At 57.4% G+C, this 57,495-nt stretch carries 49 protein-coding genes and 8 pseudogenes (1 of these 57 only partly in view); 16 read left to right on the top strand and 41 right to left on the bottom strand.

The annotated features are described in order from the left end of the window. The 6 genes from M0D69_RS14485 to M0D69_RS14460 all read right to left on the bottom strand — a co-directional run. Positions 1-602, bottom strand: the 5' portion of a protein-coding gene (locus tag M0D69_RS14485) for a lytic transglycosylase domain-containing protein (RefSeq protein WP_301782666.1). Its footprint begins 40 nt before the window's first position; 602 of the gene's 642 nt are visible here — the first part of the coding sequence; the start codon lies at positions 600-602; its stop codon lies off the left edge, out of view. Further along, on the bottom strand, positions 602-1,174 hold the full coding sequence (locus M0D69_RS14480) for a hypothetical protein (RefSeq protein WP_301782665.1): 573 nt from the start codon (positions 1,172-1,174) through the stop codon (positions 602-604). The genes M0D69_RS14485 and M0D69_RS14480 overlap by 1 nt, the downstream gene beginning before the upstream one ends. Beyond that, positions 1,167-2,021 carry a ParA family protein gene (locus tag M0D69_RS14475; protein WP_301782664.1) on the bottom strand — a complete coding sequence of 285 codons (855 nt, stop codon included), beginning with the start codon at positions 2,019-2,021 and terminating at the stop codon, positions 1,167-1,169. Before M0D69_RS14475 ends, M0D69_RS14480 begins: the two co-directional genes overlap by 8 nt. Before the next feature lie 361 nt (positions 2,022-2,382). Then, a complete protein-coding gene (locus M0D69_RS14470; protein WP_301782663.1) occupies positions 2,383-2,670 on the bottom strand; it encodes a hypothetical protein in 288 nt (95 codons plus the stop codon). Further along, positions 2,657-2,908 carry an AlpA family transcriptional regulator gene (locus M0D69_RS14465; RefSeq protein ID WP_301782662.1) on the bottom strand — a complete coding sequence of 84 codons (252 nt, stop codon included), beginning with the start codon at positions 2,906-2,908 and terminating at the stop codon, positions 2,657-2,659. The genes M0D69_RS14470 and M0D69_RS14465 overlap by 14 nt, the downstream gene beginning before the upstream one ends. 103 nt (positions 2,909-3,011) lie before the next feature. Next, the gene (locus M0D69_RS14460; RefSeq protein WP_301782661.1) at positions 3,012-3,572 is read right to left on the bottom strand and encodes a hypothetical protein; all 561 of its coding nucleotides are present in this window, start codon (positions 3,570-3,572) and stop codon (positions 3,012-3,014) included. A gap of 432 nt (positions 3,573-4,004) precedes the next feature. Between M0D69_RS14460 and mnmH the strand changes: the two genes are divergently transcribed. Beyond that, a complete protein-coding gene (mnmH, locus tag M0D69_RS14455; RefSeq protein WP_301782660.1) occupies positions 4,005-5,063 on the top strand; it encodes a tRNA 2-selenouridine(34) synthase MnmH in 1,059 nt (352 codons plus the stop codon). On the opposite strand, the gene M0D69_RS14450 is transcribed toward mnmH, so the two are convergent. After that, entirely contained in the window at positions 4,989-6,020 is a 1,032-nt protein-coding gene (locus M0D69_RS14450) for a fatty acid desaturase (protein ID WP_301782659.1), read from the bottom strand. The genes mnmH and M0D69_RS14450 overlap by 75 nt on opposite strands. After that, positions 6,004-6,744 carry an autoinducer binding domain-containing protein gene (locus tag M0D69_RS14445; protein ID WP_301782658.1) on the bottom strand — a complete coding sequence of 247 codons (741 nt, stop codon included), beginning with the start codon at positions 6,742-6,744 and terminating at the stop codon, positions 6,004-6,006. Before M0D69_RS14445 ends, M0D69_RS14450 begins: the two co-directional genes overlap by 17 nt. Before the next feature lie 1,639 nt (positions 6,745-8,383). On the opposite strand from M0D69_RS14445, the gene M0D69_RS14440 reads away from it, so the two are divergent. From M0D69_RS14440 to M0D69_RS14430, 3 genes are all read left to right on the top strand, one after another. After that, the gene (locus M0D69_RS14440) at positions 8,384-8,617 is read left to right on the top strand and encodes a hypothetical protein (RefSeq protein ID WP_301782657.1); all 234 of its coding nucleotides are present in this window, start codon (positions 8,384-8,386) and stop codon (positions 8,615-8,617) included. Positions 8,618-8,926: 309 nt separating this feature from the next. Continuing rightward, complete coding sequence (locus M0D69_RS14435) at positions 8,927-9,601, top strand: integrase arm-type DNA-binding domain-containing protein (protein ID WP_301782656.1); 675 nt, start codon at positions 8,927-8,929, stop codon at positions 9,599-9,601. A 65-nt stretch (positions 9,602-9,666) separates the two neighbouring features. Next, entirely contained in the window at positions 9,667-10,326 is a 660-nt protein-coding gene (locus M0D69_RS14430) for a DUF3363 domain-containing protein (RefSeq protein WP_301782655.1), read from the top strand. 126 nt (positions 10,327-10,452) lie between these two features. Here M0D69_RS14430 and M0D69_RS14425 read toward each other — a convergent pair whose 3' ends face one another. Continuing rightward, positions 10,453-11,358 carry a LysR substrate-binding domain-containing protein gene (locus tag M0D69_RS14425; RefSeq protein ID WP_301782654.1) on the bottom strand — a complete coding sequence of 302 codons (906 nt, stop codon included), beginning with the start codon at positions 11,356-11,358 and terminating at the stop codon, positions 10,453-10,455. Positions 11,359-11,513: 155 nt separating this feature from the next. Here M0D69_RS14425 and M0D69_RS14420 point away from each other — a divergent pair, with 155 nt between their 5' ends. The 6 genes from M0D69_RS14420 to M0D69_RS14395 all read left to right on the top strand — a co-directional run bounded on the left by M0D69_RS14420 (position 11,514) and on the right by M0D69_RS14395 (position 17,650). Further along, positions 11,514-12,278, top strand: a complete 765-nt coding sequence (locus M0D69_RS14420; protein WP_301782653.1) for an ABC transporter permease — start codon at positions 11,514-11,516, stop codon at positions 12,276-12,278. Continuing rightward, on the top strand, positions 12,275-13,303 hold the full coding sequence (locus M0D69_RS14415) for an ABC transporter ATP-binding protein (RefSeq protein ID WP_301782652.1): 1,029 nt from the start codon (positions 12,275-12,277) through the stop codon (positions 13,301-13,303). The genes M0D69_RS14420 and M0D69_RS14415 overlap by 4 nt, the downstream gene beginning before the upstream one ends. Positions 13,304-13,333: 30 nt before the next feature. Continuing rightward, on the top strand, positions 13,334-14,407 hold the full coding sequence (locus M0D69_RS14410) for an extracellular solute-binding protein (RefSeq protein WP_301782651.1): 1,074 nt from the start codon (positions 13,334-13,336) through the stop codon (positions 14,405-14,407). 2 nt (positions 14,408-14,409) lie between these two features. Beyond that, positions 14,410-15,231, top strand: a complete 822-nt coding sequence (locus tag M0D69_RS14405; RefSeq protein ID WP_301782650.1) for an ABC transporter permease — start codon at positions 14,410-14,412, stop codon at positions 15,229-15,231. Further along, the gene (locus tag M0D69_RS14400; protein WP_301782649.1) at positions 15,182-15,748 is read left to right on the top strand and encodes a TIGR00725 family protein; all 567 of its coding nucleotides are present in this window, start codon (positions 15,182-15,184) and stop codon (positions 15,746-15,748) included. The genes M0D69_RS14405 and M0D69_RS14400 overlap by 50 nt, the downstream gene beginning before the upstream one ends. A gap of 699 nt (positions 15,749-16,447) precedes the next feature. Then, on the top strand, positions 16,448-17,650 hold the full coding sequence (locus M0D69_RS14395) for a porin (RefSeq protein WP_301782725.1): 1,203 nt from the start codon (positions 16,448-16,450) through the stop codon (positions 17,648-17,650). A gap of 196 nt (positions 17,651-17,846) precedes the next feature. Here M0D69_RS14395 and M0D69_RS14390 read toward each other — a convergent pair whose 3' ends face one another. The 10 genes and pseudogenes from M0D69_RS14390 to M0D69_RS14345 all read right to left on the bottom strand — a co-directional run bounded on the left by M0D69_RS14390 (position 17,847) and on the right by M0D69_RS14345 (position 27,923). After that, positions 17,847-18,209 carry an aminotransferase class I/II-fold pyridoxal phosphate-dependent enzyme gene (locus tag M0D69_RS14390; protein WP_367619712.1) on the bottom strand — a complete coding sequence of 121 codons (363 nt, stop codon included), beginning with the start codon at positions 18,207-18,209 and terminating at the stop codon, positions 17,847-17,849. A 499-nt stretch (positions 18,210-18,708) separates the two neighbouring features. Further along, positions 18,709-18,861 (bottom strand): annotated as a pseudogene (locus M0D69_RS14385) (IS6 family transposase); the annotation flags it as partial. A gap of 152 nt (positions 18,862-19,013) precedes the next feature. Next, the gene (locus tag M0D69_RS14380; RefSeq protein ID WP_301782648.1) at positions 19,014-19,166 is read right to left on the bottom strand and encodes a hypothetical protein; all 153 of its coding nucleotides are present in this window, start codon (positions 19,164-19,166) and stop codon (positions 19,014-19,016) included. A gap of 278 nt (positions 19,167-19,444) precedes the next feature. After that, a protein-coding gene (locus M0D69_RS14375) for an IS5 family transposase (RefSeq protein ID WP_301782647.1) occupies positions 19,445-20,357 on the bottom strand; the annotation gives its coding sequence in 2 pieces (ribosomal slippage) (positions 19,445-19,744 and positions 19,746-20,357; 912 coding nt in all). 223 nt (positions 20,358-20,580) lie between these two features. Further along, positions 20,581-21,738 (bottom strand): porin, encoded by a 1,158-nt coding sequence (locus M0D69_RS14370; RefSeq protein WP_301782646.1) that lies wholly within the window; start codon positions 21,736-21,738, stop codon positions 20,581-20,583. Between the two features lie 249 nt (positions 21,739-21,987). After that, a complete protein-coding gene (gene lpxD, locus M0D69_RS14365) occupies positions 21,988-23,013 on the bottom strand; it encodes a UDP-3-O-(3-hydroxymyristoyl)glucosamine N-acyltransferase (RefSeq protein WP_301782645.1) in 1,026 nt (341 codons plus the stop codon). Positions 23,014-23,673: 660 nt separating this feature from the next. Continuing rightward, positions 23,674-24,177: a hypothetical protein gene (locus M0D69_RS14360; RefSeq protein ID WP_301782644.1), complete on the bottom strand. Its 504-nt coding sequence runs from the start codon at positions 24,175-24,177 to the stop codon at positions 23,674-23,676. 318 nt (positions 24,178-24,495) lie between these two features. Further along, on the bottom strand, positions 24,496-25,521 hold the full coding sequence (locus tag M0D69_RS14355) for a nitronate monooxygenase family protein (protein ID WP_301782643.1): 1,026 nt from the start codon (positions 25,519-25,521) through the stop codon (positions 24,496-24,498). After that, complete coding sequence (locus M0D69_RS14350; protein WP_301782642.1) at positions 25,518-26,186, bottom strand: 2-hydroxychromene-2-carboxylate isomerase; 669 nt, start codon at positions 26,184-26,186, stop codon at positions 25,518-25,520. Before M0D69_RS14350 ends, M0D69_RS14355 begins: the two co-directional genes overlap by 4 nt. Before the next feature lie 105 nt (positions 26,187-26,291). After that, complete coding sequence (locus M0D69_RS14345; protein WP_301782641.1) at positions 26,292-27,923, bottom strand: AMP-binding protein; 1,632 nt, start codon at positions 27,921-27,923, stop codon at positions 26,292-26,294. 281 nt (positions 27,924-28,204) lie between these two features. Between M0D69_RS14345 and M0D69_RS14340 the strand changes: the two genes are divergently transcribed. Further along, on the top strand, positions 28,205-28,903 hold the full coding sequence (locus M0D69_RS14340) for a TetR/AcrR family transcriptional regulator (protein WP_301782640.1): 699 nt from the start codon (positions 28,205-28,207) through the stop codon (positions 28,901-28,903). 198 nt (positions 28,904-29,101) lie between these two features. Here the strand turns inward: M0D69_RS14340 and M0D69_RS14335 are convergent. From M0D69_RS14335 to M0D69_RS14305, 7 genes and pseudogenes are all read right to left on the bottom strand, one after another. Then, positions 29,102-29,398: pseudogene (locus tag M0D69_RS14335) on the bottom strand (integrase); the annotation flags it as partial. A gap of 62 nt (positions 29,399-29,460) precedes the next feature. Next, entirely contained in the window at positions 29,461-31,101 is a 1,641-nt protein-coding gene (locus tag M0D69_RS14330) for a methyl-accepting chemotaxis protein (protein WP_301782639.1), read from the bottom strand. Positions 31,102-31,498: 397 nt separating this feature from the next. After that, positions 31,499-32,521: a porin gene (locus M0D69_RS14325; RefSeq protein WP_301782638.1), complete on the bottom strand. Its 1,023-nt coding sequence runs from the start codon at positions 32,519-32,521 to the stop codon at positions 31,499-31,501. A gap of 79 nt (positions 32,522-32,600) precedes the next feature. Continuing rightward, the gene (locus tag M0D69_RS14320; protein WP_301782637.1) at positions 32,601-34,052 is read right to left on the bottom strand and encodes an MFS transporter; all 1,452 of its coding nucleotides are present in this window, start codon (positions 34,050-34,052) and stop codon (positions 32,601-32,603) included. Between the two features lie 157 nt (positions 34,053-34,209). Next, complete coding sequence (locus M0D69_RS14315) at positions 34,210-35,052, bottom strand: sugar phosphate isomerase/epimerase (RefSeq protein ID WP_301782636.1); 843 nt, start codon at positions 35,050-35,052, stop codon at positions 34,210-34,212. Continuing rightward, on the bottom strand, positions 35,052-36,215 hold the full coding sequence (locus tag M0D69_RS14310; protein ID WP_301782635.1) for a dihydrodipicolinate synthase family protein: 1,164 nt from the start codon (positions 36,213-36,215) through the stop codon (positions 35,052-35,054). The genes M0D69_RS14315 and M0D69_RS14310 overlap by 1 nt, the downstream gene beginning before the upstream one ends. Before the next feature lies 1 nt (position 36,216). Further along, on the bottom strand, positions 36,217-37,368 hold the full coding sequence (locus M0D69_RS14305) for a Gfo/Idh/MocA family protein (RefSeq protein ID WP_301782634.1): 1,152 nt from the start codon (positions 37,366-37,368) through the stop codon (positions 36,217-36,219). A 487-nt stretch (positions 37,369-37,855) separates the two neighbouring features. On the opposite strand from M0D69_RS14305, the gene M0D69_RS14300 reads away from it, so the two are divergent. The 4 genes and pseudogenes from M0D69_RS14300 to M0D69_RS14285 all read left to right on the top strand — a co-directional run bounded on the left by M0D69_RS14300 (position 37,856) and on the right by M0D69_RS14285 (position 41,523). Then, a complete protein-coding gene (locus M0D69_RS14300) occupies positions 37,856-38,881 on the top strand; it encodes an amidohydrolase family protein (protein WP_301782633.1) in 1,026 nt (341 codons plus the stop codon). A gap of 216 nt (positions 38,882-39,097) precedes the next feature. Further along, complete coding sequence (locus tag M0D69_RS14295; protein ID WP_301782632.1) at positions 39,098-39,757, top strand: TetR/AcrR family transcriptional regulator; 660 nt, start codon at positions 39,098-39,100, stop codon at positions 39,755-39,757. Positions 39,758-39,853: 96 nt separating this feature from the next. Beyond that, a pseudogene (locus M0D69_RS14290) lies at positions 39,854-40,255 on the top strand (DDE-type integrase/transposase/recombinase); the annotation flags it as partial. Between the two features lie 254 nt (positions 40,256-40,509). Continuing rightward, positions 40,510-41,523 carry a porin gene (locus M0D69_RS14285; protein WP_301782631.1) on the top strand — a complete coding sequence of 338 codons (1,014 nt, stop codon included), beginning with the start codon at positions 40,510-40,512 and terminating at the stop codon, positions 41,521-41,523. 132 nt (positions 41,524-41,655) lie between these two features. Here M0D69_RS14285 and M0D69_RS14280 read toward each other — a convergent pair. From M0D69_RS14280 to M0D69_RS14240, 9 genes and pseudogenes are all read right to left on the bottom strand, one after another. Next, positions 41,656-42,102 (bottom strand): annotated as a pseudogene (locus M0D69_RS14280) (DDE-type integrase/transposase/recombinase); the annotation flags it as partial. A 1,439-nt stretch (positions 42,103-43,541) separates the two neighbouring features. Continuing rightward, complete coding sequence (locus M0D69_RS14275; RefSeq protein ID WP_301782630.1) at positions 43,542-44,171, bottom strand: IS5 family transposase; 630 nt, start codon at positions 44,169-44,171, stop codon at positions 43,542-43,544. Positions 44,172-44,349: 178 nt separating this feature from the next. Next, entirely contained in the window at positions 44,350-44,538 is a 189-nt protein-coding gene (locus M0D69_RS14270; RefSeq protein WP_301782629.1) for a hypothetical protein, read from the bottom strand. An 86-nt stretch (positions 44,539-44,624) separates the two neighbouring features. After that, positions 44,625-45,035, bottom strand: a pseudogene (locus M0D69_RS14265) (transposase); the annotation flags it as partial. A 1,014-nt stretch (positions 45,036-46,049) separates the two neighbouring features. Then, a complete protein-coding gene (locus M0D69_RS14260) occupies positions 46,050-46,259 on the bottom strand; it encodes a hypothetical protein (protein WP_301782628.1) in 210 nt (69 codons plus the stop codon). 736 nt (positions 46,260-46,995) lie between these two features. Beyond that, the gene (locus M0D69_RS14255; protein ID WP_301782627.1) at positions 46,996-48,039 is read right to left on the bottom strand and encodes a patatin-like phospholipase family protein; all 1,044 of its coding nucleotides are present in this window, start codon (positions 48,037-48,039) and stop codon (positions 46,996-46,998) included. Positions 48,040-48,186: 147 nt separating this feature from the next. After that, on the bottom strand, positions 48,187-48,903 hold the full coding sequence (locus M0D69_RS14250; RefSeq protein WP_301782626.1) for a YceI family protein: 717 nt from the start codon (positions 48,901-48,903) through the stop codon (positions 48,187-48,189). A gap of 235 nt (positions 48,904-49,138) precedes the next feature. Next, a complete protein-coding gene (locus M0D69_RS14245; RefSeq protein WP_301782724.1) occupies positions 49,139-49,441 on the bottom strand; it encodes a hypothetical protein in 303 nt (100 codons plus the stop codon). A 167-nt stretch (positions 49,442-49,608) separates the two neighbouring features. Further along, complete coding sequence (locus tag M0D69_RS14240) at positions 49,609-49,908, bottom strand: hypothetical protein (protein ID WP_367619711.1); 300 nt, start codon at positions 49,906-49,908, stop codon at positions 49,609-49,611. 650 nt (positions 49,909-50,558) lie between these two features. Here M0D69_RS14240 and M0D69_RS14235 point away from each other — a divergent pair. Continuing rightward, positions 50,559-51,938: an IS4 family transposase gene (locus M0D69_RS14235; protein WP_301782625.1), complete on the top strand. Its 1,380-nt coding sequence runs from the start codon at positions 50,559-50,561 to the stop codon at positions 51,936-51,938. Between the two features lie 149 nt (positions 51,939-52,087). Here the strand turns inward: M0D69_RS14235 and M0D69_RS14230 are convergent, their stop codons facing one another. The 6 genes and pseudogenes from M0D69_RS14230 to M0D69_RS14205 form a co-directional block, all read right to left on the bottom strand. Continuing rightward, positions 52,088-53,785, bottom strand: a complete 1,698-nt coding sequence (locus M0D69_RS14230) for an adenylate/guanylate cyclase domain-containing protein (RefSeq protein ID WP_301782624.1) — start codon at positions 53,783-53,785, stop codon at positions 52,088-52,090. 868 nt (positions 53,786-54,653) lie between these two features. Further along, a pseudogene (locus M0D69_RS14225) lies at positions 54,654-55,099 on the bottom strand (hypothetical protein). Positions 55,100-55,127: 28 nt separating this feature from the next. Beyond that, positions 55,128-55,375 (bottom strand): annotated as a pseudogene (locus M0D69_RS14220) (hypothetical protein). Positions 55,376-55,572: 197 nt separating this feature from the next. After that, a pseudogene (locus M0D69_RS14215) lies at positions 55,573-55,715 on the bottom strand (IS6 family transposase); the annotation flags it as partial. A 200-nt stretch (positions 55,716-55,915) separates the two neighbouring features. Further along, complete coding sequence (locus M0D69_RS14210) at positions 55,916-56,701, bottom strand: anti-sigma factor (RefSeq protein WP_301782623.1); 786 nt, start codon at positions 56,699-56,701, stop codon at positions 55,916-55,918. Beyond that, complete coding sequence (locus M0D69_RS14205) at positions 56,701-57,240, bottom strand: sigma-70 family RNA polymerase sigma factor (protein ID WP_062091395.1); 540 nt, start codon at positions 57,238-57,240, stop codon at positions 56,701-56,703. Before M0D69_RS14205 ends, M0D69_RS14210 begins: the two co-directional genes overlap by 1 nt. Between the last annotated feature and the right edge of the window lie 255 nt (positions 57,241-57,495).

Raw genomic sequence — 57,495 nt, 5'->3', positions numbered from 1 at the left:
CTGCCCTGCTGCGGATCGATCCGGTTTGTCCCGGATTGCTCGACTGTCCGCCGTCGCTGCTGGCTCTGAATGCCATTCGAGTCTCGCGGTACGACTGGGACGGGCGAGACGGTCGGTACGATCGCCGGGACCGTAGGAAGAAGACGTGCAGCGGCGTTGTCAACGACCCGCTGCACATACCCTGTGCGGTAGCCCGTCGAGAAATCTCCACTCGCGTAGCAAGACAGGCTTTTTCTCAACGCCTGCTGGACGTCGGCGTGCGAAGCACGTGCCAGCCGGAAGCATTCCTGCAGGATCGCGGCTCCGGCCGCCAGATTGCGGCAGGGGTCGAATGCGTTCTGCCGGTTCAGTCCGAGTTGCGGCCAGTTCGACCGGTTCACCTGCGCAAGTCCCACGCTGTAGTTCCAGCCGTTGACGTCCAGCGCACGAACCGTAGCGATCGCCTCGTCGAGACTGGTTGGCTGGCGTAACAGTCGGCCTCCCACCACGCCAATCGCATACGGGTTGAATTCGGACTCGGTACGTACGATCGCAGCAAATGTTGAGGATGCGACCTGCGGGGCACACTGCTGCGCGAGCGTTATGAAGTCGATCGCTATCATCAGCCGCCTCCCCCGCCATCGCCACTCTCTTCTCGATCCACGCGTTCGATAAACTCACGCCCGGCCTGCGTCGGGTCATACGGCGCCTGGGTGCTGCCTTGGGTACTGCCCGCGCCAAAGAACTCGGTGATCGTGCGGTCCTTCGCGTTGGCGTCCCACCACACCCGGGTATAGAGTTGGCCGTTGATGTCGACGTTGATGGCACCTCTGGCACTGCAGAGCAACTCGCTCTGCTCGGGACCACCCCAGTAGATCAGGTCCTCGCGGCAATACGCAGCGCTCGCGTAGATGTTCGACGCCGACGTGCCTTGCGAGCTGCCCCCACCGAAATCACAGGTCGGAAACGGATCACCGTGGCGCAGTGCATTCCAAAGCTTTTCGATCGGCGGCACGCATTCGCCGTACTGCTCGGGTCCACTCGGGTTGGACAGGCACAAGATCACTTGGCAGCCCCAGTCGTCGGCATGCGCAAGTCCCGACGCAAACACCGAAGCCGCGAGGTTGATGACAAGAGCGACGGGCCACCTGCCCAGCGAGCACCATGCCTTCGAACGAATGAGTCGATCACGCATGGAACGCCTCCCCGTTGAAGGCTTGCCCATCTGCAAGGCGCGGCTCAACCGAGTCGAGTTGACGCGCGATGACGTCGAAGCAGGCGCGCATTGCGAGCCAGGCCATGCGCGCCGCGTGATCGGTACGCGTAAGGTCCAATACCGATACGCCAACGGCCTGCGCCTTTGCGATCTCCTCCAGGCGCGGCATGTGGAGATATCCATTCGGATTCTTCGGGTCCGGAATCAACCAGACGCTCAGTCGCGCCTGGAGCACACGGGCCTGTATCTGCTGCAACAGTGTCCGTTCCACCATATTCGGCAACAGGCCGATAAAGCGCAGCGACGGGTTCAGTTTGGCGCGTACGTTGCGTACACCGTGGGCCCCGTTAATAAGGTCAGCCGCGCTATCGAATGCCTCCTGTGACAGCAGGATCGGACTAAGCATTGCATCCACTGTCGCTTCAATGCAGACGGTGCGTATATCCGGAAGTGGCGGACAGTCGATCAGGCAGACGTCGGCGAACGGCTCCACGACTCGCAACAGATGCCGCATGTTTGCGTGATAGCGCGCACCGGCGTCAGCTCCCTCTAACGTCAATCCATGGATGGCGCGCGCCGGCAGCACCTGGATGCGTCCTTTCGGAGTATTGGCATGTGACTCCCCTGCGAGCACGACTGCCCGCTCGCCGTCCAGCACGACCGCCTTAGATGCACGCGCGAGTGACACTGTGCTGCACGCGGGATCCGCGAGATCAATCACCAACACTCTCAGTCTTCGCACCAGACAAAAGTAATGGGCGAGCTGACACAACAATGCAGTCCTGCCGGTGCCCCCTTTTTCGGCGGCGATCAGAAGCGTCTTCATAGTCGATTGCTCCATCTTGGTTTGCGCACCGAGGTACCGACACGAAAACTGAGACGTGAAAAAAGAACCTGCGGCGCCGAGGAGGCTGACCGCAGGTTCAATGGGGGATCATTCCAGCGCCAGAAAATGCAAAAGCCTGCGGATGCAGGCTTTTTATTGCGTTCCGGCACACCACGTCGCAGTAACTTCGGTACTTCGGGGCCGCTAACGCGTACTCGGTCGTGCTTCGCACGTTGACCGGAACAGATTGTTGAACTCACTGTAGGACGAATTTTTCTGCTCAGCAAGACCGTATGATCTGAAAAAATGCAACCCGATGTCCAGGTTGTTCCAGCCCGATCCAACGTAGTCCGAAAAAAATTTACGTGGACCTCTCCAGCAACAATCGGGCAAGTGCAGACTTCGCGGCAGCGACCTCCAACTCATATTTTTGCCGCGGCCACCCGGGGATCTTCATACGTCGACAAATGACGCCACGATTGGAGCGCCACACGTACACCATGCGCAGCAGTTCCCGGTGATGTGGCTCAAGGCTTCCCCAGGCTTTCTCGATACGAGCAGCGTCGGCTGCATCACTCCACGCCCGATCCGCACTGGCCCAGTTGCGTAGCCGTTCGTCGAGCCTTAGCATGCCATCAGCCTCGATCATGACCCGGCTCCGGTTCGTCGCTTTTAGTCTGGACAGACGCGCGGTAGCTCCTAGGATCGAGCAGAAAGCGATCGATGTCCCCCGTGCGCCATCCAACCGCCCGCTCGCCCAGCCGGATAGGTGCGGGAAACGTTCCGTCCTTGATGCGCTGATAAATCGTCGAACGGGATAGCCCCACTTCGCGTGCGACTTGTTTGCACCGCAGGATCGCGAGCGCGTGACGTGATATCTCGGCCATGACACACCCTGTCGTCGTTGCCGGCGGACTGCCGGCCTACAGGGGTCATTGAAGCAGTCGGATCAACGGGCGGGCAAACCCGTCTTACCGTCAGGATGTCCCGTCAGGGCCGAGGACGCGCATGATGCCGGTTGTCGGTTTCCTTGATCCAGTCTGGCCGGATTGCTGAGGCGTATGTTTGCCCGCTGCGGGACGCTTCGCCATTGGGTTGAGCTTTGAGGTTCAGCCGCTCATCGATCGCATGTGCGACCGCCGACGATTTGGGCGGGTTGTTCTCGTCATATCCGGACCAGAAAGTATCCATGGCGTCGAACATCACAGAAAGAATCTCAGTGACGTAAGGCAGGTGAACCGTCACCCTGTCGGGACCTTCCGACTGCCCGTCGCTCGCACACCGGCAGGACTTCCAAGTTGGAGCCGTCGCGCGCAAGGACTCAAGCTCTTGCTCCTGCCGCTCTTCGATCGCGTGATGCAGAGCAGCCGTGCGGATGAGTACTTTTCCCATATCGGCCACCTGTCGCTCCTTCTCTCTTAGCCGCTCCGTCAACCGGCGGACATCGTCTTCCGCCTGTTGCGCGCGACGCTGCCACGCGTATAGTGCGCCGGGCGGCGTGACGCCCTCACCAGCGCCCGGCAATTGCCGTTCATTGCTTGAGTGATCCACGATACTTCTCTCATTACGTGCAGCGTTACCCCCTGTCCCGGCTGCCCTCCGCAATATCGCAGATATGATTCCATCGGCCGCCGCCCTAACTGACGGGTTCCCCGGCCCATCTCATCGTGTAATAACGCGCCCAGCGTTTAAACTTCGTCTTGTAGCTTCAAGATCCTGGCCCAGGCTAAGGTCGCGGCCGCGTCGAATACTATTATTGAAAATCTCCATCGCTCGCATTCGCAATTGCCACAAAACCTTTACCTGAAGCCAATCGAGCGCCGATCGTGATGTTCGCTCCGTTTGCACAAAACTTGTGCTCACCTCGAGCCGACAGTTACGGACCATAGTCGATCGACGAAGTTTAGTCCCATGCCCCTTAGTAACGGGATGACTCCATTTGATATGGACTTTGTAGGTAAGTTATGGTACGAGGAATAGCTCATGTACGATTTGGATACCCTAAACAAATTTGACCTGATCATTGACGCGCGAAGCCCGCGTGAATTCGCTGACGATCATTTGCCGGGGGCCATTAACCTTCCGGTCGTCTTTGACGACGAGTATGCGGAGGTCGGGACTACGCACCGCACCGATCCCATGCGGGCGTATCAGATCGGGGTTGCTTACTCGCTGAGGAATATCGCACGGCACCTTGAGCTTCCGTTTTTCCGGACGAGCCGGCGAGCCTCGATTCTGGTTTATTGCGCCCGTGGCGGAAAGCGAAGCAAGCTTTGGACGGACGCCCTGGAAACAATCGGCTACAAGGTCCAGAGACTACCGACTGGCTGGAAGGGCTATCGCACCTGGGTGCGCCAAACCCTTGATGAAATCCCCACGCAATTGCAGCTCAATGTGCTGTCAGGTCCAACCGGTTGCGGAAAAACTCGACTGCTGCTCGCGTTGCGTGAGGCAGGGGCGCAGGTGCTTGACCTGGAGGCGCTTGCGTCACACCGCGGCTCAATCATTGGAGCGATCCCGGGACGGGCACAACCTAGTCAAAAATTATTCGACAGCCTGCTGCTTGCTGAGATAAGTCTTCTCGATCTGTCAAAGCAGGTGTGGATTGAAAGTGAGAGTAAGCGAATCGGTCGCGTCCAGTTGCCGACCGCGCTGTTCGGCAGAATGCATGGCGGACGCCTCTACGCCGTCGATACCCCGATGCCCGAAAGAGTTGCGATGTGGCACCGCGAGTATCCTCACTTCGAGAGAGACCCTGCAGGTCTGGTCGCGCAGCTCGGCTATCTAAGAGCACTCGTAGGCGGAGTGACGCTGCAAAAGTGGGCGTCGCTGGCCGAGCGCCGCGAGATTGACGCGCTCTTCGAGAGCATCATGGTTGACTACTACGACCCAGCGTACGTTCGCTCGACGAAGAAAAATTATTCGCATACCGGGCATGCCATCCCGATCGAGCTGAAAACGCTTGACTCAGCCTATCTCGCCAACATCGCTGGATGCCTGATTTCTGACAGCGGAGCAGTGCCGCCGCTGTCGCTTGAGTAAGACGTTTGCCCTCCGGTCCATCGTTGAAAACCAAAGGGGTGGCAAAAGCGTCAACCATAGCATTTGAAAATAGCCTCCGGGCAAGATGGCTCGCTTCGCGGCAAGACCCTGATATGGCATCAGCCCGTCTTGATGATGAGCGCTGTGGAATCCGTTGTTCACCAGAAGGCAGTTCGACAACCAGAAGTCGACGTCCCAGGATGTAATGGCGGTACGAGAAACGTCTGAGACGAACCCGTAGTGCTGCATATAGCCAACGGCTTCGACAATAGACACGCTGACAACAGCGTACCCGACGTAGAAAAGTGCAACCCTCCATCGGAGCGACGCGGCGAGACCCAATAGCAATATCCCGACAAGCGTGTTCAGAAAAAGACTAAACGGAACCCTGTCATCAGGGTGACAGCGCCGCGTAAACGACGATTTAATCGCCACTGCATACGAGTGCCCGATATGGCGCCAAACCGACGTTCCCAATGATGCTGTGGAGCCGAACTGCGGATTCCCGAGGTTTTGATGGTGCAATCGGTGCGCGATCCGATAATGTGGATAGCCGGCAACGACGAATGCAAGGTCACTGAACAACTGCCATTTTCTGCCCGGTCGGTGCGTTAATTCATGCAGGTGCGCCATCGCGGTAGCGCTCAACACGCCGCACCCGACAGCAAGTCCAATCAACAACGACCACGACGCGTTTGCGGCGCGGCAGACACCGATTGCGACTGCACAGGCCCACGCAAGAGCAAACCAGCAGGGAACCTGATCTTCAGCCGTTTTCTCGATGGCTTGCCCCGACACCGGAGCGCCCCGCCCTATCGCCGCATCGAACACCGGGACAACAAACAGGACTACGGCCACGAATACCCAAGGGTGTCCAACAAAGAACGAGACGCATGCGCCCGTCGGCAAAGCAAGCGACAGCCAGAACGCTCTGCCCGAGTTACGCCAGAAGGTCATTCACTTCCGCGAACTTAACCGCTTCCGAAATGTGCGAAACGCCGAGCTTATCCTTGATTCTCTTGTAATTCCCATAGACCGTCTGGACCGAGACGTCCATCTCACGAGCAATGTCTTCCGCAGTAAATCCATCTTTAACGTAGCCCACCACGCGAAGATCCTTTTCGGTAATGGCGTGCGCCGCAAGCACTTCGCGCTTGGTCATTCTGGTAGACCAATCCAGCAATTCCTGCGCAAGCGCCCTGAAATATAATCGCTGCGCCGTGAGCCTTTTTTCCCCCACCGCTTCGCTATCGTCGGATCCGATGTATAGAACTCCCATGCGTTCTGTATCGCTGGTATGGACCGGCACGACGATCCCGCTTCTGAAGCCATTATTACAGGCCGCCGTGAGCATATCGCGCTGGCCTTGCGTTTTGGTGACGATCCCCGATCCTGTGATCGGTTCAGTGTTACTTCGCGCATATTCCAAGAATGGATCAGTCATGTACCACTTATTCGCGTTATACATCTGGCACCATTCAGGGCGGCACCCGATAAGAAAACGATGGGTGGCACGGTTGGCGGTCGTATCGCCGGGATGGAGCGAAACAAACACATACGACTCTCCACCGAGTGCGATAACAAGTGACCTAACGCATTCTGCCAATTCAGAGTCGTCCTCGGCGGCCATCAGCTTTTCGAAAAGGCCGCTTACTTCCGGATACGTTTGTTGAGTAGTCATTTGTCCACCCTCCAATGCGCTCGCCCAGCTATTCCCCCACGTGATTTTCCAAAAGGTGACGCCGTACTTCGTAATACAGTGCCGCGAGCTCTTTCGAATAGGGGTCAGCAATCGCGAATCGATGCAAGTCGCCCAAAGCAGTTATCGGAAGGACCTGAACAAATGCCGCTTGATCCCTTTCAATAACCCGTCGTTCAAGAGAGAAGCCATGCGTCGTTCGGAAAAGTCTTAACACAACATGCTCTCTGCCAACATTAAGGCCGCGCTCAAAAATAAGACTCTTCGTCATCGCCGACTCCCCTTCGATAGTTGCGATGACCACATGAGGAGCAGGCGACCGTCTCCGGATCGATTTGCGAGACACTAGTGATGAAGTCTTCGGATCCGCAAGCGTCACATTCGACAATCAAACCATTAAACTGTGTGTGGCAGTACTGACAAGTGAGCCGGTGAGTTTCTCCCGCACCAAGCACTTCCCAACCATCGTCCAAGGGGACGCTGCATTTGGGGCAAACAAGCCCCAGTTCGGAAATTACGTTTGTCATGATTCGATAGCCTCCTGAAAGACAATCGCTTTACGACGATAAACGTTAGATGATTAGATTAGCATCGTACTCGTCGGTCTGCTCGAAGGTGATCGGCAGGTTAACCAATCCATGTCGATTCATGAGTCGCTCCCCAAATTCGTCGGTCGGGCATGCTGTAATTTACGCATGCCCGACTAAACCTTTTTGGTGCAAGCCATACATCGGCTCGCGACGCATGGGTTAAACGGCAACTCCTCGATACGCAACAAATTAATTTGGGGCACCTTCACCGGCGTAGAAAATCTGTTGAGCAAAAAAATAATTACTTTGCGATAACCGATAGGAAATCCGCAAAACACAGTGTCACGATGGGCGTGTCAGTAAGCGAGATAGATGCAGTCTTGAGTTCGAATGTCAGCCGCTCGCGTTCGCACTTCGTGCAACGAAGTCTTCACGGAGCGATGAATGCGCGGATTCTCCCGGTCGCGATATCCGACACGGCGCGTGCGATTTATTCAAAGTGCATCCTCGATCACCGAACAATGGTCGCCAACCCACATGGGCGAGGCGAAATTATCCTTGACGGGCCCAAACCGTCCAACTAACCTTTATCTGTCGCTGAAACAACAGCGACCCGGGTTTGACAGCCTGGAAACGTGGGCGGACAGCCGCCATCGAGCGGTTTTTTTACGTCCGTAGCCTTCGCACGCCCATCTTCAATGGGCGGGCCTTGGCAGGGAGACCTTCGGGTCTGCCGGTGCCTACGTTCCGGTCTGTCAACCCTGTCTCGTGCTCGCCCACCCCGTTTGACAGCGGCCGGCGAGCTCCTAACCTAACGTAGGAGTCGCATCATGAGCCACCCGTCTCTTGCCAGTCATGAGCAACATCTATCCCCAAAGCAACGATTGCCTCTGTGTGCGCAGACTAACTCCATCGCGGCATTCCCGTGGCCAGGACATACGCCACTAAGCGTTATTGGTTCTCCCGGTCTCCGCAGGAATCCGATCGCCGGTCTCGGGAATCCTGATGACACCAATTCCCGCAGCGAACTGTTCGTCACATCTTCGCCGTCCACATCGCCCACACACTGTAACCCCGCGCGGAGATGAGTCATGGCTGAGTCCACGAATCTTGCTGCTCGCGCGGCTAGCGATCTGACATCCGCGCATCAAGGTCTGCTTCGAGCAAATTTGCTCTTCGGATTAATTCAGTACGCGATCACGTCAGGGAACGTTAATGAGTTCCGAGCCCACTCATTGGCCGAGATCGGAACCGAACTCACTCGCACCTACGGCGAGCGCGCCCAAGCCGAAGCAAAGTACTTCACGGAAGTGAACCATGGCTAGATCGGCCTAGTTCGAACAGCTTCCTCGCCGTCCGACAACGTCCTCCGCCGTCCGCTCATCTTGCGTATACCATTACGTATACTAAAAGTTCGTCATATCATTTTTTATTTTATATTCAACGCGTTAATAAAGTATTTCGGGTCTTCTCTTGGCACCAAACAGTAGTCTCAGTAGATCCAAAGAAGTCCGGAAAACCCAGCAAAGCTTTTAGCCTGCTGGGTTTTTTGTCTTTTAGCGTCCGATACGTTCCCTGTTGATCCGATTACAAATGAGTACATTGAAAGTTCGAGTTAGGAAAATGTACTCATCATGTTCCTCACTGCGCGCCAAGCCCAAGCAGCCAAACCTCGCCCGAAGGCCTACGGGATTCCCGACGGCGGTGGCCTGACCCTGTGGATCGCTCCAGACGATCATAGGTATTGGCACTTCCGTTACAGAATGGGCGGGAAACAACCGCGCATCTCGCTCGGCACTTATCCCGCCGTTTCGCTACAGCAAGCTCGGGAGCGAGCGGCAGAATGCCGAGCCTTGGTCGCAAATGGCATCGATCCCCGCAAAAAGCGGCGAGACGAGAAACATCGCGACGCACTGGTCCAAATCAACACGTTCAAGGCCGCCGCCGAATACTGGTACAAGCATAAGGCTGAGGCGGGGCGCGCTGCCGCAACGCTCGCCAAGATTCGCACCTATCTGGACAAGGACATTCTTCCTGAGCTGGGTGACAAGCCGTTACAGCACATCACGCATGCGGACTGCGCCAGGCTGCAGGAACGCATCGAAAAACGCGATGCGCACAACGTCGCGAAAAAGACCCGGGGCTGGCTGAAACAAATCTTCAGCCAGGCCATCGCGCGGGGATTATGCGAAAACAATCCTGCGTCGGAGCTGCGCGCCATTGCAGCAGCGGGGCCGGCGGTCAAGCACCACCCTCACCTGTGGAGATCGTCTCGTCGTGCCGGTAGCGGTCGCCGTAGTTCGGAATGAACGCTTGGTTGGCCCCGGTATAGGTGCGGAATTCCCGTGCTGCCTTCTCCAACTGAAGCTGGCCAATGCCCGCGACCCGCAGTCCACCGTCGCTGTCCACGTGCGCCGACTCGAAGCGCTGCGCCGGTATCGAAGAATGCATCGCTGATGGCGTCTGGAAGGTGCCGCCTGACCTGCTGCAGAAGGTACAAAACCACGATGCGCTGAAGGCTACCAGCTTGGTGATTGAGCTGCGCTCGCAGTTGCCCATCGAGCAGCAGGTGCGCGCCATCGGCGTCACCTGGCTGGACCAACAGCTGGTGGGCGATGGCGGCGGCTTGGCAGCCCAAGGCTTCGGCGCCAAGGTGAGTGACGACATGCCCAGCCGCGTGGACTCCCTCGCCGAGCGGCGCGGCCAGCGCATGGTCCTTGCCCGCAACCTGCTGGCCACCCTGCGCGATAAAGATCTGGCGGCGGCCGGCAAAGCCCTTCAGAACCAGACCGGGCAAACCTACCGCCCCGCGCAGGACGGGTACGAGGCCAGCGGCGTTTACGGCCGCAGCATCCAGCTCACCAGCGGCCCCTTCGCCATGCTCGATGACGGCATGGGCTTTTCAGCCTCGTGCCTCGGCGCCGGTGGTCGAGCACAGTCTGGGGCAGCACGTGTCGGCCGTCATGCACGGCCAGTCGGTGACATGGCACTTGTGCCAGCATCGCAGGATTCGCAATTGACTGCGGCTACCTAGACGAGGATTGGCGCGGCAATCTGCCCCGTGGCCGCCCGTGCCAGCACAGAATTTGAAACGGGGACTCATGAAACTATCCTGTAGCCTAGCTCCCGTGAGTCCTCTGAACTGCTGACCGGCAATAGCTCACAGAGGACCTCTGCTCTGCATCTGCCCCTGAGCAAGAATCCAGGACCGGAACGCTGCGAAAGCTGGACGATCCAAACGTGCGTTGTCGAAGCACAGGTAGTGCCCGTGTTCAAGTTCTAACGGTTGTCCCAGCGTCAAGAGAACGCGCTGGGTCAGCTCTTCCTCAACAAGAATTTTCGGGACTAACGCCAAGCCCAGACCGCTGATCGCCGCTTGGATGATGGCTGAGTACTGGACGAATCGAGGTCCGGCTAGGGTCAGTGCTTCGTCGATCGAATGATCCTGCGCCCAATGGCGCCATGCAAGAGGTGCTTGGTCGTGGTGCAGCAATGTTTCTCCGGCTACATCGGCAGCGCTTCGCAACAATCGTCCTTTGGGGGCGATCAAGGGCGAGTACACGCAGACAAATTCTTTTCCGGCAATGTAGTCAGACCTGACCCTGGGCCAATCGCCAGCTCCGTATCGGATCGCCGCGTCCATATCTGCTGAAGGCGAATCTGTCTCTGCGAGATGTTGGCTGAAGCTGAACGTGACACCAGCGTGAAGCCGCCGGAAATCAATAAGCCTTGGAATGAGCCATTTGGTAAGGAAGGTTGGGACACACGCTAAGGATATGAGTCCAGCCCCGGTACGACCTGCGCGAAACTCGAAAGTGGCCGCCTCCAACGTACGTAGACTAGGGGAAACCCTTGCCAAATACTCAAGTCCCGCAGTAGTCAGCTGAACTCCCCGTCCGTACTTTTGCAGCAATGGCCGACCCAGATAGCTCTCCAATGCAGAAATTTGTTTACTCACTGCGCTCACGGAAATGCACAGTGACATGGCAGCTCGTGTGAGGCTCTCGTGGCGTGCCACAGCGTCGAACGCAAGAAGTTCTTGGATGGTGGGACAGGTTCGCTTCATGCCATCGTATCCGTCTAGATTGTTTCCATTTTCTCAAGTGTTCCATCCCATTATTCACTAGTCACGTTGCACTGCGGGCCTTACATTTGATGAAAATATGATTCAGCGGCCGCGGAGCTGCTGTACAAAGGGCTCAGCCCGATGGAGACAACACCGTGATTCGTGGCATTACCGTGGCGTACGGTATCTATCTTGTCCTACCGATCCTGCTGCTCGTCGTTGGTAGCGGGGGATCCTCGTGGACCAACACTATTCTTCCAACCGGACTCACCGGGCATTGGTACGCAGACCTTTGGCAAGACTCGTCTTTCCGCAAGGCATTCACGACAAGCTTGATTGTTGCCTTATCGACATGCCTCATCAATACGATTTTGGCGGTCCCCCTCGCATACAGTCTGTATAGCGGCGCTGGTCGCCGAGGAAGCTTGGCCGCGAAGATCGTAAGCGCGATGCCTGTAGCTGTGCCCACGATCACGTTGGGCTTTGGCTACATCATTGTTTTCAACACCGATGCCATGCCATGGCTTGGCACACTTTGGCTGCTCATCGCCGCGCATGCAGTCCACACGCTTCCTTACCTGACCAACACGCTTCTCGCGGACCTGCGGCACCTTGATCTCGGGCGTTTTGAACGTGCAGCAGCCACCCTGGGGGCGCGGCCTACCCAATCCTTCTTCGGCGTCGTCGTGCCAAACCTGCGGCAGAGTCTAATGAGTGGATTGGTCATGGTCGCGGCGATCTCCGTCGGCGAATTCGGACTCTCCAACCTCCTTACCAGCTTCCAGAACCGCACCTATCCCGTTGTCTTGCTACAAGCGTTCTATGGCGCGACGGGATTTGCCTGTGCAGCAACCGTGATCTTGCTTCTGCTGGCCAGCGCATCCGCCCTGGTGTCTTCCACCATCATGAGAAGAGCATGAGTCTTGTACTAAACAACGTCAGCTATCGCTACCCCGGAACAAATCAGGGACTTTCTAATGTCACCATCGACATCCGGACGGGCGAACTGGTCGCAGTGATTGGTCCGAGCGGATCGGGTAAGTCGACCCTCCTAAAACTCGTCTCCGGTCTGGAAAGCGGGAACGAAGGCTCCATCCTGCTTGATGGCGACGACCTATCCAAAAAGCCAGTTCACCTGCGGAATGTTGGCATGGTGTTCCAAAGCTACTCGCTCTTTCCGCACCTGAACGTTGCGGAGAACGTGGCGTATGGGTTAAAGCTGAGGAAGGTCTCTAAAGACGAGCGGATGCAGAGAGCGCAAGAACTGCTGGAGCTCGTTAGTCTGGGGGAATTTTCAACAAAATCGGTATCGAAGCTATCTGGTGGCCAACAGCAACGAGTGGCTCTAGCCCGAGCCCTTGCGATCAACCCTAAAGCGCTGCTGCTCGATGAGCCGCTGGCGGCTCTCGACGCCGGAATTCGAGGGTTCCTTCGGGATCAGATTCGAACACTGCAAAAGCGATTCAATGCGACCACGCTTATGGTGACTCATGACCAGGAGGAAGCGTTGACGATGGCCGATCGCGTTGCAGTGATGAAGGACGGCCGGCTGTTGCAACTGGCCACTCCCCACGAGATTTATCAAAGGCCCGCGACCAGCGCGGTGGCGGAATTTGTAGGCCTTTCAACCATATTTGCAGGCACCGTAGTGGACAAGCAGACCGTCGATCTGGGGTTTGCGAAGGTCAATACGCCAACGGAGGGCCGGACGACTGGCGACTCGGTCTTCATGATGATCCGTCCGGAGCATGTCGTCGGTGATCCAGCGACCGGTGCACCCAACACGTTCCATGGAAAGGTGGGAACGCAGCGCTATCTAGGCTCGGTCGTTCGATACGATTTTCTAATCGAGGGCGCTTCAAAAGCCGTACTGGCAGAAGCCCATACGGTTGCCGCGAACTCGATTTCGTTCCCGCCCGAGCACATCAGGTTGCTTGATCACTAAGCGCTCACTCATTTTTTCAAGTAGACAACCATGAAACGTCGCCAACTTCTTGCCGCGCTCGGAGCCGCACCACTGGCAGTGGCCATGCCTGCATTCTCATTTGAGGGGGCCGAGCTTTATCCCGGTGAAAAGCCGATCTACGAGGCTGCGAAGAAAGAAGGCGTCGTGGTCTCTTTTGATACGGGCCCCGAGTGGGTCAACTGGAAGGGGCTCTTCCGGGACTTCAAGAAGCGCTACCCCGAAGTCGACATCACCTACAATGATCTGGGATCGGCTGCTACCGTCTTCGCCCTCGAAAAGAGCCGTCGCAGGCCGCAAGCCGATACTGCTTACTACTTTGCGGCTTCGGCCGTGGACGCCGTCAAGAAGGACGTGGTTGCTCCTTTCCAGCCCATCAACTTCGAGAAGCTTCCGACGGTGTTCCGTGAGGCGAGCGGGAAGTGGTTCACCATCCACACGCTGAACGTCGCATTTTTGGTCAACAAGAAGCTTGTTCGAAACGTCCCCACGAGCTGGGCCGACCTGGTCAAGCCCGAATACCGCAACAGCATCGTGTACCTCGACCCCCGTTCCACCGGCGTTGGCCAGGTCGTTGTCTTTGCGGCCGCATACGCAAACGGCGGATCAATAGACAACATCAAGCCAGGTACCGACTATCTCGGCCGGCTCCAAGGCGCCGGCAACGTCATGCGCGTCGAAGGTACAACGCCGTACGCCAAGTTCCTCAAAGGCGAGGTCCCCATCTGGATCGGCTATGAGAACGATGGCCTCAAGGCCAAATATGTCGACGGAATGGGCGACGCGGCTGAGGTAGTTATCCCCAAGGAAGCTAGCATTGCTGCGCCGTACGCAATCAGCTTGGTGAAGAATGCGCCCAATCCTAACGCCGCCAAGCTGTGGTTGAACTTCACCATGAGCGAAGCCGGCCAAAGCCTCTTTGCGCAGGGCTTTGTCCGCCCGGCAGTCCCAGGCCTCCGCTTGCCACCGGATGTGCGATCGAAGATGCCTCCGGCCCCCCAACTTCTGCCGCTCGACGTCGTCAAGGCATCTGAGCGTAGTTCAGAGGTTAGTAGCCTCTGGGCTCAAGCTGTGCTGGGGAAGTAACCATGAACCGCTTCGGGGGCCTACCGGCCTGGATATTCATGCTTATTTTCTTCGGGCTGCCGCTCTTTGCGCTTGCGCCCGAGGCATTCAGCGATGGTGGTTCTGCATTCGGCCGAATTTTCAGAGATGCGCTTTTCCTGGGTGCGGTGCGCAATACGGTCCTGCTAGGGCTCATCGCAGGCGCGCTGTCGGCATTGGTAGGTGCCGCAATTGCCATCGAGCTCGCCCGGCAGCCCGAAGGCAGACGGCAATGGATGATGACGCTACTGGGACTGCCTCTGGCCTTCTCTGGCCTTGTGATTGCGTACGGGTTCATTCTGGCGTTCGGCCGTGCGGGTCTCGTGACGCAATTGCTTGCGGAGCTTGGAGCCGATCCGGCGCGCGTAGGGAGTTGGATTTACTCGGTCGCCGGACTGGGATTTGCCTATGCGTACTATCTCATCCCCAGGGTGGCGCTGTCGCTGTACCCGGTCTTTGCGAATCTGGATGACCGTCCATTGTTGGCCGCTCGTACCTTGGGTGCATCTCGCGCAAGAGCCTTTTGGGACACGGTCGTTCCTGAGGTAATGCCATCAGTTCTTTCCAGCGCGTGCCTGGTCGCTGCATTAGCGATGGGCACCTACGGGACGGCATTGGCTTTGGTCGGTACTCAACTCAACATCGTGCCGCTATTGCTATTGGCTAAGGTGTCTGACTCGGGTGGTGACTTTCCGGAAGCGGCCGCGATGTCCCTGGTGCTGCTTGGTATTTGTATCCTTGTTTTAGGGGTAGGCGATGTCATCACAAGTCGGCGCGAGCAAGCAGCTCTCGAACGCGGGCATTAAAGCTTTGGAGCTGCTGACTGGGATTCAATTCGGAGCGGGCAGATGTCCGCTGCCGGTCGGGATCATTGGTCCGGGTGACGGCGGTACCCGGGAGTGCGAGGCGGCATACGAGGTTGCTAGCATCTTGGCCACCGCAGGAGTGCCCATTGTGTGCGGAGGCCGCGGCGGGGTAATGGAGGCAGCCGCCCGCGGTGCATCAGACTTTGGAGGTATTGCTGTGGGGATTTTGCCTGAGGATGATCTATCGGGCGCGAACCAGTACCTGACGGTTGCCATTCCCACGGGTATCGGCGAGATGCGAAACGCGCTGATCGCCCGCAGCGGCATCTGCCTGGTGGCGATCGGCGGGGGCATGGGCACCGTTTCAGAGATGGCTTTGGGACTGAAATGGTTGAAGCCCGTCTTCACTTTGTACGAAGACACACAGTTGCCCGGGGCTCGCGCCGCAAAAGACACGGATCAACTCATTGAATGGGTGCTGGAATGCCTGATTTCCAAAATGCAGGAGCGGGCTTAGCTTTCGTCCCTCGCCTTGGTTCCGCGCAAGCCGATGCGCTTGACAAGCTCCAGGTCAGCATGACCTGCATCGCGGTTACAGGACCAGCTTTCACCAGCCATCGAGGATACGGAGCCAATCGGCTATGCCATCGGCCTTTGTAAGCATTTTGCAGCCGTTCTTTCGCGCGAATCGAGGCAATCATTGCAAATCGCTTGGGTACCGGTGATCGGAACGAGAGGACATCCGCTCTCATCGGTGGCTTGCTTGACATCGACTGTGCCGACTCAACGATAACCACCAATCGACGAAGGATGTATCTCTGACCGTGCCCAAGCACGTTCTTGGTCAAATGGGAATCAGCGCAGGAGTCGTAGTTCACGCATCGCAGAACTCCAGGCGTGCACTACCAGCGATTCGGCAGAACAACTACCCGAATCAGGTTTTCGGGGTCCATTTAATTAATAGGTATCCTTATCATGTTGAAAAAAATAGCAGCTGCATTCCCCGCTCTAAACACCATCTTACCTGCCGCTTTCGCGCAGAGGAGTGTCACGTAGCACGGCATTGTCGGCGCAGGCTTCGGCTATAGCAGCGGCCGCGTGTCACCCCGTATACGTTGCTCGTTCGCGAGGCGCGCTGGCTGACCATGCTGGCCTGACACAGGGACGCGGTGTCGAAGCAGCGCCATTAATTTTCGTCAATTGAGTAGGATTACAAATCATGAAAAAGACAATCATCGCGTCGTGCCTCCTTGGTGGCGCGTGTGTGGGCGCGCAGGCGCAGAGCAGCGTAACGCTATACGGGGTCGTCGATAACGGCCTCTCGTGGCAAAACAGCGCCACCTCGCTCGGCTCGACCACAGGCGGCCAGTCCCTCGTCAAGATGACCTCGGGCGTGTGGGCCGGCAGCCGCTTCGGCCTGAAGGGCAGCGAGGATCTCGGCAGCGGCATCAAGGCGATCTTCACGCTCGAGGCCGGCATAAACAGCGCGAACGGCACCTCGCAGTTCACGGGCGGGTTGTTCACGCGCCAGTCGTGGGTCGGCCTGACCGACGCCCGCTTCGGTACGCTGACTGCAGGCCGCCAGTACACAGCCTATTACACGACCCTCGCGCCATGGAGTCCGACCACCTGGTTGACCGGCTATTTTGGCGCGCATCCGGGCGACATTGATTCCCTCGACAACATCTATCGCGCCAACAACTCGCTCGTCTACCAGTCGCCGACGATCGGCGGCCTCACGTTCGGCGCGTCCTACGCGTTAGGGGGCGTGCCGGGCAGCGTCAATGCCGGTTCGACCTGGACCGCGGGCCTGCAATACGCAAACGGGCCGTTCGGGATCGGAGCCGCGTTCGAGCGCGTCAACAACTCGACGCCGGGGGGCGGCGCCTGGGGCGCGTCCTCGACAACCTCTAACGGCGGTGCGGAACCGGCCGTCTCGGCGATCAACAACGGCTACCAGACCGCGCAGGCGCAGCAGCGTTTCGCCGTGACCGGCGGCTACCGCTTCTCGGATGTCTGGGACTTGTCAGCTTCGTACTCGAACGTACAGTACATCCCGGGCACCGGTTCAGCGTTTCGCGACACGGCCATCTTTAACTCGGCTGGTGCGGTGCTGCACTTCCGACCATCGACATCGTGGGACTTTGCAAGCGGCTACAGTTATACGCGCGCGACGCTCGCGAATGGCATTTCGAATGCCGCGCAGTATCACCAATTCACGCTGTCGCAGTACTACAGTCTCTCGAAGCGTACCGGACTCTACGCGGTCGAATCGGGTCAACGCGCGAGCGGCAACACCTTGTCGAGCAACGACAAGGTTATCATCGCGACGCCATCGCTCGGCGATGGCTTCAGTAGCACTCCGTCGTCGTCGCGCAGTCAGATCGCCGTCGGCGTGGGTGTTGTGCACCACTTCTGAGTCTGGGCGGCGGCGACGCTGATGTTCTCGCCGCGCTGCCGACCATGTTACGTGCAGGTCGAGTCCAGACGCGCCCATACGGGGCGTCAACCGTCAGGATGATGGTGTCGCGAAGCTGGCAGGTGGCTACGAGTGTTTCACGCCTATTGGGCAGTGGCACCGACGAAGGTGAAGCGATATACCATCGCCGCAAATATCACGTGTTTTGAGACATGGCTACGCAGATACCCGCAGTCAGTGACTTGACTACCCCCTGTTTGCCGCCGTTCCCAGCCGTGATTTCATCTGGGGCAAAAATCAGCCCGTTCTCGCGCTCGAATTTATCGCATATGGCGCGCTTGAGTTCCGGCGTACCATCCACCACCGTGTAGCGAGTCTTACCTGCCTTCATCGCAGCATAGGCGGCTTCGACTATATGCGGCGGCGTGTCGAAGTCCGGCTCGCCGGACGTCAGGCCGACGATGTCCCGGCCTGCCGCGCGCAGTTCCTGCACGCGTGCTGTGGCCATTAAACTCGGCGACGGTTTGATACGCTCCATGCGGGCGGCAATCAGTTTCATATTGGTCCCTCGTGACAAAGTGTGGAAAACGGTAAGGACACGATCGTTGGCTACGACGGTCTCACCTTCATTGACGATCTACAGCGCGACAACCATCTCATGATCGACAGTGGGGCGCTGCACTGTGAAGCGGATTTTAGCTATTCGCGTCCGCGCGATGGCTCTTTGCCGACGATTGGTCCACTGACATGCGTTCCACAAACAATTGATGGATGACGAACGAATCATCTTTGTAACACTGATTTTCGGATTGCTACAGCACGGGTACAAATAGGCGGTCTGGTCGAAGTGTTTCGTATAGGTAAAGATGTCTTTTCGATGCACTCGGTTGGCATTTCACACAACGGGCGGTACTGCCACGTTGTTGAAGGTCGTGTTATCGAAATCGTTAAATATGTGCTCCTAAATTATACAGCAAGACGATCTAGCATTGGATTTCCGGTCACGGTTTCCCAAGCCTCGAGGGCCTGCTTACGTGCCTGCCGTTTCTCCTGCGCGTTTCAGCAAGCAACTCCTCGATCATGCGCAGACTCAGCGGAAAACGGTAGTACAACCGCACCGAATAGCTGATCACGTCGGGCGGGAATCGATGCCCGGCATAGGAGATAGCGTCGGTGGCAGGTGCGCTTTGCTGAAGGGCGGTTCGTGTCATACCCACAATTGTCGCTGCATTTCCGGCAACATGCCAACAACGTGACAGTACCGTGCCGAGTTGTGCAGGCGAGGCCGTCGACCCAATTTCCTTACGCTGGTGCCGGTTGAAGTGGGCACGCCGGTTGATCGGTTTCGCGTTTCCGTTGTTGGTTAGGTATGCATGTAGATAGCGATGCTGATAGCGGCGGCGATCAAGATCAGGCCAATTCGTGTCCAGCCGGTGAAGAGGGCGATGAAGCCAAAGATTGCTGTTAGCGCGATTAACGCAATTATGTGTACTGGTGCATACGTTTCGGTGAGCATTTTCTTTGATTCGGTTTGGGCGCGGCAATGTGTGTTGCCGAGTGGAACGGTGTCGAGTTAAGCGCGAGTGTTCAGTTTCTGTTTCTGGTGGTGCTGTGTTCGGCGCCGGGTTGCTCGATTATCCAAGGAAGGTCTGAACAACTCATTTCCAGCGTGACTGTTCACCGGATTCGAAATTGGTGGATCTCAGAAGTCGTTTTAGCGTTGCGAACCGAATGAATACGGAACAGAAATTGAGCTTGATGTTTGTGGATCACAGCTCTTGTGGCGCCTACCATTCACATTTTCAGCAGCTTGCGACGTGCCATCCAAAGATTGGACAGCGCGAACAGCGTTGTCAGTTGTGCGGTGTTTTTCTTCAGACCACGGTAGCGCGCTTTCGCGACGCCAAACTGTAGTTTAATCACCCGAAACGGATGCTCTACCTTGGCTCGCACGCTTGCTTTAAGGCATTCGATTTCATTGACGATGCGATCAAGCGCGTCGTTCTTGTCCAGCGCCGCGCGCTCGCCAGGGCACATCGCGACCATCCATTGCACTGCCTTTGCGTTCGTACGTTTTTGTATCCCACGATAGCCCCGCATCACCGTACACAACAGTTTCCTTGCCGTGTAGCAACGCTTCCGCTTTGACTATGTCGTGCACGTTCGCAGCCGTTCCCTGAACTGCGTGTACCAGCCGGAATTCGGCGTCTACGCCAATATGCGCTGTCATACCGAAGTACCACTGATTGCCTTTCTTGGTCAAGCTGGGCGCTGCGATCAGCGTAGCATCAACGGCCCTACCCGCTTTGAGCAGCAGCCCTTTTCTGCTAAGCACCGCATTGACCGTGGCGAGCATCTGGGCTGCAAGCTCGTGCTTCTCAAGCAGATGGCTGAATCGCAAGATTGTGCTCTCGTCAGGCAGACGCATGTTCCAGTTGTCCAGTGCGGCAAAGTCCCGAAACAGCGGCACGTCATGAAACGCCTCGCCCATTGCAGGATCGCTCAAGGTGAACCACTGCTGCATGAAGTGGATGCGCAACATCGTCTCTACGGGAAACGGCCGCCGCCCTCGCTTACCTTCGGGTGCAGGCGGCAATACCAGCGCCACCAGTTCGCCCCACGGAACCACACGGTTCATCTGGTCGAGGAACTCCCGCTTACGCGTTCGTTTGGTCGTCAAATCCAATCCCAGATTAGCTTCTCTCATGCCCAAATCGTCGCAGTCGTCGGCCTATTTGGAAACTCAATCGTGCACGATTTATGCAGGCCTTCCCTAACGATTTCAATCGCACTACCTTCAACAACGTGACAGTACCGTCGGAACCCCAGAATATGCAGTTCACCAGATATTTTCGGTTAGGTCTTACATCCCCCGCCAGAACCCAAAAAAGCGTCGAGGCGCCTTCAGCCACGGCATTTTCTAATTTTCACTAGAACTTGTGACGGATGCCAATGACAGCAGCAACCTGGTTCGCCGTCGACGACGCCGAAAGGCCGTTGATGTTCGCGACAGCGGCCTTGCCGGTCGAATCCGTACCCGACGCATGTTGATAAATGGCGTCGATGTAGAAGTCGGTACGCTTCGACAGGAAGTAGTCCGCGCCGATCACGCCTTGGTGGTACTTCGCGTTGTTCACGCCGTAGCCCTTCGTGTAGTCGTAAGCAGCGCCCAGCAACAGGGCCGGGGTCAGTTGATACTTGAAGTTCAGTTCGGCGTTGTGGAACTTGGCACTGCCAGCCGTGGTCTGGTTCGCTGCACCAGCAACAGCGGTCTGTCCAAGATCTTTAAACTGCGTGTTGCTATACGTCGCGCCGACAGTTGCCGGGCCGAACGCGTAAGCGCCGCCAGCCGAAATGACTTGCTGCGTGTTCGCAGTTGCATATCCCGAGTACACGGTCGAGCCGGTCATATTCGAACCCGTCGTCGACGAGGATGAGTTGTTGCCGAAGAACGAGTAGTTCGGGTTCTTGACGTTCAAGTAAGCCGCAGCCAAGGTCAACGGACCTTGTGCATAGCCAACACCGCCCGAGAAAATCTGATTGCGGTTGAACTGACCTGCCACGCCCCCCAGGCTGTACAAGCCGCCGAACGTAATGCCGCTGTAGTTGGCGCTCGCGTACTTGATCGAGTTGTTCGTGCGGTTCGAGTTGTTCATGTTGTCGAGGTCACCCGGGTGCGCACCGTAGTATGACGCCCACTGGCTACCGGCTTCGAGTGCACCGGTGTAGTCGACCACGGAGTCGTATTGACGACCGAGGGTGACCGTACCGTACTGGCTCGACAGACCGACGTAAGCTTGACGGCCGAATTCGTCGCCGCCTTGATTCAGCTTGCCGGTGAACACGTTAAAGCCGTTTTCCAACACGAACAGTGCCGTCAGGCCACCGCCCAGATCTTCCTTACCACGCAGGCCCCAACGATCGCCTTGCAGGTTACCGGCGCTCGTTGCGTACAGCTTTTGGCCGCCCGAGTTATTGTTATAAACGAAGCCAGCATCGATAATCCCGTATAGCGTAACGGTGCTTTGTGCCTGAGCTACGCTCGTGAATGTGCCAAATGCCGCTAAAGCGAGAAGCAATTTTTTCATTGGGATCTCCAAAATCTTCATTAGGGACAGTTTCGGAAAGGCTTTGCTTTCCGTTTATATTGAATCAGTCGACAACGGACACAACAGGAACGCGTTAAGGCACCAATCGTTAGCCTCCATCACATAATCGCAAAACGCTACACAAAATAATTTCGGAATCCTATCAATAGCTCAGATCGACCCTTTACAACACCTCAAACCCGGTGATGTCATTGACACCCTCGGCCTCTCCAATGACGAGGCCGACACTCACCTTGGTCGACGGACCATGCGCTTAAGTGCAACCACTTGCCGAAAAAACTCGTACCGCGATTGGGCTGGGCTTCCGAGCAGGATGGCCGCTGCGGGCACATCCGAGATGACCCCGGACTGAGCACCGATCTGTGCGCCACATCCGATGCGCAGATGACCGGCCATAGCCGCCTGGCCGCCCACCTGGACAAAGTCCTCCAGCACCGTTGACCCGGAGATGCCGACCTGCGCGACAATGACGCAGCAGCGGCCAAGACGTACGTTGTGGCCAATCTGGACAAGATTGTCGATCCGCGACCCGGCCCCAATCACGGTGTCCTGGATCGAACCCCGGTCAATCGTGGAATTGGCGCCAATCTCGACGTCGTTCTCGATGACGACCCGTCCAAGGTGCGGGATAGTCAGGAAACCAGCCCTGGTTCTGGCGAAACCGAAACCCTCCTGTCCGATGCGGGCCCCCGGAAGCAGAGAGACACGCGCGCCGAGCGACGCGTGGCTGATGCTGACGTGGGCGCCGATTCGGCAATCCTCGCCGATCACAACCCCGCTGCCGATGCTCACATACGACCCGATCCTGCATCTCGGTCCAATCTGCACCCCGCCCTCAATACAGGCAAAGGCCCCGATCTCCGCCGTCGGATCGACAACAACACCAGGCGCCACGAACGCCGTCGGGTGGATCCCAGGGTTAGGCGGAGCCACTGGATGGAACAGCGCGGCAACGCGCGCCCAGCCCTCGTAGGTCGCCGCCGTGACGATCGGAATCGCCGAAGACGGCACGCGGTCCACCATGTCAGGATGTACGATTACAGCACCCGCACCTGTCTTCTCCAGCAACGAGGCGTATCGGCTGTTGTCCAGGAAGCTGACTTCGGCCGGCCCTGCATGCTGAAGCGGCGCAACCCCAGTCAGCACGCGGTCTGACGCGTCCGCGGTTCCGTTGGCCGCTACAGCGACTTCAGCGAGATTGTATGGACCGCTCCGAGCATAAAAACGCGCGTCGACGATGAACTTGTTGTTCATTACATGCTGCCTTGGTTTTTGACGGATTCTCTACGCTATATTTAGCGTGACAGAGCCTTGTAGGGTTTTGTCACGATAACCGAAAGCGACCAAGTAAAAACCACTACGAAAAATACCGTTTATTACGGATTGTTAAATACTTTCCAGAATCGAAACCTAAGGAAGATCTGAACAACTCATTTTCAGCGTGACTGTTCATCGGATCCGAAATTGGTGGATCTCGGAAGTCGTTTTAGCGTTGCGAACCGAATGAAATCGGACCAGAAATTGAGCTTGATGTTTGTGGATCGCAGCTCTTGCGGCGTCTACCATTCACATTTTCAGCAGCTTGCGACGTGCCATCCAAAGATTGGACAGCGCGAACAGCGTTGTCAGTTGTGCGGTATTTTTCTTCAACTGGTTACTAGTTTCGGTGCAGCGCAAGCCGGAGGCGGTGCGATGAAATGCGCGGACGGCCGAGGGGCATTTTTGGTTGTGAATAGAACTACCTGTTTTGTGACGTGTGATTATTGTTTTTCAGTATGACCTATTAAATTGGCGAGCATCTGCCTGGCGCGCAGCGCCATTACCCTGTTGCTCGTACCAACGCTGATGCTTAGCAGTAGTGCCGCAGATTGATCATCGTGTAGGCGAGAGTTTTGAGCGCGTAGTAGACCTGACTCAGGTGCTCGAAGCGAAGCAGCAGGCGGCGGAACTGTCCTCCCAGGCAAAGACACGCTCGATGGTCCGAAAGCGCTCCTCGAAGATGGCCGAATTGAAGCGTTGCTTGCGGCCCCGCTTCGGCGTTTTACGTCCGCGATGGTTCGCGGGAATATTGGGAATCATGCCCCGATTGAAGATCGCCTTGCGGTTGGCCCGGCAGTCGTAGACCCCCTCCAGACTGATGGTTGCGCCATGCAGCTCCAAGCCAATCGCGTTGGCCATCTGGCTCAGTTTGGGCAGCGCGTCACGCAGCAGCGGCGATTCGTTGCGGTTACCCGGGGCGGAAACAAATGGCACAATCACGTTGCAATGGCGATTGCAGAAGGCAACGACCTTGTCGCCTTTCAGGTGCTTATGGCCGCTGCACCCCAGATTGTCGCCTCCCTTCTTCGCTGCCGTGGTCGTGCCGTCGCCGTGAATGACCGTGAGGTCGAGCAGCTGGTCCTGATGAAGCTTGCGCACCGAGCGGTGCAAATATCTTGTCGATAAAGCCGTTGGCCTGCCAGCGCCGCATCGCCCGATAGATACGCGTGTAGTGGATTTCTGGGAGACCTTTGGCATTCCTTTCGATCGGCAACATCTTCCATTGACAGCCCATGTACAGCAGTTGCAGGATGCAGTTGAAGATTTTGTGCAACGACAGCGTGGGTGGTGGGAGCCGGAGCTGCTAAAGCGCATGGCAGCCCTCGCTCTCCCTCAGTCCATCCGTATCGCTTGAGATCGGAAACACAGAGGTCACTTTGTCTCTACGCCTGATTTACGCAACAACGCCTCACCGTACTATCGCAATACATCCTCAACACAGCTCTGGTTCGGCTTGTCAACGCTCGTGGCATCGAGCATTGATCGGAGCCTTGCCCCGATCAGTGTCTTGGCCTCGTCGATAATATCGTCGATAAGTGCCTTCACAGTCGGAACATCATGAATCAAGCCGGCAACCATGCCGCAGCTCCAGGCGCCGGAATCCAGCAAACCGTCGCGCATGACTTTAGGATAAACACCGGCCACCTGGTCAATGATGTCTTCGATACGAAGATTATTTCCCTTCTCGCGCTCGATCTCCAGAAGACGTTCCACACCTGCATTGTTGAGCACGCGCTCAGTATTTCTCAGGCCGCGCATGATCAGCCGCGTGTCCAACTCGGTTGAGTTAACAATCGCCCTTTTTACATTCTCATGAACCGGTGCTTCTTGCGTAGCAACGAACCGAGTGCCCATGCTGATGCCTTCAGAGCCCAGCGCGAGCGCCGCCACCAGACTGCGCCCGTTAGCCATGCCACCCGAAGCAATAGTTGGAATAGCTAGCTCGTCAGCCGCACGTGGCAGCAAGATCATATTCGGAATGTCGTCCTCTCCTGGATGGCCACCGCATTCAAAGCCATCCACAGTGACAGCATCGCATCCTATCTGCTGTGCTTTAAGGGCGTGCCGTATTGACGTGCACTTGTGAAAAACCTTGATGCCCGCGTCTTTGAGACTACCCATGTAGGGCTCTGGATTGCGACCCGCCGTCTCGACGATGCGCACGCCACCCTGTTTGATAGCATCAATGTACTCGGGATAGGGAGGGGCCGAGAACGTTGGAAGGAACGTGAGATTCACGCCAAACGGTTGATCGGTCATTACCCTGCACCGTGCAATTTCCTTTGCAAGTAGTTCAGGCGTCTTTTGTGTCAGGGCAGTGATAATGCCCAAGCCGCCTGCGTTGGAAACCGCAGAGGCAAGTTCTGCGAGGCCGACGTAATGCATCCCTCCCTGTATGATGGGATATTTAATTTGGAAAAGTTCGGTTATACGTGTCTTCATGCTGGCTCCTCATATCCTTCGAGTTTCTCTACCGTTAATCCGGGGGTGAGAGGGGTGACCGTAGCCGGCACATATCGCGCCCCAGCGGCAAGATACTGATCGAGTAGCCAAATGCGGTCCCCGCCCCAAAAAAGTTCGTTTCCTGCTGCGAATGTTGGGGAGCCAAACACCCCCCGGGAGACTGCAGCTTGAGTCGCCTCGTTGACAGCGTTACGTGATTCTTTCGATTCAATGGTTTCTCGAAAGCATTGCTTGTCGATACCCACCGCCTTCTGAGCAACATCGAACAAGATATCCCTGTCCCCGAGGTTCCGCCCCTCACCCCAACGTGCACTCAATAACGCCTTCGCCAGCGCCGGTCGCTTTTCAAGCGGCTGCGTGTACATCAACTGATGAGCAGGTACAGGGTCAAACATGGAGAAATCATCGGTAAGCGGCAGTCCTAATACTTTTGCCATTCGTGATGCGTCATGACGGGCATAGGGACCTTTGAGCGGCGTATCAAGCAGCGGCTTCAGCCCCATTACCTTCACCACCGCAACGCCAAGCCGGAAGGGTAGCCAATGAAGTTTTTTACCGTGACGCTCTGCCAAGGCCTCAATCTCATTCGATGCGAGGTACGCGTAGGGCGAGACGAAATCAAAATAGAATGCGATCGAATCCATAGTTTCATTGGGAAAATTGAGCGTCTTGCCCGTATCCTGTGACCCCGGCGGAGTTTGAAATAGTCCGCCCCAAGAGGTTGCCCTCATCAGGGCGTAACTGACAAATTACGGGGCGCCGTTCAGTGACTTGTCCGCACGAACTTCTTTAAGGAGCTGCTCACGTAGAACATATTTCTGGACTTTTCCGGATGCAGTCTGAGGGAACTCATCCACGAAACGCCAGACCAGTGGCGTCTTGTATGTTGCGAGACGCGTTCGACAAAAGCTCGTGAGTTCGCTCTCTCCTTCGGCATGTCCGGCTCTGAGCTGGACGAAGGCAGCGATGATTTCACCCCATTCGGCGTCGGGCAACCCGACCACGCAAGCGCCTGAAACGGCAGGATGGCTAAGCAAAACCTCCTCGATTTCGCGCGGATATACGTTTTCGCCACCGCGAACGATCATCTCCTTCATTCTTCCCTGAATGGTGAGATAGCCGTCGTTTGCCATCGAACCCAAATCGCCCGTCCGAAGCCATCCGTCGTCGGTTAGCGCCTGTCGCGTTGCTTCCGCATTATCGAAGTAGCCCTTGGTTACGCAACTTCCCCGAGTCCAAATTTCACCCAATGCGCCGATCGGCACAGTTTCGCCGCTTTGCGGATTGGCCACTTTGACTTCGATTTGTGGCATGGGCCGCCCCACAGTCAACGCCCAACCCGATCGAGACTCGTTCTCGCGCGTATGAGTGATATATGGCGAGGCTTCCGTTTGCCCGAATCCAATGCCCACCTTAATGCGAAGGGTATTCTCGATCCTCCGTACAAGCTCCGGCGGGACAGGCGCGCCGCCGAGCGTTGCGAGTCTCCAGGAACTCAAGTCGAAGGCGGTCAACTCTGGGTACTCGAGAATACGAACTAGCATAGTTGGAACTGCGGACATCAATGTACCGCGCTCCGATTCAATCAGATTCAACATCAACGACGGATCGAACGTCGGCGGAAGCACCTGAGTTCCTCCCGTCTGCAATGCTCCCAAAGTCACGAGACCGCACCCGGCAGTATGAAACAGGGGCATGGGATTGACCCATACGTCGCCTTTACGCGCACCGATAACTTGCGCATAGATTCGCCCATTGTTTGCCAACCCCCGATGGGTTAGAAGCGCGCCTTTGGGAAAGCCTGTGGTGCCAGATGTGTATTGAATTTGGGCTATATCGCCAGGTTCAACACGTGGCAACGTGGCGACCTCTGACGAACCCTCAACAAAATCTCCCCAACTCTTCAGCGAAATGATTTCCCGCAAGAGTGGCAGTTCAGGTTTGACTTCCTCCACGATCGCTGCGAGTTTCCTTCCGCGATACTCAGGTTCTACGATAATTCCGCAGGCCCGTGACTGCTTGAGGACATACTTAAGCTCCGAAGCGAGATACGCCGGGTTCACAGTGACAAGCGTAATACCCGCGAGTGCTGCACCCAGTTCGATTTGCAGCCACTCCGGGCGGTTCGATGCCCACACCGCGACGTGCTCGCCCGGGCGAAAACAACTCAGAAGTGCGCCCGCCACTTTACGTGATTGCGTCAGCAGCTCGCCATAGGTCCAGCGACGCCTGTCGGTTCCGCTTACACCCTCAACCAGCGCGACTTCGTTTTTCCAACGCTCTGCTGCATTCGTGAGCGCGTCCCCAATGCTGATCTCCAGGAACGGCTCGGTTTGGTCTGCGGGCCAGTACGCCAGGTTCTGTGAAGCGGCATGTTCCATGTGACTTATGTCTCCGTCCATCTATGCACCAGACGTAATATAAATGTAATGTTCCGCGGTGCAGCATATCGCCCGCGAGGTCGCAACTTGATTACGTCGCTATCATAAGCGGCGCACTTTCGTGCTTCTATTCGGATTTCGGCGCCCTGATTTCGGTCCGCCACGACGCCTTCTTCTAGGGTGCCCGCGTGACTTGCTGGGCGCCTACTCGGATATTCCATGTCCCGAAGTTTCAGGGCACGCGCATAAGGCTAAAATCGATAGGGCGTAGGTCGCGCCTGGTGGTGGCCGTCGAAAACATTGTTGCCGAGGAGGAAGAGGTGCCTGTCAAAGGTCGGAAATTTGGCCTGAACGCACAGATTGCCGTGCGCCGCAGGCCGAGGCAAGGACGGTCCCTGATGACCGTTGACGCCATTCTCGAGGCGGCTCAACAGCTTTTGATAAGAGATGGATTTGAAGCCACGAGCACGACTCGCATTGCCGAAGCAGCCGGTGTCAGTGTTGGTTCACTTTATGAATACTTCACCAGCAAGGAAGCCCTTGTCGCGAAGCTGATCAAACGCCATTGTGACAACCTGCTTGACACGTACGCCGGAGCTTTCAAGGAGGTGGAGGGCAAGGGGATAGCGTCATTGGTCGACGCGTGGATCGATACAAGTGTGGACGCGTATGCAAAAGATCTTGCCCTGCATCGCGTTCTCCTCGATCAGATGGGCAAGGTGAGCAAGACGCAGCACCTGAGACGCGTTTCTCTCGCTATTGTTGACCTTCTCGAAAGCGCGCTTCGCAAATGCGGGGAGCCGGTACCCAGGCCGGACCTGCGCCTCGCGGCCTTTGTCATTGAGTCATCCGGAGAAGCCCTTTTACATAGGGCCATTCTTTACGGAGACGATCTCCTGAACGATGAGTTGCTGCGCGAGTGGAAACTCATGACCCGCCTTTATCTTGCGAGTCCAGACAGTTCGCCCTCGCAGGCGTGACACTTCCGGGGTCCATCTCGGACGCAATACGCGAATCGAGGACGATGCCGTCGGTCCTGAACATGCACCCGTTATGTCTCTGATCCGATCCACGTTTGCTTTCGTGTGCGCTTCGACTTGCACGTGCGTATTCCGGCGATCGTGACCGCTCATTCCGGCTGAACGTGACCGTTGCGCATGAGATGGTGCTACGCGATTAATCTCGGCCGCCTGCACGAAGAATCGCCGCATGATCTCCCATAGACGTACACCGCTGATGCTTGCCGCACTGTCGTTTCCAAGGCTGCCGATGAGCGGTGTTTTCGGGTCCCATCGCGCTGGAGAAACCGACAGGCCACGTTCCATCAGATAGCGATCCAGCGCTGTCCATGCCATTGGCGGAAGCGCGACCTTGCCCGCCTTGCTGCCCTTGTCGATCAGGTGCAGCCAGTGATCGCCCTGAGCGTCGGTCTGAATGCCCCCGAGCCTTGCGCCGACGAGTTCGCTTGCCCCGAGTTAGCCGAGACGGTCATGCAGCTCTGGTCGTGGCGTTGAGCGATCGAGCCGCTACTTTCGGTTTAGACGGTGTCGCGCGACCAGTAGTCGGTGTCCGGGAAGCGGATGGGGCACGGTTCGTCCTTCGGAAGATCCCCTTGTGACGCGGAGATTCCTGTATCCGCGACTTTGAACACCGAGACCGCGTCTTTCAACCTCATGGCCTGCTCTTCAAGCGACTGGGCGGCTGCTGCCGCTTCCTCGACGAGAGCCGCGTTCTGCTGAGTCATTTCGTCCATTTGATTGACGGCCTGATTGACCTGCTCAATGCCACGACTCTGTTCTTCGGACGCTGCTGCGATTTCCCCGACAATATCGGACACATGTTTGATTGCGTACTTCACTTGCCCCATAGTCGCGCCAACTTCTGCTGCCTGTCTCGACCCGTCCTGAATCATCGCCACGGACGAGCCGATCAGTTCCTTGATTTCCTTCGCGGCAGTGGCAGAGCGTTGAGCCAGGCTGCGAACCTCACTGGCAACAACAGCGAAACCTCGCCCCTGTTCGCCCGCACGAGCAGCTTCGACAGCGGCATTCAGTGCAAGGATATTCGTCTGAAAGGCAATACCTTCAATCACACCCGTGATCTCCGAGATCTTCATCGAACTGCCACTGATCTTTTCGATCGTTCTCACCATATCTTGAACGGCCTCATTGCCTGCGTCGGCCATGTCCGTGGCGTTCGTCGCGAGAGTATTCGCCTGACGTGAACTATCGGCATTCTGCTTCACGGTTTCAGACAGTTGCGTCATGCTGGCCGCCGTTTCCTCAATCGACGCTGCCTGCTCCTCTGTGCGTACAGACAGGGCTGTATTGCCGCTAGCAATTTCCCGTGCCGCTATGGAAACTGAGTCAGTGGTCGTCTTGATTCCGCGCACCGTATCGCTGAGTTGCTGATCCATCTTCTTCAGCGCCTCGAGGAGTTCGCCGAACTCGCCTTGTGAATCCACGGTAACCTTATTGTCCAGATCGCCCGAGGCGATATGGTTTGCTACGGAAACCGCCTTATCGAGGGGGTTTGAGATTGTGCGGAGCAGGTAGATCGACGCGCCGATTGCAACCACGATACCAACGCCGACAAGCGTGATGGTGATCCATCGAACAGTTTTGAACATCGATTCGCTGTCGTCGGAAAATTGTTTGGCCTGAATCAGCTTGAGCGCGGTGATCTGGTCCAGCGCGGCGCTGATCGCTGTGCCCACCGGAATCACCTTTTCGATTGCTGAAGAAGCCGAGTCGAAATTGCCAGCGCTAGCGGCAGCGATAGCTTCGCTTGTTACTGTTGCAAACCGGGGCAGCGTGTTCTTGATCTGCTCCGAGATCTGCTGTTGCTGGTCGCTGGACACGTTGTCCGGGTAATAGTGGTTCCATGCCTTGTAAAGACGTTCAAAAGCGGCGCGGATGGCTTCGGCGGATTCTGCCGTTTTTCCCGGATCCCGAAGTACCTGAATCCTCCTCAACTGAAGGACGATCTTAAGCTGCGCTGCGCGAACGTTAGATAGATCACCAATCGGAACTGTATTTCCTGAATAGGAATCGATCATGTTCGAGTCCAATCTGGAAAGACCGAGCGTCCCGAACAGTCCAATTACACCTATTAACGTCACGCATAAGGACAACGCGAAAACGATCTTGAATTTGATTGTTTGTACAAAGCTTTTCACGTTGCTTCCTTGATTGATTACCCTAAGTAGTGCGGGAAAGGTTGATCGCGATCTCGCCTCGGCTCCACGGTATTGCCGAGGCTGAACTTTTGCATGACGCGCAACTTGTGGGTGCCGATGGTCTTTGTACTAGCTCGCCCGTGGCCACCGCCTCTAGAAGCGAGAAAAAACACCGCCCCAGCATGTTGATGTGCTCGTGAATAGCGACGACAGTCGCGCCACGTCTGCCTCTTTTATCCCGCAACCTTCCGTCGATAACGGGTGCAAGGTGAAAGGCAGCTTCGACGTGTATCGTATTTCACGTCACGATGACATTGAGCATCAGCCGTGCGCGACGCGGCCCGTCACAAGAAATAGTGTCCAGACGCCGCATCCCCGTCGCGTCAGTCACGCGTTATCAGAAACTGTGGCGCATCCCAAAACCTTCAGTGCTGGCAGACCCTCGACCGTTGATCTTGTCATACGAATAGACAGCATAAATGTCCGTACCCTTTGACAAGAAGTAGTCGTATGCGACCGAGGCGGTATTGCGAATCGTCGACACGCCGCGTGGCGCATTCGACCTCGTGCGTGCACCTTCGATCAGAATCGCAGCAAACGGAGACAGCGGAACCGTAGCGCCGAGCTCATAGGTATGCGCGTTCACATTCGTTCCGTGGCTGTTCGTTGCTACGCCCGCAGCGAACAGCTTCACAAATCCAAGATCATATGAGACTCCCCCCAGATAAGCGTACTGCTCGCTCAGCGGAGCGGTAACAGGTGTACGCACTCGTTGTGCGGACAAGGCCGCACTCAATCCGCCATTTGAATATTGCGCATGCAGACCGATGTTGGCAATCCCGTTCTGCCCGGCGACACCACCCACACCGTAGACTGCTTGTGTCGTGAATCCATACACCGAGGGCGACGCATATTGAATCGCGTTGTTCCACACGGTATCGCCGATGATTGTGCTACCGTAATTCGCTACGAAAGTCTGGAGGACCAAAGGGGAAAACACCACCGAGGAACCAAACGGATTCAACGCCGCCATATTGCTGTAAGTTGGGTTCGTTTGCCGTCCAAACATCAGCCTGCCGTATTTGCTGTCAACACCAAGCCATGCGTTACGGGAAAAGAACGGGTCTGTCGCGTTTCGACCTTGCGCGCCAGTTGCCGGTTGAAAAAAGCTCTCAAGCCCGAAGATTGCGGCATAGCCATCCCCAAGGTCTTCCCTGCCTCGTAGGCCAAAGTAGGACGTGGTTAGCCCCCCACTCCCTTCCTGCAATACCGCATTGGGCCCTCCGCTGCGTTTCGCACTGTCGATGTATGCCCCGACAACTCCGTAGAGCTGAACCGAGGACTGAGCATAGGCTTGATGTGCTGTTACGATCATCAGGCAAGCAAACGAGATACGGCCCAAACAGGTTTTCGTTGACATTAAATAATATCCTTAGTAGTTCTTATGATATAAATTTTGATAAATACTGAACTAACTTGCCACTCAGCTACGCATCGGTCTATGACGCTATCTGTTCGAGCCTCTTGCCGCGGGTCTCGATCATGCCCAAGCCCGCTACCGCGCCAACCGCGCAGACGAAGGCAAAGACAATGAAAACGGTGTTTAGGCCGCCCGACTCGACGATAATGCCGAGGAGTGCGGGACCCGCCGCTGAAGCGGCGCGTAACCAGGAGGTCGCAAGCGCTGTGGCGATCGCCCGCATGCGAGTCGGGTAGATTTCCGGCGTGTACAGATACAAGAGCGTATTGGTCGAACCAATGACACCATACGCCGCCGACCCCATGACCACGACCACCCAAACGCTAGTGGAACCAGTGAACCAGAGCGCCGCGAGCGCAGCACCAGCTACTAGGAAAGATCCAATCGTCCAAGATTTTCGCCCGATCCTGTCGACCGCAAACGCACACACGAGGGTTGCAATGACCTGCAACACGTTGGTCAGCGAGGCAGTCCGGAGCGCGTCGACCAAGGGCATATGAAAGACGGTCCGATACAGTGACGGCAACCAGTTGTTGAGGCCGTTAGCGACGAAGTAAGACGTTGCCCACAGCGACCAGACAATCAGCGTTCTGTTTCGAAAGGTCCGCGAAAGAACCTCTGCCGCGCGGGTCTTTTGGTTTGCACGAAGCGTAACCGGACCGCCCCGGGTTGGCTGTGTACTGGCGGGAACGACCTCCAAAACCTTGCCGGCACGCTTAGCGCTAGCCTCTGCCTGCTCGACGATTCTTTCCGCCTCTGCGAGCCGCCCTTTATTGATCAGCCAGCGCGGCGATTCCGGCAACCTCACCACGAAGAACGCGATGACCAGCGTCGGAAGTGCCCCAAACATAAACAGAGCGTGCCAGCCGAGAGCCGGAACAAGCCATACCGCAATCTGACCGGTGAGCATCAGGCCGATCGGGAAGATCATCTCGTAGAGCATGAAGAACTTCCCACGGCGCTGCGCTTGCGACAGTTCATTGATGTAGGCGGCCGCAACCGGAACTTCGCCCCCTACCCCAATGCCCTGGAAAAAACGAAAGGCAAGCAACACCCAGAAGCTGTTGGCGAAGACGCATCCAACACCCATGACCGCCATCAGCGCGATCGCGCCAGTCGCGCTTCGTACTCGCCCCTTTCGCTCCGCAATGGCTCCGAAACTGATTGCACCGATTAGCTGTCCGACGTAGCCAGCCGCAATAAGCAAGCCGACTTGCGACGCCTTCAAGTGCCACAGGCCGATCAAGACCGGCAGGGCATAGGCAAGCGATAGCGCCGCAAATGCGTCAAAAAAGGTCGCAGTGCCCATAACCACCCGGGCCTTCGCGTGCCACCGTGTGAACGGTAGCCGCTCCAGACGTCCGAGCAGTTCCGCTTCTTTCGACGTTGGATCGGGGCCCATACGGGCTGCATCAGCCGTCACGTCGGCCGCCGACGCCGAAAGCCCCCCAACTATCATTTCGCCTTTCATCCCGTCTCCTACATGTTTCCTGGCGTTAACTAGCCGCTCGTGGCATTTGTTTTACTTAGGGTTTGCTTCGCAGCCGCCAATAAGCGAAACGCTAACAAGTACCTGCGCTACCTTGAGCTCCGGTCCACATAAATGCTATTGAGGCAATGATCCGTTCTTAGCAGCACTCAATGTGTCGAGCCTTACATGTAGCCAAGACTTCGTTAGGATCTTTTTTCCACCAGGTTTCCGAGGAGAATATCTCCACTTCATGGAACCCTACGTATCCGACCCGCTCGACCGCGTGACGCCATTTGCGAATATCGATGACACCGTCGCCCATCATTCCGCGGTCCAGCAGCAGATCTCGCGTCGGCACGAGCCAGTCACAAATATGGAAAGCCAACAGCCTTTCCTTGCCAGCCCGCTCGATTTGCTCCATCAGGTCGGGATCCCACCACGTGTGATAAAGGTCAAGCGCGATTCCAAGGCCAGATCCAAGCTCATCGCACAGGTCGTTCGCGTGCGCCATCGTGTTGACGCATGCCCGGTCTGCGGCATACATCGGATGGAGCGGTTCGATGGCGAGCGGCATTTTCTGGCTGCCGGCGTAGTCGAGCAGTTCGGCAATGCCGTCGCGAACTTGCCTGCGGGCGTCATCCAGGTTCTTCGACCCGCCCGGCAACCCGCCCACGACCAAGACGAGGCATTGCGCGCCCAGTTCACAGGCTTCGTCGACCGCACGCCGGTTGTCGTCGCGCACGGCCGGGGCGTCCGCCTCAGAGGACACCGGAAACATCCCACCACGACAGTAACCGGTGACGACGAGTTCGTTGGCGCGAATCGCTTGAGCTGCCTCCTTCAAACCGAGCGCCTTGACTTGGTCCCGCCAAGGAGAAATACCCCGGATTTCGTGACGCGCGCACCCGTCAATGATTTCGGCTAGTCCCCACCGCTGGCGTACCGTCGCCGTGTTGATCGAGAGGAGCCCGGGGTCTGCAGGACGGTTAAGACTTGTCATTACTCGACTCCCTGGACTGCCATGAATTGATGCATGCGCGACGCAGCAAGGGCCGGGTCGTCGAACAAAGCGGCCTTGTCAGCCAGACGGAAAAGCTCACTGTAGTGAATGGCGTCGCGCGCGCTTTGCTGGCCGCCAACCATCGTGAAGTGATTCTGGTGGTTGTTCAGCCATGCGAGGAACACCACACCCGACTTGTAGAACCGGGTCGGCGCCGAAAAGATGTGACGGGACAAGGGTAACGTTGGCGCGAGAATGGCGTTGAACCTCGCGTTGTCTCCTGCCGCCAGCGCCTGGAGCGCGCTCGATGCGGCGGGCGCGATGGCATCGAAAATTCCCAGCAGGGCATGCGAGTACCCGAGACGGTCACCTTCAATGAGTTCCGGATAATTGAAGTCGTCGCCGGTGTACATCTTCACCGAGGCAGGAAGCCGGCGTCGCATGGCGACTTCTTTCTCTTTGTCCAGCAGCGAGATCTTGATCCCGTCCACTTTCCCTACATTTTGCTCGATCACTCGCAAGCAGATATTCATCGCTTCATCGACGGAGTTCGTACCCCAGTAACCCGCGAGCGCGGGGTCAAACATCTCGCCGAGCCAATGGAGAATGACGGGTTCCCGAGTTTGCTGAAGGATTTTTCCGTACACAAGCTCGTAGTCGTCGGATGAACGTGCCACCGCCGCGAGCGCGCGGCTCGCCATTAAAATGAGACGACCGCCAGCAGCTTCAATCGCGGCCACCTGTTCTTCATAAGCGGCACTCACCGCTTCGAGCGTCAGCGGCTGCAACAGGCTCAGTTGATCAGTGCCGGCACCGGAAGCCACCAAAGCACCCGGGTAATCGCTGGACATGGCGACACTGCGTCGGATGAGCTCAAGGGAAGTGGGCCAGTCCAGGCCCATGCCGCGTTGAGCCGTGTCCATGGCCTCGGCGACTCCGAGCCCCAGGCCGAAGAGCCGCTCCCGATACCTCAAGGTAGCGTCCCAGTCGATAGCAGGACTCTCCCACGGGTCGTGAGACTGACGAGGATCGGCCACCACATGCGCCGCTGAATACACGACTCGATTGAACGCGGCCTTTTCGGGAGCCTTCCAGGTCCGCACGCCCTCAAGCGTGTAGCGTTCCGGCTGTCCCGACTTCGTCAAGAGATTCAGACGAGTCATTTCAGGCCTCCAGCGGAGTGATGTCCACCCAACGGCGCTCACGCCAGCTCTGTAGTCCAAGCTCCACCAACTGGACGCCCTTTGCACCTTCCAGCAGATTCCAACGGAACTCACCTTCGCCCCATACGTGCTTCAGGAACAGCTCCCACTGCACCTTGAACGCATTGTCATTTGTACTGGTTTCGGGAACGACACTCCAGTCGGCCATGAAGTCATGCGTGTTGCGCAAGTCGGGGTTCCACACCGGCTTCGGTGTATTAACCCGTGATTGCGTGTAGCAATCGGTGAGGCCCGCAACGGCCGAGCCATTCGTGCCGTCCACCTGGAAGGTCACTAGGTCGTCGCGGCGAACGCGAACGCACCACGAACTGTTCATCTGCACGATGACACCATTCTCGAGCTCGAACGTCGCGTACGCGGCATCGTCCGCCGTTGCCCGATACGCCTTGCCTTGCTCGTCCCATCGACTTGGTATGTGGGTCGCGCCCAGGCATGACACGCTCTTGACCTTGCCGAACACGTTGTCGATCACGTAACGCCAGTGGCAGAGCATGTCGAGAATGATCCCGCCGCCGTCTTCGTCACGGTAGTTCCAGGACGGCCGTTGCGCCGTCTGCAAGTCACCCTCAAACACCCAATAGCCGAACTCACCCCTGACCGAGAGCACCTTGCCAAAGAAGCCGGCGTCATTGAGGAGCTGAAGCTTTTTAAGACCTGGGAGCCAGAGTTTGTCCTGTACCACGCCATGTTTCACGCCCGCTGCCTTCGCAGCCCGACAGAGATCCAGTGCCTCGTGAAGGTTGGTTGCAACCGGCTTTTCGCAATAGATGTGCTTGCCGGCCGCGACCGCACGCTTGAGCAGGCCGGGCCGCGCCTGAGTCGTGGCTGCGTCGAAGAAAATCGTGTCATCCGGATTGGCCAGCGCAATGTCGAGGTCGGTCGTCCAGCGCTCGATTCCGTGCGCCTTCGCCAAGGCCGCGATCTTCTCTTCGTTACGTCCCACCAGGATCGGATCAGGCATCAGGCGATCGCCGTTGGCTAGCGCCACGCCCCCCTGCTTGCGAATCGCGACGATCGAGCGAATCAGATGCTGATTCATGCCCATGCGACCCGTGACGCCATGCATGACGATTCCGATGCGGTGCGTTGCCATATTTGATGCTCCTTGCAAATGAAAATGGAATGAGCGATCGCGTGGCTTGCCGTCGCCGACATGCCATCGATCCAAGGGGGGTCAACAGAAGCCCCACCGCTGATGCGATCATTCCACAATCATCAATTTAATTCACGTTATGGTTAACACCTAAAAACCCGATCAACGTGTTTTCGCCGCTGAAATCGGTACGCTTTGCGGAATCAGCAGCAAACGACGCTCATTTTTGAACCCTACGTACGCACTTTCCCAACACCTTAGGCCTGTGATTGTGGTTTAATGTTACTCATTCGGTAGTTATTGAAATCAAACGGCGATTTCCCAGTAGCGCGTAAGAGATTCGTGGAGCGACGAGGCGAGGCTTCAAGCCGCCGAGCTGCGTCGCGCCGGATTCACCGCCTCTCTTCCCTTGCGGCGCACGTGGCACGACATTGCGATGCGAGCACGGTCAACAGGATTTGGATATCAACTAAAGACAGGAGGGACAATGAATTCGAACCCAGGACAAACCGTCCAGCAAAAGCCCGAACTGGATTTTTCCAAGCCATGGAAGGTCGCCTTTGAAGAACATTTCCTCACCCCCAGCTTCTGCGATCTTCCTTCTGGCATCACCGCGATCAGTGCGCCGAAGGTCTACCAGGGTCTGCTCGAAGTCGGCTCAGGGCGCATTGATTTGATGGATCAGGCGAAGATCGAATATGCGATTCTCTCTTTGAACTCCCCCGGTCTCCAGGCCGAAGCGAGCGGACCCATCAGCGCCGATAAAGCCATACGGTCGAACAACGAGCTAAAGCAAATTGTCGATGCACATCCAAAGCGGCTTGGAGGGTTCGCTGCGCTTCCGACACAAGATCCCTATGCGAGCGCCGATGAACTTGAGAGGGCCGTCGAGACGCTGGGATTTCACGGCGCGCTGATCAACAGTTTCTCCAACATTGGCGACAGTGAAACGGTCAAGTACCTCGACGATCCGAGCTACGACGTTCTATGGGAGAGAGCCCAGGCACTTCGTGCGCCGATTTACCTGCATCCGCGCAATCCGTTGGCGAGCCAACAGGTAATGTTCGCCGGGCATCCAGAGCTGCTCGCAGCAACGTGGGCATTCCTCGTTGAATGTTCAACTCACGCACTACGTATGATCACAAGCGGCGTGTTCGATCGTTACCCTGGCTTGATCATCTGCCTTGGTCACCTTGGTGAAGCGTTGCCGGCCTACCAGTGGCGCATCTCGAAGACGTACTCGCAAAAGGTCCCGCAAAGCACCTTGAAGAAGGATATCTATGGGTATCTGAAGTCGAATTTCGTCTTTACTACTTCAGGGTTTTTCGACACTCGGGCAATGATGAACGTAGCCGAAACTGTAGGCGTTGATCGCGTGTGCTTCTCGTCGGACCACCCATGGATGAGCATGCTTGATGGGGGAGACTGGTTCGACAGGGCTCAGATTTCGGACGAAGAGCGCCTCCGAATTGGTCGCACCAACGCTGTCGAATTGTTTGGGCTCGAACTCTAACGCACAAGAGATGCTGAATGCGCTCACGATGCGGATCTGAAGCGTCAGCGGGCCCGAGCATTGCAAGGTATGATCAAAATGGCCTGCGGACGATGCGGCCTAGCGCTGCCAGCATCCCGCTTTTCGGCTCAACCCCGTACGAACCCGCCGGACAGTAATTAAGCTATGTCGTTAAATACTCGTGGACAGAGATCTGTCCCAGCTACAGGCGAACCAATGCTAGCAAGCGATGCCCCAGAGGGGCTAAAGGCGGAGAAGGCCACGCGCAACGCAGACCGAACGCGCGCCCAGATTCTGGATGCAGCGACCCAAGAGTTCGCTGAGCTTGGAATCGCAGGAGCACGTATCGAGAGGATCGCCGAGCGCGCCGGCACAAACAAAAGAATGGTCTATTACTATTTCAATAGTAAGGACGATTTGTTTGTTGCCGTGATGGAAAATACGTATGCGTCCATTCGCAGTGCCGAGAGGGAGTTGCATCTGGAAAGCCAATCACCGGTCGACGCTATCCGAACGCTCGTGTCCTTCACTTGGAACTACTACCTGGAGCACCCGGAGTTCATCGGACTATTAAACACTGAAAACGCACATCATGGCGTTCATGTAAAAAACTCGGTCCAATTCCAATCACTGAACATGCCGCTGATTGAAACGCTGGGCGAAGTGATTCGCCAGGGGCAAAAGGAGAAGATCTTTCGAAGCGGCGTGGACCCGGTCCAGCTCTATATTTCCATTGCCTCGCTTAGCTATTTCTATTTATCGAACAAACACACGCTCGGCCATATCTTTTCCCGCGATCTGACCAGCGCCAAAGCCAAGGTCGAACGACTACACCACGTTCTGGACGTCGTTCTAGGTTACTTAGTCGTTAATTAAGCGTCTTTCGCCCGATCAGCATTCCGACGCTTTTTTCATCGATTCCCTACAATCGGGATTAGGGAGTGTCGCCGAGACAGGAGCGTGTGTGTCGATGTCGATGAACATGGTGCTGAACTCGACGTGCTGGTGCAAAAGCGGCGCGACAAGGCTGCGGCAAAGCGCTTCTTCCGAAGGGTGCTGCGTTCAAACCCGGGGCCACGCAAGATCGTTACTGACCAGCTGCGCAGCTATCCGGCGGCGGAGGCTGACATTCCCGAGCTCGCTCATGTGAAGCACGTATTTGTCAAAGCGGCTGCACGCGTGAACAACCGTGCCGAGAACAGCCACCAGCCGACCCGCAGGCGCGAACGCCAGATGTGCGGCTTTCGTGACGCGCGTCGCACGCAGGCGTTTCTATCATGCTTCGGCCCGATCCGACAGCACTTCGCGTTGCCCAGACATCAGATGAACGCGGCATATTATCGTGCGGTACTCCGGGAACGCTTCGCCGCATGACATGGTTGGACTGTCATTGCCGCAGCCGAGAAAGTAATCTAATAAGGATAACTACGCTTGAGCCACACAGGCAGTGTACGCCCATCAACTTGACAGAGCCTATCCGCAATCAAATGCGTACAAAATCATTCGCCGCGATCTTGATCACGATGTCGTTCGGCCGCACCAGCCGATTCGACACAGCGGCGTAAAGCCGTTCAGGACGCAGCGCGCGAATCTGCGTTCGCGCCGTCGCAGGATCGATGATTTCAGCGATGACATCGCCCGCCTGCACATCCGTGCCGAGTGGATACGGATATCTGAGCAACGCCGGCGGAAAGACGCAGTTCTCGGCGCTGACCGGCACGATCCAGAACAACCGGCTGGGCTTCAGAGGTACTGAAGATCTCGGTGGCGGCACGTCGGCGGTGTTCGTCCTCGAAAATGGCTTTTCGACGCAGACCGGCGCGGCCGGTCAAGGCGGCGCGCTGTTCGGCCGTCAGGCGTTCGTGGGCCTGAGCGACAAGAAGCTGGGCACGCTGACCGCGGGCCTGCAGTACGACATGTTAGGCACGACGCTGTCCCAATACGAAACCTCCACCTACCTGCTTGGGAACTACGCCGACCATCCGTTCGGGAACGATCGCGCCAACAGCTTGCGCGTCGCCAATGCGGTGAAATACCAGTCGCCCGACTGGAATGGGCTGCACTTCGGCGCCGCTTACGCGTTCTCAAATCTCGCGGGGAATATCAACGGCACGGGCCGCTCGTACAGCGCCGGGGTGAACTACACGCGCGGACCGTGGAGCGTCGGCGCAGCTTATGTGGAGGTGGCCGGCACCACGCTGGACATTTCGAGCCTGACCGGCCGGCCCACGGCGACGGTGGTGATTGGCGGGAGCTATCTGCGTTCGATGGGCGTCGGCGCCAGCTACGCGTACTCCCGAGGACTCATCTACGCCATGTACACGCAGGCGCTCTATGCGGGCGTGCGAGGTACGGACGTCGCGAATGGGCTGTTCCGGAACGGCCATCTTGGGTTCACGTACTTTATCCGTCCTGACATCAGCGCCGGCGCCGCTTACGCTCTGACCCAGATCGGCGACATCAAGCTGCATCAAATCAGCACGACGCTCGACTACGCCTTCTCCAAGCGCACTGACGTGTACACGCAGTACATGGTCCAGCACGCGGCGGGAAACAACGCGCATGCGAACTTCATCAATCTGTCCGGTTCGTCAGGCCGGAACCAGATGCTGGTCGACGTCGGGATTCGACACAAGTTCTGACGATCATCCGCTGAACAGGATAAGTCGGACGAACGCTCCATGCCGGGTGCTCGGAGCGTCGTCTGTCGGTTTGCTGAGCCCAGGCGACTTTAGTCGCTCTGGTGCAAATAGCCGGTTCGGCTGAGATGCTTCTTATAAATATGGATACCCTATTGATTGAATGAGGATAGCATTCCAAACGGAGGGCGCTACGGTGTCCTTGAGTCCGAGAACGCAGAGGTCGAACTGCCCCTTGCGAATGCGATGCATCAACTCGATGCCTGAAATCGTGGTCGCGGCACTCCTGAACCGTTTGAAGCCGAGCATCATGTTTGTTCTGGACTTGATGTTTCGATGGTCCTGTTCGATCAGGTTGTTGAGGTACTTCGAGGTCCGGACCTTCGTGTCCTCAGGCAGCAGGCCATCGGCCTTCATCTCACCCGCCGCCCGGTGCGTGGCAGCATACCCATCCAGTGTGATCGTCTCAGGCGGCTGGTCTTGATGCTTGATGGCCTTGGTGAAAAAGGCTTTAGCCGCAGCCACGTCTCGCTTTGCTCTTAGCATGAAATCCACCGTCTGGCCGGCCCGATCTACCGCCCGGATCAGAACCGGTGATCGGTACATTCAAACGCTTCCGAAACGCGGCCGTCACAATCTCAGGTATCGAGCTAATGCATCGCATTTAAGCCATCTTGCTAATCCGCTTATCGCGCGTCAACCATCTTTTTTTAGCCGCGAATAGCTTCCCGGAACACCACGGAACGCACTGGACATTATCGGAACGACACACTTTTTGTGCCCTGTCGTAGCGATGCAACGGCTTTCCCTTACGCATTTCTATCGGCCGGGATTGCGTATGGAATACGACACTGCCCAGCAACTGTTGCGGCGCAAGTCCGAGGACAGCCCGCACCACGACTTGTCCGGGAAGTGGTCTGTTTCGTTTTGTTATCTCTCCCGGGACGGGTGACCACGACGCATCCGAAAGCGCCCTGTGTCACTTCCTCGCATTCCGATACGCCTCCCCGCGTCGATTTTCTTGGCGCGCGACGCGGCCAGTTTATTCTTCCATCTTCACGATATCGCGCAAGGTGCGTAGCCGGTGGCCTCACCCTGTCCACATCTGACACTGCCGCGATGCTTCGGTGTTTGTTTTTCTATTCGTCCGAGATACGTATTTTATTTATCCGCGAAGCGCATCCTTTGTTCACGCGCTACGCTTTTTCTACTCGCTGGACGACGCACAGGTAACGGACACGATCCGCACCTCCGGCGACTAGGAGACGCCGAGCGCTTTCACGTTTTCTGTCGCCTTTGCACCGCGTTCGCACTCGGTTCACACACCGGTTTCACTGGACTGCTCGCTCAATTTTTCTGCAAACACATTTTTGCTCACGGGATTTAACTGACGGGGTTGTAAAGCGCACTGAAATCGAGGTATTGCAGGATAGGCTACCGCCGGTTTTGGGCACCATGCCGCGGTGAGCGCATCGCATACGGTTTTGGCTTACCGTGAAGACGCCATGTTGACGCCACCGGATCGAGGGGGAAACTAGATCGGCGTGAGCAAGTTGTCGGCCGAATGTCGCGATTGGTCAAACTGGGGCTCCGCCCTCCTCGGCTAACGCCCACCGAATCGTGACCTAATGAGAGGTCGTAGGAGACTACGATTCGTACCAGATCAAAGACGATGTCGAGGCCAGATTGAAATGTCGTAGTACGACATTTCAACTTTGCTCCTACAGACGAAAAATTGGCAATTCCTTTTATGTCAAGTAATGCGAAATGGCAGTGTACAGCATGACGGGCTCTGGTGATGGCCGCTGTCCCACAGCCTTGAGTGACAAAACGTATTGGTTGCTGCGCAGTCGCAGAGGCTGAATTGATGGCTGTCGATCCTAGATCAACCACCCTATACGGTAAGGCGAGATCGGTTGGCCAGTGACAAAAGCCGACCTGGAGTTCGAGCGCTTGAGCATATGAGCGGCGTTGTTGCATAAATTGAATTTGAGGGCAAAGGTGGTCCTTTGATGCTGAATTCAGGCAATGCGAACGGAGTGCGGACGAGCGAGAGCCATCATGCGGTTGAGCACGCCCACGCGGATCGCGACTTCGGTTGTCTGCGAGCCGATGCGTCGCGCCCACAGGCGATTTCCCGTTAGCGTCTTGAGCCGGTACATCAGGTTTTCGACGAGCGAGCGGCGGTGGTAGCCACTGTATTTCTTCCATTCCGGGCGACCGGATTTCGAGATCGCGTCGATGGCCTCGTCGCGCCAGCCTGCGCCAGGCGTGTTCTCCAGCCAGGGCATCGCGCCTTCGCGCGGCGGAATCGAGGGTTGAGCACCGCGCGCAGCGATCACCGCATGGGCCTGCTTCGTGTCGTACGCGCCATCGCCGCCGACGATTTCGAGCGGGACGTCAGCCGGAATCTGGTCGAGCAGTTCGGGCAACACGCTGGCGTCGTCGACATCCTGATGTGTCATCAACGCCGCGCATATCTGACCGGTCTTCGCATCCATTGCCAGATGCACCTTGCGCCAGGTACGGCGCTTCGAGTACCCATGCTTGCGCACCTTCCATTCACCTTCGCCGTTACGCGCAAGAAAAAAACAATGGACATCAGCCGGAGCCTTGAAAATGCTGGTATCAGCAGTCTGCGGAGTGTCCATCAGATCAGCCCAAAAAGTGGACAGAACGACCGTCGGAGTGTCCATCTTTCGCCACAGGTTTCGCATGGTCGGAAGCCCGATAAAGCCGAGCGTCCGACCATGCTAGAGCGTGTCAACCCATCGCGCGTCAAGGGTTCACTTCGCCGGGCTTCGCCCGCCCTTGACCCGTTCAGTGGTGTCACAGAACCACGATCGAATTTGATGCGTCACTACGCCGCCTGCCGGTATCGGGGTCTGCGAGCGGGACTGTGTGATAGATAGTGCCGCCCTCGTGCGTGGTGATGCTGACCGGCGTCGCGCCGGGTGTGTGGCGATCAACGACCTCGGTCAGCGGCAGTTGCCGGATGGTCGTTCGTCTTGCTGTCATTGAGCAGATCCTCTGCTGTGTTTGTAGGGGTGTCCGCTTTAACACAGCCTGCGAGTATCAGGAAATGGCTCTTCACTTGCGCATACGCCGTACCGCTTGAGGCCGGTGCTGTCGACGACCAGATGCAGGGGCTCACCGTTGCGCAGAGCGGGCAGGACCACCTCCAGCTTCTGCGCGCGGCGGTTCATCGTTGTGTAATTGGGCACCGGCAAACCGGAGAAAGCGAGGTCACGCTGGCTTTGCGCGAAACCCTGAAGCGCTCGCAACGGCAGGCGGAAAACCTGCTTGAGCCCAAGCAGCATCTGGATTGCGGCGTCTGCATAGAAGCATGGCCGGCCACGCTTGCGCGCCCCGGATGCAGCCGTGTTCGTCAATACGCCCTCGTCGATCCACATCGTCACATCCCCTCGTGCAATCGGGCCCGCGTTGTATGCCGGCCAATTCCTGACGCGGTACACGCCCTTCGGCTCGCTCGTCTTGCGTTCGTCCTTGCGCATCTTCGCGCCCAAAAGGCGAGAATCTACGCAGTCCGACACGAAGTTAACAGCGGTACCGTCCTGACTGTTGCGCGTAAACGTCAGCCCGACTCTCTGCAGACGGATTTATGCAACAACGCCCATATGAGCTGTGGCGGCCGAGCGTCCGCACCTCTAACCGTGAGCATGCAACCAGCTTTTTCTCGGGCGTGCGCGCATCCGCTTCGAACAGCACGCTGCGACCGTCGGCGGTGGCGTCCAGAGTACACGGCGCGGCAGGGTGACGCCGGCATTGGTGTGCGGCAATCGCAGCGCAACGGGTGCCGCTGGCGACCGCTTTGTCAAGACTAGTCGGCGTCATGGCAGGAATTCAGCGACCGCGCCTGTAAAAGCTCACCGCTCGAGCACGCTCGATACTCTCGATACCAAAATTGCGCAGGTCCGACCCACGTTGGCGCGTACGCCATCCCGCGGTGCCCCCATAAGGTACGCTGCGGAGTACTCGAATCACTTAAAAATTGGACGAGCGGCAGGCCGGACCAGGAAGTCAATCTGGCTGTGGCGCTCAGTAGCCGCCTGCACTGCTGCTGGTGCCGGACGCACCCATGCCACTCTCCGATGAACAGGCCGTTACCAGCGACGAAAATGCAAGCGTTAAGACGACGCACAGAGCGCAAAGGATGCGGGACTTATTCATTCTAGACTCCTGCTGGAATGGGGTTCGGATGCACGGCACCTTCCGTCGCAAGGCTCACCCCGAAGGTTAAGGTCGATATGGCAAGCGCCGCACATTCAGCACTGCCATACAGACATAACTCTCGCGAGCAGCGGTATATTCCCCGGATTTACGCTTTTCTTAGCTCAGCCCCGCAGATGAGCGCGCCGTCGAGGGCAACGTGAGCTAGCACCCGTAAGAGCGGCCAAACATGACCATCTGGATAGCGGTGCACCCATCAGAAGCTCACTCTCTGACCGACGACGATCGGCGCATACAACCCGTGCGACCGCCATTTGCGGCGCGAACCAATTTGTACTTCAACCCGCTGTCATGCCAAGACGACGCAGTAGTTCCGCCCCTGCCGGCGTCAGCCGAAATCTGCCATCGTCGAAAGCCGTAGACACGATTTCGACGAGGCTCGCTTCTTGAAGAGCGATCGCATCTGGATCACCAGGCGCGACCTGGTTGGGCGCATCGAGCAGTAGAAACAGAATGGCGATCTCATGGTGACTCAGCAGCGATTTCATCATCGACCTCAGGCATACACGAGTACTGGACAGGGAGCGCATCGGCGCGACGAACAACTTGGGTTTCGAATGACTTACATGTTGCGACGAATCCGACGTGGTTCGCGCCAGAACTCTGTGATCGGCTTGACGGAACCCGTCTAACTACGGGGCGCTGGGCCATCTGGCGCCGTCGTTGCCATTCGGTGAACGAGGTGTTGCGCCCCAATCGCGAGCATCCATCCGAGCGCATTGTCGCCATGGAAACCGTCGAAGAAACGGACTCGCGGAGAAAGGTGTCCTGGACCAGATTTTTGGCATCCCTAACGCCCTGCGTCCACCGGTGCGCGAGGTCGGATGCTGCCTCGATATGCGGCTGGGGTGAGTTCTCTTTGCTGGTGGACTTGCTCTCGAGCATCGCGGTGCTCTCCCGTCTTCAGGCTCGCGCCGGGTTGGCGCATTTCGTTCATGCACCGCGAATTTGCAGGTGGACCATCTGCTTGATCGCTGGCATGCTCTCTTGGCCTTTACCGAAGTCGCTCGCATTTTATTCCAGCTTCGAACCGAAAAAATGGATGGAATAACGCTGCCCTGACGATGGTTCTAAGGTTGGATCTCACGCGAGTTGAAGTGCACGCAGCGGTCTCCATAGCGATTTGCGCATCGAGCAAGGCTTCGCCTCCGCGCGGCGCATGTACAAGCGTGGCAAGCGCATGGAAAACGGCACATTCGCACTCCTTCAATCACGGTCTTTTGCCTAAAGAAACTGCTGCCTGACGTCAACGCTCGATCGCTGGCCGATGTGGTCGTAATTTTCATCGAGCCATGCTCTGGCCTCGGTCCGTCCCTTGTCACGCAACGAGCAGAGGAAGTCCCAGTCGGCGTTGTACTTGCTCGACACACCGAGTGCGGCCATTGTCTGGTCGGACCGAATCGAGTGGATCAACATTTCCTTCATCTCGCCGAGCTCAACCTTGCCTTGCTGGATCAGCGTCGTGACGAAGGCGATTGCGCGCATCTCACGCATCAGTGACGAATTGAAACTCACTTCGTTGATGCGGTTGAGGATGTCGGCCGCTTTGGTCGGTACGCCGGGGCGCACAATCGGATTGATGTGGACAATCACCACATCGTGTGTTCTGCAGTTATAGATCAACGGGAAAATTGCCGGGTTACCAACATAGCCTCCGTCCCAGTAATATTCGCCGTTGAGCTCTACCGCCTGGAACAGTGTTGGCAGGCAGGCCGAAGCAAGCACCGCCTCTATACACATATCCTGGCCAGAAAAGATGCGTATTCTGCCGGTCTCGACGTTAGTTGCGCATAGATATAGATGTATGGGGCAATGTCTGCGCAGCGCGGCAAAATCGACGTGTTGCTCCAATATCTCGCGCAGCGGGTTCATGTTGCAGGGATTGAATTGGTACGGTGACAAGATGCGAAGAATGATGTCCGCCAGTAAGTATATGGGCGAGTGGTCCAGCCCGAACGTCTGGGTTCCTTTCAACCATGCTATCTTGCCGAAGGGGTTGTAGCTCTCTGCCGATTGTGCAACGGCGCGCCAGAAGTCGTGCAGCGCCTGGCGCGCATTTTCGGAATCACCCTTTAGTAAACCGTAGGCCAGCACGGCGGCATTCATCGCACCTGCACTGGTCGCGCTGACGCCTTCAATTTCAAGCCGGCCGTCCTCCAGCAGTCGGTCGAGCACGCCCCAGGCGAACGCTCCGTGCATCCCGCCGCCTTGCAGTGCGAGTGCGATCGTCTTCTGCCCGCTCGGCCGTTCTCTGTTCTTTGCAGCCATCGAAAGCCTCCTCAATGTCGAGTCCAGCTACGCCCCCGATTACCACCTGTCCCGGCCGTTCTTGCAAGCCCATGATTTGAGACTGCGGATGATGGCTGGATCTGCGTGTTCGCGACGATGCTCTCAGGTGAAAGCGGCAAGATGACCCTAGACTGGACCGTTTGATCCGCTATTGAACGACACGTCCGGCACGCCCGCAGCGCGCTTAGGTCCTGCGAGTGGCCGGACAAATTCCGCCTGAATCCGCACGTGCACGTCATCGCCTACGGCTGGGAACCACGTCGATAGTCCAAAGCTCCCGCGGCTGAAATGGCCTTCTGCCGAGAAGCCGAGCGTATCCCGTTTCGTCAGCGGATCGGGTGCGAAGCCGTTGAACGTCACGTCGAGCGTCACCGGTTGCGTGGTGCCGCGGATCGTCAGATCGCCGGTCAACGTGCCGCGCGCGTCTCCGGTACGTTCGAAACTCGTGCTCACGAAGCGGATCTGCGGATAGCGCGCCACGTCGAACATATCAGCACCTTTGACCAGCTTGTCGAGGAGCGGCACGTTGGTATCCACGCTGGCGGCATCGATGGTCGTCGCGACTGAACTCCTGTTGAGTCCGCCTTCACTCCAGTCGAGTTGTGCTGTCGTGCGATCGAACCGCATCGTGAAGCGCGAATACTTGAAGTGATCGACGTCGAACGTGATGCTCCAGTGGTGCGGATCGAGCTCGTACTGACCCGGCGGCACGCGCGTTTCAGACTGGCTGACGGTATGCGTGACCACCTGGAGCGGCGTGCACGCAACGACCACCGCAACCACCACAATCCACAACCCACGCGCAAGGACCGCGTAGACGGCATGCTTGTTCATGGCTTTCATCCTTGTGCGACCAGCGTCACGATAGCGCTGGCGTCGCGACCGCGACATAAGTGACTATTCCTGCTCGGCGGCACACCGGGCATCGCGTCGAACGTGACTGAGGATGGCGAGTGATCGCTCTACCGATTTGTGCATTGGTACTCCTACTGAATCAAAGACGTCCGCGGACACGCGCGAACGGCTCCTTGATGCCCGCCGAAGCGCTGATGTACCCTGGCGCCATCCGCCTTGCCGCTCAATTCGCCGACTGCGGCCGAACATAAGTCCTTACACCGGCGAGCGGCGATCCGTACCCACCTGACTGCGTATTGTTCGGCAAACCATTGGCGAGTTGCGCCCGCGGATCCATCGGGTTCAGGTTCAGCTCTCCGGCCTGGCGATTACCGTGGGTGGGATACTCGCTGCCGCGTGCAGCCTGCGGCATCAGCCGCAGGCTATTTTCGGGCGCGTTGATATCGTCGTAAGAACTGAGACCTTTCGCCGCGATGCTGCCCGCGGCGATACACAACACCGCCAGCAGAAGTGCCCTCAATGCCATCGACGCTTGCTTCACGCTCACCCTCTCGAAGAATATTTTCATGTCAACGCTCGTTAAGGTATCGAAAGCGTGAGGCCTGCTATCGACTTGGTTAGTCAGAACGACGCTCTGCATAACAAAACAGCCGAGCCGGTTTCCTTATTCCCAACTTCCGTTCGCTGCTTGCTTCATAGCTCGCGCAACATCCGATACGCCTGGGCAGTCGGAACAATGCGCTTGTTGTTTAATTGGTGGCGCTGTTCGCTGTGGCTGCATCCTGTTGCGCCAACTGCTGCTTCATGCGGGCGACCTGCGCCGTGAACATCGGGTTGGCGTCCGGGTACGAGGTTCCGGTAATGCAGTTCAGGCTGTTCTGCTGCGGTTCGATCAGTTCCTGATCGACCTCGGCGCAAGGTCTTGCCTTGAGCAAATGCGCTCGACGACGTGAAAACCGCCAGAGAAATGGCGATCATGGAAAATTTCTTCATTGCAGACTCCTGAGCTTGTTGTGCGATCTGCAATGAATAGACGCTGTTTCCTCGCAGGATATTCCCGCGCCTTCAATAAAAACATTGACCGTCCGTCAAATCAGCTCGGCAGCGGGTCGGGGCGGTATCTGTCACACGTTCTGATCACGTCGTCGCGACGCACGACACGACCGCAGTGATTTGGGGTGGCGCCTGTCGGCAATCAGTGCTGCCCAGGTGCACGACGTGGCGAACCCAGTTCCCCGCGCCGCGTGCTCGAACTCGATTCGCTGCGTGCCTTCGTTTCGGTCGATCCTAAGTCACCACGATCGTGCCGTTCCCGTCCTCATGTCACGCGCCGCAGCAGACGTTGCACAGGAAAGTAGCTCGCCTGTCCTGTTCGGCGTGAAGCTCACCCGCGATACGGCACCGGGAACGATGCCCCTGCACGCATGGAAGTTTGGGGCGTTAAAACCCGTCGGAACATCGAGCAAGGTCAGTTCGATCACGACAGGCTGCCCCTTCTTGGCGTAGTTCCGTCCCCTCCCCTCCAAGGCTGACGATTACCCACATCTCAGATCTGCATGGAGATGAGGTTGCTTTGCCGTGCTTGTGAACTGCGCACGGCGATGTTAACTTTCGCATCGGTGGCTCTTTGCGGTGGGAAACCGATGACGGATGTGGATGATGTGGACGACTGGGCAAACGACGAATTTGGCGCGGCTAATCTGGGCGATGCGCGTCTGACGCAGCGTCTGGTTACGCTGGCGCGCCAGCTGTCGCAGAGCCCGCAGTGCTCGTTCCCGCAGTCGCTTGATGGCCCTGGGCTCAAGGCCGCGTACCGCTTCTTCGACAACCGGAAGGTTGATCCTGACGGGGTGCTCGCTGCGCATATCGGTCAAACGCTTGGCCGCATGCAACAGATGCCCGTCGTACTGGCCGTGCAGGACACGACCGAATTCAATCTGTCGCATCTTTGCGCGACCGAAGGAATGGGCCATGGCACTGGTAACAATCTGCGTGGTTTCATGATGCACAGTCTGCTTGCGGTAGCGCCCGAGGGCTTACCTCTGGGCGTGCTGGGCATGAAGACCTGGGTACGACCACCTGATGAGTACGGCAAGGGACGACAGCGCCGGCACAAGCCCATCCGCGAGAAGGAGAGTGTGAAATGGCTCGAGGGCCTCGAACATCTTGCTGCACTAAAGACGCGCTGTCCGGATACACACATCGTCGCTGTAAGTGATCGTGAAAGCGACGTCTACGACGTGTTCATAGCCGAGCGGCCAACTGGTGTGGACTGGCTGGTCCGTGCGTCGTGGAACCGTAGTGTCGATCACCCAGAAAAATATCTGTGGGAAGCTATTGCGGTGGCACCCGTGTTGGGCGAGACGCAACTTCAGTTGCCTGCCACTGGTGCGAGATCGGCGCGTACCGCCCGGCTGATGCTGCGCTGTGCGCCGGTGCGGCTGCGTGCGCCCGGTCACCGTCGCCGCGACAGGCTTGTGGATGCTGAAGTCTTCGTGATCCATGCGCTGGAGACCGATGTCACCGAAGGCGTCGAGCCTCTCGAATGGCTGCTGCTGAGCTCGGTGCCCACGCACACGTGTGAAGAAGCGCTTGAACGCCTGGCGTGGTACGCACGCCGATGGACGATCGAATCGTGGCATCGGGTCCTGAAGAGCGGCTGTCGCGTCGAGGCGCGCCAATTCGCCAACCTCGATCGCTTTGTGCGCGCCACTGCATTGTTTGCGGTGATCGGCTGGCGCATCATGTACGCGACGTTGCTCGCCCGCCTTGATAGCGATTTGCCATGTGACGTGTTGCTGCAGCCGATCGAGTGGCATGCGTTGTACTGCCGCACGCACAACACAACCAAACTGCCTGCCCAACCTCCGTCGCTGGCCCAGGCTGTGCTATGGATCGCCAGGCTCGGTGGCTATCTGAATCGCAAACACGACCGCCCACCCGGACCCACTGTCATGTGGCGCGGCTTTCTTGCCCTGCATGAAATTACCCAGATGTATCGGGTATTCAGACAAGACGGATGACTCCTACTTGTGGGTAAACGTCAGCCTCCAAGGAGATCGACATCCTCAGCATCAAGAGTCAGCAACGCGCAGCCGTTTGGCGCCAACTCGCGGTAGACACTCCCCCTTTTTCGCTGCGTGCGCTGAGTGCCGAGCAATATCTCAAAGTGTCAGGCTCGAGGCATCTGTACCGCCTTGGACAGCACACGGACGGACACCGGGTCATTGTGGCCTCGCAGACGTGCAGCAAGCTGCGGCAGGCCTGAGGCCGAAACGCCAGCATTCTGGAACACCTGTTCCGAGATGATAGCCTCGCAACCGATCTCTCTTGTCAACTGCTCAAGTCGCGAGGCCACGTTCAAAGGGTCGCCAATCGCCGTGAACGTCACATGCTCGCGAAACCCAATCTCACCCATTACGGCCCGGCCGCAATGCAATCCAATGCCAAACCGGATTGGCGCTTGCAGCTGTTGCTCGAGCGCAGCGTTGAGTTCGTCAATATTGGCTGCCACCAGCGGCACCGCGCTGAGCGCCTGGCGACAAGCGGCGGCCGGCTCGCTGCGTAAGCCAAAGATCGCGAGCACAGCGTCGCCCAGGAACTGGTTTGGCAGGCCACCCGCCTGGACCACTGCGGCGCAGACCGCACTCAGGAAGCGACTGACCACGAATATGCTGTCGAACGGTAATTGTGCCGCAGCAAGCTGTGTGGAATTGCGCATATCCACAAACATGAAGGCCGCGAATCGCTCTTGCGGCATGACGTCCCGCTGGCGCCGTTGCAAGAAAGCCGTGGATGCGCCCGGCGGCACCAGTGGCCACACGGAGAGATCATGGATCGGCCGCAACTGGCAGGCAAGGCGCACGGTCTGTGAGTCAGCTCCCAGCCGCTCCAGAACACGCCGCTCCGCCTCGGCCGGCGCGGGCAGCGCTACATTGCTGAGCACGCGCACCCGGCACAACGTGCATCGGGCGCGGCCACCGCACGTGCTAGCATGGGCAATGCCGGCCATGCGGCTAGCCTCTAGCACCGAAAATCCGAGCGGCGCGAATACCTTTCGCCCGTCTGGATACACAATGCAGAGCCGCCCGACGCGGCGCTCCCGCACCGTGCGCACCAGCCGCGCTGCGAGTACCAGCAGCAGCGCACCACCATCGAAGAGCAAAAAGTCGTTGCGCAGATCGGCGAGCCAGAGATTTTGCAATCCCGTCCCGATGATCGTCGGCCGAGTCGCCGCGGCGCGCCAGACGGGATCCTGCGCAAGCGCGATCACTTCCCGTCCGCCCTGCAAGAAGCCTAGCAGCGCGAGCACCGGGAGCAGCACCGCGACACTCAGCAGCACGCTCCGCCACGCTCCAAACCACGGTTTCAACCGCAACCAGAACCAGATGCCGAAACATCCATGCAGCCACGCGACCACCAACAGCATCAGCTGCGCACGGCCAAAGAACGGCGAAGCGATCCAGAACGAGTACAGCAACTGCGCGTAACCCTTGTTCAGGCCGAACTCGGCAAACGCGACCCGCGTATTCGCGAGATGGTTGGCTAGCAAGGGCGGTATGCATAAGCCGAGGACGAGCTGCGACACCTCACCCGGATTCCAATGCACGGAGCGCCGCTCGTACAGAGCCCACAGACCCAGGAAGAAATGCGTCACCAGCGCGCAGTACAGCACGCCCGTTCCAAGCCATCCCTGCCAGATGAACTTCTGCACAAGCAGATCGCGCTCCATCCAGGCGAGTGAGATATTCCCCAGCGAGTGATTCAGGAGGTGCGTGCCTACGTAGGTGAACAGCACCAACCCGGTGGTCAGCCGGACCGATCGCACTCCCGCCGGCCGCAACCTCCGAAAACTGGGAAAGCGCGACATGCTCTACCCTCCCCCTCTCGATCAGACATCGGCAATTTGTCGAGTGGCACAAGCCGGGTATTCGACGGCCCGGCACCAGCATGTGGAATACATTTTCCTGCTTCCCCGACGCGGCGTGCTTGCGGCGGTTTCCGAGGCGGCTAGTCGGTCGTTGAATATCACCCGGCCACGCTTGTCGTCGCGCGGCCCGACCTGGTCCATGAGCCTCGCAACCATTTTTCTGGTCGAGAGCATATGGCGGTGTATGTCCAGAGTGAGTCCGTCGCCTACTACGAAAGCAAGGTAGCAAGGTTACCGGGAAGCTGTCAGCGGACCTGATGTTGAAGTTTGTTAATTTTGCTAGCGCGGTGGCATGCTGCCTTCACACGCCACTTTACGCGACTACGCGTTAAACGCCTTTTCCCGACGGCCTGTCGCGCAGGCCCCAAACAGGCCACATTCAATCCGTTCGGACCACCATCGCTATTTGTGCGTCATAGTTACCAGCGCGGCTGACCATCCGAAGCATTAGCGGAATTAAAGGGCACGTACAACGCGCTAGCAAAATTAATGAACAATCGGCCGTGCGACCGTCACTGAAACGCAATACGCCAGAATGCTGCGTTTGTTGGCTGACGGCTTTATTTGTCGGTGGTCTTCGGGGTCTTTTAGCTAGCATGACCAAGGAATACTGCTAACAGAATTGGCGAATTTCGTCAGATGCTGCTGCGCTGCCGAGCTTATCAGGGTGCGGCCTAGCTCTCCTGGATGAGGGACGTTATCCCTATCATATGATCGCCACTCGACCTGCTGTTCTTGTCGCGCCGGACCCTTTTCTCCGAGGGGCAATCGTGCTACGGGCAGTCCCTGCTCGCACACTTTCCTCGGGTCAAGAGGCGATGCGCCAGATCGCCGAAGTCACTCGCTCGGTATTCAAGCCGAACTGTCTAGCGATGGAAATCAGACGTTCCTGCCATTCCCTCGTGCCAAACACGTCGTGGACGTTCTGCAGGCAACTCAGCAAAGCGATCGTTGTCGGGTCATACACATTGATGTGCGCGCGCAGTAGAGCCTTTTTCAACGCTGCGACCCCGGCATCCATATAAGCGGGAATCTCGTTCGACGCCTTCGCGAGAAATCGAACGGGCACCCCCTCCATCGTCGTGCTGTAATCGCGCGGCTGGATCAGGCGACCCACAGGGCACCGCCGAGGTAACCGCAGTAGGCGCCACCGCCGCGCTGTAACAGACCCGCCCGACCCTGCTGCTGCAAGTGCATAGCAGCGCGGTCAAAGATTTCCTGGTGGCTCAGGAAAGCTGTCGTTTCCGTTTTCATCTGATGCTCCTTCTGCCTTATAGCCCTCTTACGCTGCAAGCCGATAACCCGTCATTGCCGGCCGCGCGATCGCAGGCGAAAACACACACCACGAACCGTCGTCGTGCCGAAAGAAAAAATTGCACGCGAACCGGTCGCAGCCGAGGCCTCAATGCGCACATAGCGTCTCTTGTGTAAGCCCATTCGACCAGATTGGACTACGCGGATCCGCATCGTCGGAGTGGGCGCGAGCCATTTTTCTACCAGGAAACGCAGGGACTTCTCGGCGATGTTCATGCTCATCTTCTTCCACTTCGGCCTCACTATTCACGCCGGTGGGCTGGTCACTAGCCGTATGCCAGAACTTGTCAACCGTGCGGCGTACACTGAGGAAACCACAGCAGTGTCCGTCTTATTCCCGACTCGCACCCTTTTTGGTAGCTTGTCGCACCAGCGCCGAATTGGTTCATCCCTACGGGACTTCCTTCGGGGCCGTAGCTGACGACATCGCCGCGGCCGAACAGCAACTCTTCGATGTCGCGCAAGCTCAACTGAAAGTGGAATACCAGCGCACGGCGCAACTGATGACCGCTGCCGGGAAGCGGTGGCCGTGATAAAGCGATTTCGATTTCTTCATCACGCGATCTTACGTAACAGGCCCACCAACGTGGAAAAGCCGGTGAGCATGCTCGCCACACGCGAGATGGTCCGCCGCAAGCAGCAGGCTATCTCAAGACAGCACGAGCTGAGGATGTGAGTAAAGCTTGTGGTATTCCTTGCCCTGATTGTGTCTAATGCAACGCGGCAGGGAACCGTGCGCCTACCGCATTGCGACGGCTAGGATGCGGCATGCGCACGCAGATCCACGATGAAGTTGTTCAACTCGTTGTCGCCGGCATCGGTAATCGCCCAGTAGTTCATCCCTGCAGCACTCCAGTGGGCGAGGTGATAGCCCTGCTGCTCGTATATGTGAGGCGTGGCGCCCGCGTCGCTACCCGGCCATACATAAAGATTGATCGGGTGCAGCTTGTAGCGATAGACCATCACAGCTACTGACCGCCCATTCAGGTAGTCCAACCGACCGCCGACCAGCGGATACCCCTGCTGCGCAAGATCAACCACGGGCGGGGTATAGTCCAGTTTGCCATTGAACCAGGGCTTGACAGTATGCTTGTCGGTTGAAATCACATCGGAGAGGTGATTGAACTGCAGCGAACGGATATGGTTATCCACGAGCTCCTGAGTCAGGCGCGTCTCGCTCGATGGCACCGAGAAGTACAACCCCGCGCTCCAGCTCAAGGCGACCACACTCATCACCATCGCGCCAACCGGAGCCCAGCCCAACGATCCACCACCGCTCCATTGACCAAATCGGTCGCCCAGCCGCTGCCAGAGCGAGCGCCGGCCTGGCAACGCAGCCTTGATACGTTTCACCAGCTCCGCCGGCGCCTCTACGCGCAAATGAGCCTGTCTGAGCTGCACGCTGACTTGACGCTGCTCCTCGTAGGCCCGCTGACACTCTTCGCAGCCGGAAAGATGGCGCTCGAACTCGAGCGCCTCGGACAGGCTCAGTTCCTGGTCGATATAGCCTGGCAGTAGTTCAAACGACTGTTCGTGGTCCATCACGCCTCCTGATCCGTCGGTGCCAGCAGCGCCGCGAGTTGCTGGCGTCCGCGCCCGAGGCGAGACATCACCGTGCCCATCGGGATGCCCACGATGGCGGCGATTTCCTTATACGACAATTCTTCAAGCTCCCTCAGCACGACCACCTCCCGGTATTCCAGCCGCAAACTCTGCAGCGCCTTATGCACCCGCTTCTGGCTCTGGCTGCGTATGAGCATCGCCTCAGGGCTGTCGTCGTGTTCCGCGGTACTCGTCTCAAGGCTATGCATATCTTCCTCGAACTCCGTGGTGTCCGCCGCGTGGCCGCGGTTCTGCTGGTGCCACGTGTAGAAGGTGTTGCGCACGATACTCAATAGCCAGGCGCGGGCATCCTCGCCGCGGAATCCGCCAAAAAATCTGAACGCGCGAAGGTACGCCTCCTGTACGACGTCCTGGGCATCCTGATCGTTATGCGTCAGCCATCGCGCAACATTGAAGGCCGAATTCATATGAGGTAACACGAGCTTCTCAAAGCGCTGCGCGTTGACTGGATCGGCCATTGTCAAATTCCTGCAGTATCCGCAATCCGTGACCGACAGTTAATAGACCGCCGGCATGCCATTTTTATTCCCGGACCCATCGCCACAAACAGATCCCAAGTTGCTCAGGCATAACAAGCACCGGTCAAGTGATCCGTAGACCTATGCGGAGAACACTTTCAACACGCGTAATCTCATCAGCCTGGCCGGACTTGGCTAGGCCGAACTTTGACTCGATCACAAACATAAGCCATTGATTTCACGCTGTTATGCGTG

The sequence above is a fragment of the Caballeronia sp. SEWSISQ10-4 2 genome (assembly GCF_030464885.1).
GTDB lineage: Bacteria > Pseudomonadota > Gammaproteobacteria > Burkholderiales > Burkholderiaceae > Caballeronia.
The sequence above is the reverse complement of the archived record's forward strand: the minus strand, read 5'-3'. Positions and strand labels throughout refer to the sequence as shown.

What these genes read in the sequence shown, in the direction of transcription:
- M0D69_RS14480 (WP_301782665.1), bottom strand. Translation starts at nt 1,174, where the DNA reads ATGCGTGATCGACTCATTCGTTCGAAGGCATGGTGCTCGCTGGGCAGG.
- M0D69_RS14475 (WP_301782664.1), bottom strand. Translation starts at nt 2,021, where the DNA reads ATGAAGACGCTTCTGATCGCCGCCGAAAAAGGGGGCACCGGCAGGACT.
- M0D69_RS14470 (WP_301782663.1), bottom strand. Translation starts at nt 2,670, where the DNA reads ATGATCGAGGCTGATGGCATGCTAAGGCTCGACGAACGGCTACGCAAC.
- M0D69_RS14465 (WP_301782662.1), bottom strand. Translation starts at nt 2,908, where the DNA reads ATGGCCGAGATATCACGTCACGCGCTCGCGATCCTGCGGTGCAAACAA.
- mnmH (WP_301782660.1), top strand. Translation starts at nt 4,005, where the DNA reads ATGTACGATTTGGATACCCTAAACAAATTTGACCTGATCATTGACGCG.
- M0D69_RS14450 (WP_301782659.1), bottom strand. Translation starts at nt 6,020, where the DNA reads ATGACCTTCTGGCGTAACTCGGGCAGAGCGTTCTGGCTGTCGCTTGCT.
- M0D69_RS14445 (WP_301782658.1), bottom strand. Translation starts at nt 6,744, where the DNA reads ATGACTACTCAACAAACGTATCCGGAAGTAAGCGGCCTTTTCGAAAAG.
- M0D69_RS14440 (WP_301782657.1), top strand. Translation starts at nt 8,384, where the DNA reads ATGGCTGAGTCCACGAATCTTGCTGCTCGCGCGGCTAGCGATCTGACA.
- M0D69_RS14435 (WP_301782656.1), top strand. Translation starts at nt 8,927, where the DNA reads ATGTTCCTCACTGCGCGCCAAGCCCAAGCAGCCAAACCTCGCCCGAAG.
- M0D69_RS14430 (WP_301782655.1), top strand. Translation starts at nt 9,667, where the DNA reads ATGCCCGCGACCCGCAGTCCACCGTCGCTGTCCACGTGCGCCGACTCG.
- M0D69_RS14425 (WP_301782654.1), bottom strand. Translation starts at nt 11,358, where the DNA reads ATGAAGCGAACCTGTCCCACCATCCAAGAACTTCTTGCGTTCGACGCT.
- M0D69_RS14415 (WP_301782652.1), top strand. Translation starts at nt 12,275, where the DNA reads ATGAGTCTTGTACTAAACAACGTCAGCTATCGCTACCCCGGAACAAAT.
- M0D69_RS14410 (WP_301782651.1), top strand. Translation starts at nt 13,334, where the DNA reads ATGAAACGTCGCCAACTTCTTGCCGCGCTCGGAGCCGCACCACTGGCA.
- M0D69_RS14405 (WP_301782650.1), top strand. Translation starts at nt 14,410, where the DNA reads ATGAACCGCTTCGGGGGCCTACCGGCCTGGATATTCATGCTTATTTTC.
- M0D69_RS14400 (WP_301782649.1), top strand. Translation starts at nt 15,182, where the DNA reads ATGTCATCACAAGTCGGCGCGAGCAAGCAGCTCTCGAACGCGGGCATT.
- M0D69_RS14390 (WP_367619712.1), bottom strand. Translation starts at nt 18,209, where the DNA reads ATGAAACTGATTGCCGCCCGCATGGAGCGTATCAAACCGTCGCCGAGT.
- M0D69_RS14380 (WP_301782648.1), bottom strand. Translation starts at nt 19,166, where the DNA reads ATGCTCACCGAAACGTATGCACCAGTACACATAATTGCGTTAATCGCG.
- M0D69_RS14370 (WP_301782646.1), bottom strand. Translation starts at nt 21,738, where the DNA reads ATGAAAAAATTGCTTCTCGCTTTAGCGGCATTTGGCACATTCACGAGC.
- lpxD (WP_301782645.1), bottom strand. Translation starts at nt 23,013, where the DNA reads ATGAACAACAAGTTCATCGTCGACGCGCGTTTTTATGCTCGGAGCGGT.
- M0D69_RS14355 (WP_301782643.1), bottom strand. Translation starts at nt 25,521, where the DNA reads ATGAAGACACGTATAACCGAACTTTTCCAAATTAAATATCCCATCATA.
- M0D69_RS14350 (WP_301782642.1), bottom strand. Translation starts at nt 26,186, where the DNA reads ATGGATTCGATCGCATTCTATTTTGATTTCGTCTCGCCCTACGCGTAC.
- M0D69_RS14345 (WP_301782641.1), bottom strand. Translation starts at nt 27,923, where the DNA reads ATGGAACATGCCGCTTCACAGAACCTGGCGTACTGGCCCGCAGACCAA.
- M0D69_RS14325 (WP_301782638.1), bottom strand. Translation starts at nt 32,521, where the DNA reads ATGTCAACGAAAACCTGTTTGGGCCGTATCTCGTTTGCTTGCCTGATG.
- M0D69_RS14320 (WP_301782637.1), bottom strand. Translation starts at nt 34,052, where the DNA reads ATGAAAGGCGAAATGATAGTTGGGGGGCTTTCGGCGTCGGCGGCCGAC.
- M0D69_RS14315 (WP_301782636.1), bottom strand. Translation starts at nt 35,052, where the DNA reads ATGACAAGTCTTAACCGTCCTGCAGACCCCGGGCTCCTCTCGATCAAC.
- M0D69_RS14310 (WP_301782635.1), bottom strand. Translation starts at nt 36,215, where the DNA reads ATGACTCGTCTGAATCTCTTGACGAAGTCGGGACAGCCGGAACGCTAC.
- M0D69_RS14305 (WP_301782634.1), bottom strand. Translation starts at nt 37,368, where the DNA reads ATGGCAACGCACCGCATCGGAATCGTCATGCATGGCGTCACGGGTCGC.
- M0D69_RS14300 (WP_301782633.1), top strand. Translation starts at nt 37,856, where the DNA reads ATGAATTCGAACCCAGGACAAACCGTCCAGCAAAAGCCCGAACTGGAT.
- M0D69_RS14295 (WP_301782632.1), top strand. Translation starts at nt 39,098, where the DNA reads ATGCTAGCAAGCGATGCCCCAGAGGGGCTAAAGGCGGAGAAGGCCACG.
- M0D69_RS14285 (WP_301782631.1), top strand. Translation starts at nt 40,510, where the DNA reads ATGACATCGCCCGCCTGCACATCCGTGCCGAGTGGATACGGATATCTG.
- M0D69_RS14275 (WP_301782630.1), bottom strand. Translation starts at nt 44,171, where the DNA reads ATGGACACTCCGCAGACTGCTGATACCAGCATTTTCAAGGCTCCGGCT.
- M0D69_RS14270 (WP_301782629.1), bottom strand. Translation starts at nt 44,538, where the DNA reads ATGACAGCAAGACGAACGACCATCCGGCAACTGCCGCTGACCGAGGTC.
- M0D69_RS14260 (WP_301782628.1), bottom strand. Translation starts at nt 46,259, where the DNA reads ATGAAATCGCTGCTGAGTCACCATGAGATCGCCATTCTGTTTCTACTG.
- M0D69_RS14255 (WP_301782627.1), bottom strand. Translation starts at nt 48,039, where the DNA reads ATGGCTGCAAAGAACAGAGAACGGCCGAGCGGGCAGAAGACGATCGCA.
- M0D69_RS14250 (WP_301782626.1), bottom strand. Translation starts at nt 48,903, where the DNA reads ATGAAAGCCATGAACAAGCATGCCGTCTACGCGGTCCTTGCGCGTGGG.
- M0D69_RS14245 (WP_301782724.1), bottom strand. Translation starts at nt 49,441, where the DNA reads ATGGCATTGAGGGCACTTCTGCTGGCGGTGTTGTGTATCGCCGCGGGC.
- M0D69_RS14240 (WP_367619711.1), bottom strand. Translation starts at nt 49,908, where the DNA reads ATGAAGAAATTTTCCATGATCGCCATTTCTCTGGCGGTTTTCACGTCG.
- M0D69_RS14235 (WP_301782625.1), top strand. Translation starts at nt 50,559, where the DNA reads ATGACGGATGTGGATGATGTGGACGACTGGGCAAACGACGAATTTGGC.
- M0D69_RS14230 (WP_301782624.1), bottom strand. Translation starts at nt 53,785, where the DNA reads ATGTCGCGCTTTCCCAGTTTTCGGAGGTTGCGGCCGGCGGGAGTGCGA.
- M0D69_RS14210 (WP_301782623.1), bottom strand. Translation starts at nt 56,701, where the DNA reads ATGGACCACGAACAGTCGTTTGAACTACTGCCAGGCTATATCGACCAG.
- M0D69_RS14205 (WP_062091395.1), bottom strand. Translation starts at nt 57,240, where the DNA reads ATGGCCGATCCAGTCAACGCGCAGCGCTTTGAGAAGCTCGTGTTACCT.